At 71.4% G+C, this 56357-nt stretch carries 54 protein-coding genes and 3 tRNA genes (1 of these 57 running past the window's edge); 34 read left to right on the forward strand and 23 right to left on the reverse strand.

What is annotated here, in order from left to right; genetic code table 11:
- The first annotated feature begins 2 nt into the window (after window positions 1-2).
- Window positions 3-800, forward strand: coding sequence for an isoprenyl transferase (locus GVL05_RS09225; protein WP_133938217.1), 798 nt, complete (start codon window positions 3-5; stop codon window positions 798-800).
- A gap of 8 nt (window positions 801-808) precedes the next feature.
- Here GVL05_RS09225 and GVL05_RS09230 read toward each other — a convergent pair whose 3' ends face one another.
- Window positions 809-1759: a LysR family transcriptional regulator gene (locus GVL05_RS09230; RefSeq protein ID WP_159572975.1), complete on the reverse strand. Its 951-nt coding sequence runs from the start codon at window positions 1757-1759 to the stop codon at window positions 809-811.
- 70 nt (window positions 1760-1829) lie between these two features.
- Here GVL05_RS09230 and GVL05_RS09235 point away from each other — a divergent pair, with 70 nt between their 5' ends.
- From GVL05_RS09235 to GVL05_RS09250, 4 genes are all read left to right on the forward strand, one after another.
- Window positions 1830-2885 carry an aminotransferase class V-fold PLP-dependent enzyme gene (locus tag GVL05_RS09235; RefSeq protein ID WP_159572976.1) on the forward strand — a complete coding sequence of 352 codons (1056 nt, stop codon included), beginning with the start codon at window positions 1830-1832 and terminating at the stop codon, window positions 2883-2885.
- Between the two features lie 107 nt (window positions 2886-2992).
- Window positions 2993-4378 carry a glycine--tRNA ligase gene (locus GVL05_RS09240; protein WP_123938268.1) on the forward strand — a complete coding sequence of 462 codons (1386 nt, stop codon included), beginning with the start codon at window positions 2993-2995 and terminating at the stop codon, window positions 4376-4378.
- A gap of 140 nt (window positions 4379-4518) precedes the next feature.
- Window positions 4519-5253, forward strand: a complete 735-nt coding sequence (locus GVL05_RS09245) for a DsbA family protein (RefSeq protein WP_159572977.1) — start codon at window positions 4519-4521, stop codon at window positions 5251-5253.
- The gene (locus tag GVL05_RS09250) at window positions 5250-5459 is read left to right on the forward strand and encodes a hypothetical protein (protein WP_123340411.1); all 210 of its coding nucleotides are present in this window, start codon (window positions 5250-5252) and stop codon (window positions 5457-5459) included. The genes GVL05_RS09245 and GVL05_RS09250 overlap by 4 nt, the downstream gene beginning before the upstream one ends.
- Before the next feature lie 140 nt (window positions 5460-5599).
- On the opposite strand, the gene GVL05_RS09255 is transcribed toward GVL05_RS09250, so the two are convergent.
- Window positions 5600-6085, reverse strand: a complete 486-nt coding sequence (locus tag GVL05_RS09255; protein WP_159572978.1) for an aminoacyl-tRNA deacylase — start codon at window positions 6083-6085, stop codon at window positions 5600-5602.
- 47 nt (window positions 6086-6132) lie between these two features.
- Here GVL05_RS09255 and dusB point away from each other — a divergent pair, with 47 nt between their 5' ends.
- The 11 genes from dusB (at window position 6133) to GVL05_RS09310 (ending at window position 19431) form a co-directional block, all read left to right on the forward strand.
- The gene (dusB, locus tag GVL05_RS09260; protein WP_123292566.1) at window positions 6133-7287 is read left to right on the forward strand and encodes a tRNA dihydrouridine synthase DusB; all 1155 of its coding nucleotides are present in this window, start codon (window positions 6133-6135) and stop codon (window positions 7285-7287) included.
- Window positions 7284-8627, forward strand: coding sequence for a deoxyguanosinetriphosphate triphosphohydrolase (locus tag GVL05_RS09265; RefSeq protein WP_159572979.1), 1344 nt, complete (start codon window positions 7284-7286; stop codon window positions 8625-8627). Before dusB ends, GVL05_RS09265 begins: the two co-directional genes overlap by 4 nt.
- 122 nt (window positions 8628-8749) lie before the next feature.
- Window positions 8750-10663: a DNA primase gene (gene dnaG / locus GVL05_RS09270; RefSeq protein WP_159572980.1), complete on the forward strand. Its 1914-nt coding sequence runs from the start codon at window positions 8750-8752 to the stop codon at window positions 10661-10663.
- Between the two features lie 381 nt (window positions 10664-11044).
- Window positions 11045-12676 (forward strand): ABC transporter substrate-binding protein, encoded by a 1632-nt coding sequence (locus GVL05_RS09275; protein ID WP_159572981.1) that lies wholly within the window; start codon window positions 11045-11047, stop codon window positions 12674-12676.
- Window positions 12677-12793: 117 nt separating this feature from the next.
- Window positions 12794-13870 (forward strand): ABC transporter permease, encoded by a 1077-nt coding sequence (locus GVL05_RS09280; RefSeq protein WP_159573013.1) that lies wholly within the window; start codon window positions 12794-12796, stop codon window positions 13868-13870.
- A 2-nt stretch (window positions 13871-13872) separates the two neighbouring features.
- On the forward strand, window positions 13873-14877 hold the full coding sequence (locus GVL05_RS09285) for an ABC transporter permease (RefSeq protein WP_159572982.1): 1005 nt from the start codon (window positions 13873-13875) through the stop codon (window positions 14875-14877).
- On the forward strand, window positions 14874-16550 hold the full coding sequence (locus GVL05_RS09290) for an ABC transporter ATP-binding protein (protein ID WP_123292571.1): 1677 nt from the start codon (window positions 14874-14876) through the stop codon (window positions 16548-16550). The genes GVL05_RS09285 and GVL05_RS09290 overlap by 4 nt, the downstream gene beginning before the upstream one ends.
- Before the next feature lie 175 nt (window positions 16551-16725).
- Window positions 16726-17655, forward strand: coding sequence for an ATP-binding cassette domain-containing protein (locus GVL05_RS09295; RefSeq protein WP_159572983.1), 930 nt, complete (start codon window positions 16726-16728; stop codon window positions 17653-17655).
- Complete coding sequence (locus GVL05_RS09300) at window positions 17652-18653, forward strand: D-isomer specific 2-hydroxyacid dehydrogenase family protein (protein ID WP_235035922.1); 1002 nt, start codon at window positions 17652-17654, stop codon at window positions 18651-18653. The genes GVL05_RS09295 and GVL05_RS09300 overlap by 4 nt, the downstream gene beginning before the upstream one ends.
- Window positions 18654-18779: 126 nt before the next feature.
- Window positions 18780-18852: transfer RNA gene (locus GVL05_RS09305), tRNA-Asn, on the forward strand.
- 90 nt (window positions 18853-18942) lie between these two features.
- Window positions 18943-19431 carry a hypothetical protein gene (locus GVL05_RS09310; protein WP_159572984.1) on the forward strand — a complete coding sequence of 163 codons (489 nt, stop codon included), beginning with the start codon at window positions 18943-18945 and terminating at the stop codon, window positions 19429-19431.
- A gap of 59 nt (window positions 19432-19490) precedes the next feature.
- Here GVL05_RS09310 and def read toward each other — a convergent pair whose 3' ends face one another.
- The gene (gene def / locus GVL05_RS09315) at window positions 19491-20066 is read right to left on the reverse strand and encodes a peptide deformylase (RefSeq protein WP_131920455.1); all 576 of its coding nucleotides are present in this window, start codon (window positions 20064-20066) and stop codon (window positions 19491-19493) included.
- A 39-nt stretch (window positions 20067-20105) separates the two neighbouring features.
- Here def and GVL05_RS09320 point away from each other — a divergent pair, with 39 nt between their 5' ends.
- From GVL05_RS09320 to GVL05_RS09345, 6 genes are all read left to right on the forward strand, one after another.
- Window positions 20106-21017, forward strand: coding sequence for a DMT family transporter (locus GVL05_RS09320; RefSeq protein ID WP_181437562.1), 912 nt, complete (start codon window positions 20106-20108; stop codon window positions 21015-21017).
- A gap of 145 nt (window positions 21018-21162) precedes the next feature.
- Window positions 21163-22374, forward strand: coding sequence for a glycosyltransferase (locus tag GVL05_RS09325; RefSeq protein ID WP_131846208.1), 1212 nt, complete (start codon window positions 21163-21165; stop codon window positions 22372-22374).
- Window positions 22375-22384: 10 nt separating this feature from the next.
- Window positions 22385-22459: transfer RNA gene (locus GVL05_RS09330), tRNA-Ile, on the forward strand.
- Between the two features lie 7 nt (window positions 22460-22466).
- On the forward strand, window positions 22467-23591 hold the full coding sequence (locus tag GVL05_RS09335; protein ID WP_185094211.1) for an AI-2E family transporter: 1125 nt from the start codon (window positions 22467-22469) through the stop codon (window positions 23589-23591).
- Window positions 23588-24418, forward strand: coding sequence for a DUF1684 domain-containing protein (locus GVL05_RS09340; protein ID WP_159572985.1), 831 nt, complete (start codon window positions 23588-23590; stop codon window positions 24416-24418). The genes GVL05_RS09335 and GVL05_RS09340 overlap by 4 nt, the downstream gene beginning before the upstream one ends.
- A 170-nt stretch (window positions 24419-24588) precedes the next feature.
- A complete protein-coding gene (locus GVL05_RS09345) occupies window positions 24589-25089 on the forward strand; it encodes a DUF3145 domain-containing protein (RefSeq protein ID WP_235035923.1) in 501 nt (166 codons plus the stop codon).
- A gap of 87 nt (window positions 25090-25176) precedes the next feature.
- Here the strand turns inward: GVL05_RS09345 and GVL05_RS09350 are convergent, their stop codons facing one another.
- From GVL05_RS09350 to aceE, 6 genes are all read right to left on the reverse strand, one after another.
- Window positions 25177-26421 (reverse strand): beta-ketoacyl synthase, encoded by a 1245-nt coding sequence (locus tag GVL05_RS09350; protein ID WP_123292578.1) that lies wholly within the window; start codon window positions 26419-26421, stop codon window positions 25177-25179.
- Between the two features lie 83 nt (window positions 26422-26504).
- Entirely contained in the window at window positions 26505-26753 is a 249-nt protein-coding gene (locus tag GVL05_RS09355; protein WP_017886710.1) for an acyl carrier protein, read from the reverse strand.
- Between the two features lie 142 nt (window positions 26754-26895).
- A complete protein-coding gene (locus GVL05_RS09360) occupies window positions 26896-27900 on the reverse strand; it encodes a beta-ketoacyl-ACP synthase III (protein ID WP_123938256.1) in 1005 nt (334 codons plus the stop codon).
- Window positions 27897-28838 carry an ACP S-malonyltransferase gene (locus GVL05_RS09365; RefSeq protein WP_159572986.1) on the reverse strand — a complete coding sequence of 314 codons (942 nt, stop codon included), beginning with the start codon at window positions 28836-28838 and terminating at the stop codon, window positions 27897-27899. Before GVL05_RS09365 ends, GVL05_RS09360 begins: the two co-directional genes overlap by 4 nt.
- A 78-nt stretch (window positions 28839-28916) precedes the next feature.
- Window positions 28917-30131 (reverse strand): CdaR family transcriptional regulator, encoded by a 1215-nt coding sequence (locus GVL05_RS09370; RefSeq protein WP_111085717.1) that lies wholly within the window; start codon window positions 30129-30131, stop codon window positions 28917-28919.
- Window positions 30132-30168: 37 nt separating this feature from the next.
- Window positions 30169-32913, reverse strand: coding sequence for a pyruvate dehydrogenase (acetyl-transferring), homodimeric type (gene aceE, locus GVL05_RS09375; protein WP_159572987.1), 2745 nt, complete (start codon window positions 32911-32913; stop codon window positions 30169-30171).
- A gap of 241 nt (window positions 32914-33154) precedes the next feature.
- Between aceE and GVL05_RS09380 the strand changes: the two genes are divergently transcribed.
- On the forward strand, window positions 33155-33643 hold the full coding sequence (locus GVL05_RS09380; protein WP_111085695.1) for a peroxiredoxin: 489 nt from the start codon (window positions 33155-33157) through the stop codon (window positions 33641-33643).
- A gap of 53 nt (window positions 33644-33696) precedes the next feature.
- Window positions 33697-34623: an alpha/beta fold hydrolase gene (locus GVL05_RS09385; protein WP_159572988.1), complete on the forward strand. Its 927-nt coding sequence runs from the start codon at window positions 33697-33699 to the stop codon at window positions 34621-34623.
- Window positions 34624-34797: 174 nt separating this feature from the next.
- On the opposite strand, the gene GVL05_RS09390 is transcribed toward GVL05_RS09385, so the two are convergent.
- The 5 genes from GVL05_RS09390 to GVL05_RS09410 all read right to left on the reverse strand — a co-directional run bounded on the left by GVL05_RS09390 (window position 34798) and on the right by GVL05_RS09410 (window position 39306).
- Window positions 34798-36384 (reverse strand): alpha/beta fold hydrolase, encoded by a 1587-nt coding sequence (locus GVL05_RS09390; RefSeq protein WP_159572989.1) that lies wholly within the window; start codon window positions 36382-36384, stop codon window positions 34798-34800.
- A complete protein-coding gene (locus GVL05_RS09395; protein WP_159572990.1) occupies window positions 36381-37328 on the reverse strand; it encodes an amino acid--[acyl-carrier-protein] ligase in 948 nt (315 codons plus the stop codon). Before GVL05_RS09395 ends, GVL05_RS09390 begins: the two co-directional genes overlap by 4 nt.
- The gene (locus tag GVL05_RS09400; RefSeq protein WP_200849193.1) at window positions 37325-38500 is read right to left on the reverse strand and encodes an acyl-CoA dehydrogenase family protein; all 1176 of its coding nucleotides are present in this window, start codon (window positions 38498-38500) and stop codon (window positions 37325-37327) included. The genes GVL05_RS09395 and GVL05_RS09400 overlap by 4 nt, the downstream gene beginning before the upstream one ends.
- Window positions 38497-38805, reverse strand: a complete 309-nt coding sequence (locus GVL05_RS09405; RefSeq protein ID WP_123292585.1) for an acyl carrier protein — start codon at window positions 38803-38805, stop codon at window positions 38497-38499. Before GVL05_RS09405 ends, GVL05_RS09400 begins: the two co-directional genes overlap by 4 nt.
- Before the next feature lie 123 nt (window positions 38806-38928).
- Complete coding sequence (locus GVL05_RS09410) at window positions 38929-39306, reverse strand: holo-ACP synthase (RefSeq protein ID WP_131920443.1); 378 nt, start codon at window positions 39304-39306, stop codon at window positions 38929-38931.
- Between the two features lie 103 nt (window positions 39307-39409).
- Between GVL05_RS09410 and GVL05_RS09415 the strand changes: the two genes are divergently transcribed.
- Together GVL05_RS09415 and GVL05_RS09420 are read left to right on the forward strand one after the other, a co-directional pair.
- Window positions 39410-40447, forward strand: a complete 1038-nt coding sequence (locus tag GVL05_RS09415) for a hypothetical protein (RefSeq protein ID WP_159572991.1) — start codon at window positions 39410-39412, stop codon at window positions 40445-40447.
- On the forward strand, window positions 40444-42027 hold the full coding sequence (locus tag GVL05_RS09420) for a phenylacetate--CoA ligase family protein (RefSeq protein ID WP_235035924.1): 1584 nt from the start codon (window positions 40444-40446) through the stop codon (window positions 42025-42027). Before GVL05_RS09415 ends, GVL05_RS09420 begins: the two co-directional genes overlap by 4 nt.
- Before the next feature lie 86 nt (window positions 42028-42113).
- Here GVL05_RS09420 and GVL05_RS09425 read toward each other — a convergent pair whose 3' ends face one another.
- The 3 genes from GVL05_RS09425 to GVL05_RS09435 are packed head-to-tail and all read right to left on the reverse strand — an operon-like array spanning window position 42114 to window position 44230.
- Window positions 42114-42665 carry a hypothetical protein gene (locus GVL05_RS09425; RefSeq protein WP_159572992.1) on the reverse strand — a complete coding sequence of 184 codons (552 nt, stop codon included), beginning with the start codon at window positions 42663-42665 and terminating at the stop codon, window positions 42114-42116.
- Window positions 42662-43642 (reverse strand): aldo/keto reductase, encoded by a 981-nt coding sequence (locus tag GVL05_RS09430; protein ID WP_159572993.1) that lies wholly within the window; start codon window positions 43640-43642, stop codon window positions 42662-42664. Before GVL05_RS09430 ends, GVL05_RS09425 begins: the two co-directional genes overlap by 4 nt.
- A gap of 60 nt (window positions 43643-43702) precedes the next feature.
- Window positions 43703-44230 (reverse strand): hypothetical protein, encoded by a 528-nt coding sequence (locus tag GVL05_RS09435; RefSeq protein ID WP_159572994.1) that lies wholly within the window; start codon window positions 44228-44230, stop codon window positions 43703-43705.
- A gap of 402 nt (window positions 44231-44632) precedes the next feature.
- Here GVL05_RS09435 and GVL05_RS09440 point away from each other — a divergent pair, with 402 nt between their 5' ends.
- Entirely contained in the window at window positions 44633-45388 is a 756-nt protein-coding gene (locus GVL05_RS09440) for a hypothetical protein (RefSeq protein WP_159572995.1), read from the forward strand.
- Window positions 45389-45562: 174 nt separating this feature from the next.
- Here the strand turns inward: GVL05_RS09440 and GVL05_RS09445 are convergent, their stop codons facing one another.
- Both GVL05_RS09445 and GVL05_RS09450 read right to left on the reverse strand, forming a co-directional pair.
- Window positions 45563-46420 carry a hypothetical protein gene (locus GVL05_RS09445; protein ID WP_159572996.1) on the reverse strand — a complete coding sequence of 286 codons (858 nt, stop codon included), beginning with the start codon at window positions 46418-46420 and terminating at the stop codon, window positions 45563-45565.
- Window positions 46420-47064 carry a SatD family protein gene (locus GVL05_RS09450; protein ID WP_159572997.1) on the reverse strand — a complete coding sequence of 215 codons (645 nt, stop codon included), beginning with the start codon at window positions 47062-47064 and terminating at the stop codon, window positions 46420-46422. The genes GVL05_RS09445 and GVL05_RS09450 overlap by 1 nt, the downstream gene beginning before the upstream one ends.
- Window positions 47065-47175: 111 nt before the next feature.
- On the opposite strand from GVL05_RS09450, the gene GVL05_RS09455 reads away from it, so the two are divergent.
- Window positions 47176-47248: transfer RNA gene (locus GVL05_RS09455), tRNA-Val, on the forward strand.
- A gap of 26 nt (window positions 47249-47274) precedes the next feature.
- Window positions 47275-47472, forward strand: a complete 198-nt coding sequence (locus GVL05_RS09460; RefSeq protein ID WP_123938243.1) for a hypothetical protein — start codon at window positions 47275-47277, stop codon at window positions 47470-47472.
- A gap of 149 nt (window positions 47473-47621) precedes the next feature.
- On the opposite strand, the gene GVL05_RS09465 is transcribed toward GVL05_RS09460, so the two are convergent.
- Entirely contained in the window at window positions 47622-48503 is an 882-nt protein-coding gene (locus GVL05_RS09465) for an NAD-dependent epimerase/dehydratase family protein (protein ID WP_131846194.1), read from the reverse strand.
- Window positions 48504-48584: 81 nt separating this feature from the next.
- Between GVL05_RS09465 and GVL05_RS09470 the strand changes: the two genes are divergently transcribed.
- The gene (locus GVL05_RS09470) at window positions 48585-49163 is read left to right on the forward strand and encodes a TetR/AcrR family transcriptional regulator (protein WP_123292596.1); all 579 of its coding nucleotides are present in this window, start codon (window positions 48585-48587) and stop codon (window positions 49161-49163) included.
- Between the two features lie 110 nt (window positions 49164-49273).
- On the opposite strand, the gene GVL05_RS09475 is transcribed toward GVL05_RS09470, so the two are convergent.
- Window positions 49274-50440: a N(5)-(carboxyethyl)ornithine synthase gene (locus GVL05_RS09475; protein WP_159572998.1), complete on the reverse strand. Its 1167-nt coding sequence runs from the start codon at window positions 50438-50440 to the stop codon at window positions 49274-49276.
- 88 nt (window positions 50441-50528) lie between these two features.
- Window positions 50529-51215, reverse strand: coding sequence for an HAD family hydrolase (locus GVL05_RS09480; protein WP_159572999.1), 687 nt, complete (start codon window positions 51213-51215; stop codon window positions 50529-50531).
- Window positions 51216-51345: 130 nt separating this feature from the next.
- Here GVL05_RS09480 and GVL05_RS09485 point away from each other — a divergent pair, with 130 nt between their 5' ends.
- Window positions 51346-52335 carry a hypothetical protein gene (locus GVL05_RS09485; RefSeq protein ID WP_132100536.1) on the forward strand — a complete coding sequence of 330 codons (990 nt, stop codon included), beginning with the start codon at window positions 51346-51348 and terminating at the stop codon, window positions 52333-52335.
- Window positions 52336-52338: 3 nt separating this feature from the next.
- Window positions 52339-52671, forward strand: a complete 333-nt coding sequence (locus GVL05_RS09490) for an ASCH domain-containing protein (protein ID WP_159573000.1) — start codon at window positions 52339-52341, stop codon at window positions 52669-52671.
- Window positions 52672-52789: 118 nt separating this feature from the next.
- Here the strand turns inward: GVL05_RS09490 and GVL05_RS09495 are convergent, their stop codons facing one another.
- Window positions 52790-53797 carry an AraC family transcriptional regulator gene (locus tag GVL05_RS09495; RefSeq protein WP_159573001.1) on the reverse strand — a complete coding sequence of 336 codons (1008 nt, stop codon included), beginning with the start codon at window positions 53795-53797 and terminating at the stop codon, window positions 52790-52792.
- Between the two features lie 235 nt (window positions 53798-54032).
- On the opposite strand from GVL05_RS09495, the gene GVL05_RS09500 reads away from it, so the two are divergent.
- On the forward strand, window positions 54033-55073 hold the full coding sequence (locus GVL05_RS09500) for an LLM class flavin-dependent oxidoreductase (RefSeq protein ID WP_159573002.1): 1041 nt from the start codon (window positions 54033-54035) through the stop codon (window positions 55071-55073).
- On the forward strand, window positions 55070-56357 hold the 5' portion of the coding sequence (locus tag GVL05_RS09505; protein WP_123340444.1) for an LLM class flavin-dependent oxidoreductase. The gene runs 89 nt beyond the window's last position; 1288 of the gene's 1377 nt are visible here — the first part of the coding sequence; the start codon lies at window positions 55070-55072; the stop codon falls past the right edge of the window. Before GVL05_RS09500 ends, GVL05_RS09505 begins: the two co-directional genes overlap by 4 nt.

The following is a 56357-nucleotide window of genomic DNA, read 5'->3' on the forward strand; positions in this document are numbered from 1 at the left end:
GCATGAGCCCCCGCCGCCCCGACGACGCCGCGCCGTTCCGCCCGATCGACTGGACCGGTGAGACGCCCCCGGCGATCCCGGCCCGGTTCGTGCCGGACCACGTCGCGATCGTGATGGACGGCAACGGTCGGTGGGCCAACGGCCGCGGGCTGACGCGGATCGAGGGACACAAGGCGGGCGAGGCCTCGCTGCTCGACGTCGTCGCCGGCGGGATCCAGATCGGCGTCAAGCACATCTCGGCGTACGCGTTCTCCACCGAGAACTGGAAGCGTTCGCCGGAAGAGGTCCGGTTCCTGATGGGCTTCAACCGCGACGTGATCCGTCGTCGGCGCGACCAACTCAACGAGTGGGGCGTCAAGGTGCGGTGGGCCGGACGCCGTCCGCGGCTGTGGCGGAGCGTCATCGACGAGCTCGACCGTGCCGAGCAGATGACCGCGCGCAACGACGTGCTGACCCTGACGATGTGCGTCAACTACGGCGGCCGGAACGAGATCGTCGACGCCGTGCGGGGGATGGCCGAAGAGGTCGCCGCGGGACGCCTCAAGCCGAGCCAGGTCACCGAGAAGGCCCTGGCGAAGCGGCTCTACGTGCCCGAGATGCCCGACGTCGACCTGTTCCTGCGGAGTTCGGGGGAGCAGCGCACGAGCAACTTCCTGCTGTGGCAGTCGGCGTACGCCGAGATGGTGTTCCTGGACCGCCTGTGGCCGGACTTCCGGCGCACCGACCTGTGGGGCGCGATCGAGGAGTACGCACGCCGCGACCGTCGCTACGGCGGTGCGGTCGACGCCCCGACGGCGTAGCGGGACCATCAGCCGGGCAGCGGCCCGTCGAGCAGGTGTGCCGCCGACCGCACCGCGTCCAGGGCCGCACGGACGCTCGGGACGCGCTCGGCCCCTCGGGCGATGACGACCTCGACCCGGCGGGCCAGGTCGTCGTCCACGGGGTCGACCCGGACCTCGGCGGGGATGACCGTCGTCGCGAGCGCCAGCCGGGGGAGCAGCGCCACGCCGAGTCCGGCGGCGACGAGCCCCACCACCGCAGCCGCGTTGTCGGTCTCGAGCACGATGTCCGGGGTGAACCCGGCGGTCGCACACGAGGCGAGCAGGTGGCCGCGGCACCGCGGGCAGCCGCCGATCCAGCGGGCGTCGCGGTGCGACGCGAGGTCCACGACACCGGCGTCCGCGGTGCCCGAGCCTCCGACCGGCGTCACCAGGGCGAGCGGATCCCGCCCGAGTGCCCGCGTGACGAGCCCGGGGTCCGGGGCAGACCCGACCTCGTCGCCGACGTAGGTGAAGGTCAGGGCGACGTCGACCTCCCCGCTCCGCAGCAGGTCGAGCGCCTCGGGCGGTTCGACCTCGACGTACGAGGTCGTCACGCCCGGAGCCGTCGACGCCAGCCGGGCGAGCACGGCGGGCACGAGAGCCGAGGACGCGCTCGGGAACCCGGCGAGGCGCACGCGGCCGCGGGTCAGCCCCCCGACGGCGTCGAGGTCCTCGCGCGCGGCGGTCAGCGCGGCCTGCACGTGCAACGCGTGGTCCGCGAGCACCCGACCGGCGTCCGTCAGGGTGGCACCGCGCCCGCCGCGACCGTCCTGCCCGGACCGCAGCACCAGGGTGTGCCCGAGTCGCCGCTCGGCCCGGGCGAGCAACTGGCTGACCGCGGGTTGGCTCGACCCGAGTGCTGCGGCGGCGCGGGTGATCGACCCGCCGTCGGCCACAGCGCGGAGGATCCGGAGCAGCTGGGGATCGATGTCGTCCATCACGCGATGTTATCGGCTGCACAACAGAACAGGCCTGGTGTGATGGGGCACGAGCCGGGACGCTGTCCGCATGGACTCCTTCCCCGCCGGCCGTGGCTACCTCGCGGCGTGCACCGCCGGTCTGCCGACCCGGGCCACGATCGCCGCCCAGCGGGCCGACCTCGACGCGTGGTCCCGAGCCGAGACCTCGCCGGCCCACTACGGAGCGTTGGTCGAGGAGGGCCGCGCGCTGTTCGCCGCCCTCGTCGGGGTGCCGGTGTCCCATGTCGCGACCGGCTCGCAGACCTCGGTGATGGCTGCGGTCGTCGCCGATGCGTTGCCGGACGGTGCTGAGGTGGTCGTCCCCGACGGCGACTTCAGCTCGGTCGTCTTCCCGTTCCTCGCCCAGGCGCACCGAGGCGTCCGCGTCCGGCACGTGCCGCTCGACCGGCTCGCCGCGTCCGTCGGGCCCGACACCGCCCTCGTCGCGTGGTCCGCGGTGCAGTCCGCCACCGGCGCCGTCACGGATCCCCACCCGGTCGTCGCCGCGGCCCGGCGGGTCGGGGCCCTCACCCTCTGCGACCTCACGCAAGCAGCCGGCGTCCTGCCCGTCGACGCGGCACTGTTCGACGTGACGCTCACGCACGCCTACAAGTGGCTCTGCGCACCGCGCGGCGTCGCCTTCATGACACTCTCCGACACCGCCCTCGGTCGGCTCCGCCCGGTCCAGGCCGGCTGGTACGCCGGCGCGGACGTGTGGTCGTCCTGCTACGGCCCCGACATGCGCCTGGCCGACGACGCCCGTCGCTTCGACGTCTCGCCTGCCTGGCAGGCGTGGCCCGGTGCCGTGGCCGCGCTCGAACACGCGGTCGCGCTCGACCAGCAGGCGGTCTGGAGGCACGCCACCGGTCTCGCAGACCGGCTGTGCGACGCCCTCGGGTCGCCTCGGCAGGGCGACGGGCAGGCGATCGTGACGTTCGCGGACGCCGACGGGTCGGCCCTCCGGGCCCTCACCGCCGCCGGGCTCACCGCGTCGGGGCGTGCCGGGCGACTCCGGATCGCGTTCCACCTGTGGAACGACGAGTCCGACGTGACCGACGTGGCGGCCGCACTGCGCGGGGTGAGGGCGACCACGTCGGCGAGGTGAGCGCTGCGGGCGGACGCGGGGCGGGCCTCCCGGCCGACGATCGCCGGTAGTCTTGCCCGGACCGTTTCCGCACCGAGCACCCAGCTCGGCGACCTCTGGAGCACTCTTTGGCACAGCCCACCCGTCTCGACAGCGTCATCGCCCTGGCCAAGCGCCGCGGCTTCGTCTTCCAGTCGGGTGAGATCTACGGAGGCTCCCGCTCCGCGTGGGACTACGGGCCCCTCGGTGTGGAGCTCAAGGAGAACATCAAGCGTCAGTGGTGGCAGCGGTTCGTCCGCGGCCGTGGCGACATGGTCGGCCTCGACTCCGCCGTCATCCTGCCCCGCAAGGTGTGGGAGGCCTCCGGCCACGTCGCGACCTTCACCGACCCGCTCGTGGAGTGCCTGCACTGCCACCACCGGTTCCGCGAGGACCACCTGATCGAGGCGTTCGTCGCCAAGAAGGGCCGCGACCCCGAGGGCCGCATGGCCGAGATCGCCTGCCCGAACTGCGGCACCCGCGGCGAGTGGACCGAGCCCCGCGAGTTCTCCGGGATGCTCAAGACGTACCTCGGCCCGGTCGAGTCCGAAGAGGGCCTGAACTTCCTGCGCCCCGAGACCGCCCAGGGCATCTTCGTCGACTTCGCGCAGGTCGTGACGACCAGCCGGATGAAGCCCCCGTTCGGCATCGGCCAGGTCGGCAAGGCGTTCCGCAACGAGATCACGCCCGGCAACTTCATCTTCCGCACCCGCGAGTTCGAGCAGATGGAGATCGAGTACTTCGTGCCGCCGGCCGAGGCTGGGGAGCACTACGAGCAGTGGATCGCCGACTCGATCGCGTTCTACACCGAGCTCGGCATCGACCCGGAAAACCTCCGCCGCTTCGACGTGCCGGACGGCGAGCGGGCGCACTACTCCGACGCCACCGCCGACATCGAGTACCGCTTCGGGTTCACCGGATCCGAGTGGGGCGAGCTCATGGGCGTCGCGAACCGCACCGACTTCGACCTCAACAACCACATCGAGTCGTCCGGCCAGGACCTGCGCTTCTTCGACCAGGCGGCCAACGAGAAGTACGTGCCGTACGTCATCGAGCCGTCCTTCGGCCTGACCCGTGCGCTCATGGCGTTCCTGCTCGACTCGTACCACGAGGACGAGGCACCGAACGCGAAGGGCGGCGTCGACAAGCGCACCGTGCTGCGACTCGACCCGCGCCTGGCGCCCGTCAAGGCCGCGGTGCTGCCGCTGTCGCGCAACGAGCAGCTGTCGCCGGTCGCCCGCGGCCTGGCCGACGACCTGCGCAAGAACTGGAACGTGGACTTCGACGACGCCGGTGCGATCGGCCGTCGCTACCGTCGTCACGACGAGATCGGTACGCCGTTCTGCATCACGGTGGACTTCGACACGCTCGAGGACAAGGCCGTGACCGTGCGCGAGCGCGACACCATGGCGCAGGAGCGGGTCGCCCTCGACCAGCTGCAGGGCTACCTGGCGCAGCGCCTGCTCGGCGCGTAGGGGTCTCGCGGGCGTCGCGGCGTCGCGGCGCGGATGCGCTTCGCACAACCAAAGTCACCTCGAACCGCGCGATCCCGCGGCGCGAGGTGATTTTGGTTGTGCGGCGGGAATGTGCGCGCAGCGTCCGCGTTGGGATCAGCATGAACGACTCCGTGAAGGTCGATGTCTGGTCGGACATCGCCTGCCCCTGGTGCTACATCGGCAAGCGCAAGTTCGAGGCCGGCGTCGCCGCGTTCGGCGCCTCGGCGGACGGCCGCCCGGTCGAGGTCGAGTACCACTCCTTCGAGCTCAGCCCGGACACCCCCGTCGACTTCGAGGGCACCGAGGCCGAGTTCCTGTCGGAGCACAAGGGCATGCCCGTCGAGCAGGCGCAGCAGATGCTCGACCAGGTCACCGGCATCGCGGCCTCGGTCGGGCTGGACTACGACTTCGAGGCCATGCACCACACGAACACCGTGAAGGCGCACCAGGTCATCCACCTCGCCAAGCAGCACGGCAAGCAGCTCGACATGGTCGAGCGCCTGTTCACCGCCTACTTCGAGCGCGGCGAGCACGTCGGCGACGACGCGACGCTGGCCGACCTGGCCGCCGAGATCGGGCTCGACCGCGACGAGGTCCTCGCCACGCTCCGCGACGACTCTCAGCTCGCAGCCGTCCGCGCCGACCAGGCCCAGGCGCAGGCCTTCGGCATCAACGGCGTCCCCTTCTTCGTCATCGACGGCAAGTACGGCGTCTCGGGCGCGCAGGACCCGGCAGCGTTCGAGCAGGTGCTGACGCAGGTCGTCGCGCTGCGCGGGACGACTCCGGACGAGGTCGCCTCGGCGACCGAACGCGCTGCGGACGACGCGAGCGCCGACGTGGCGGCGACCCGATGACGGGCGCGACGGTCACCGTCGGGGGTGGGGCGGGCCTCCCGTCCGCCCCGTCGGTCCCGGATGCGATCTCCGGTCTGGAGGCGCGCCCCGGCCTGCTCACGCTGGTCACGCCCGGCGGTGCGCCGGTCTGCGACGGTGATTCGTGCCTGATCGACGCCGGATCGTTCGCCGGTGCCGAGGGCGACTGGACCGAGGTGCCGGACTGACGGTTTCGTCGGTCGCGCGCCGCGCGCTGCTGGTCCCGCGCCGCGCGCTGCTGGTCCCGCGCCCCCGTGCGGTCGTTGCGCCCCGACTCTGCGGGGCGCAACGGCTGTGCGGGGGCGCGATCCGTCGGTCGCCGGACCGCTCAGTCGCGCTGCGGTTCCTCGTCGGTGATGTCGGCGACCGTCGCGCCGTACGCGGCGACGAGGTCGTCGGCGTCGACGAAGGCACTCGCGCCGTGGCGGCCCGCGCCGAGGGCGACCCGTCGACCGACGATGCGGTCGTCGGCGTAGACGGGCAGGTCGCCGGTCGCGCCGATGGGCGTGATGGTGCCGCGCTCGTAGCCCGACGCCTGGAGCGCGGTCGCCGCGTCGGGCATCGAGAGCTTGTTCACGCCGACGACGGTGCGGAGCTTCTTCCACGCGATGCTCCGGCCGCCCGGAACGAGCGCGAGCAGGAAGCCGCCGTCGTGCCGCTTGACGACCAGCGTCTTCACGATGTCGCCGGGGTCGATGCCGAGCAGTTCGGCGGCCTGCTGCAGGGAGTCCGCGGCGGGGCGTTCGACGACCTCGACTGTCAGACCGCGGGCTGCTGCGTCGGTGTCGAAGCGGGTGCTGGCGTCGATCGTCATGTGGAGAACGCTACCGGCGAGCACCGACGTGGGAAGATGGGACAGGTATGACGATCACACAAGCCCCAGCACGGCCTCTGCGCATCGGCCCGATCGAGGTCGACGTGCCGGTCGTGCTCGCGCCCATGGCGGGCATCACGAACATGGCGTACCGCCGGCTCTGCCGCGAGTACGGCGCCGGTCTCTACGTCTGCGAGATGATCACCTCGCGCGCACTGGTCGAACGCACTCCCGTGTCGATGCAGCTCATCCAGCACCACGAGTCCGAGACCCCGCGGTCGATCCAGCTGTACGGCGTCGAGCCGAACACCGTGGCCGAGGCCGCGTCGATCCTGGTGGGCGAGGACCGTGCCGACCACATCGACCTGAACTTCGGCTGCCCGGTGCCCAAGGTCACCCGCAAGGGCGGCGGCGCGGCCCTGCCCTGGAAGCTCGAGCTGTTCCGCGAACTCGTCACGAAGACCGTCCGCGCCGCAGGGAACGTGCCGGTCACCGTGAAGATGCGCAAGGGCATCGACGAAGACCACCTGACCTACCTCGACGCCGCCCGCATCGCGCGGGACGCCGGCGTCGCCGCGGTGTCGCTGCACGCCCGCACGGCGAACGAGCACTACTCCGGTCACGCCGACTGGTCGGCGATCGCGACGCTGAAGGAGACCGTCACCGACATCCCGATCCTCGGCAACGGGGACATCTGGTCGGCTGCCGACGCCCTGCGCATGGTCGACGAGACCGGCGTCGACGGCGTCGTCGTCGGACGCGGGTGCCTCGGGCGTCCGTGGCTGTTCGGCGACCTGGCCGCGGCGTTCCGCGGCGAAGGGCTGCGGTACATGCCGACCCTGGGCGAGGTCGCCGACGGGTTCCGTCGGCACGCCGAACTGCTCGTCGAGTTCTTCGGGTCCGAAGACCACGGTTGTCGCGACGCCCGCAAGCACGTGGCCTGGTACTTCAAGGGGTACCCGATCGGCAGCGACGTGCGGTCCGGTCTCGCGCTGTCGTCGAGCCTGCAGGAGATCGACGACCTGCTCGGGCAGCTCGACCGCGACGCACCGTACCCCGGCGAGGGCGCCGAGGGTCCCCGTGGTCGCTCCGGCAACCCGAAGCGCACCGCCCTGCCCGACCGCTGGCTCGAGTCCCGCGACGTCGACAGCGAGTTCCGCAAGGTCCTCGCCGCCGCCGAGCTGCACCACAGCGGCGGATGAGCGCCACCGCCTCGTACGGCCCGGCCGACGCCGAGCGCTGGCTCCCGGAAGAGCACGGCAACCGCCGATCGGACTTCGCCCGTGACCGCGCACGGCTGCTGCACTCCAGCGCGCTCCGTCGCCTCGCCGCCAAGACCCAGGTGCTCAGCCCGACGACCGGGCTCGACTTCGCCCGCAACCGCCTGACCCACTCGCTCGAGGTGGCGCAGGTCGGTCGCGAGCTCGCGGACTCGTTGGGCCTCGACCCCGACGTGGTGGACACCGCGTGCCTGGCGCACGACATCGGCCACCCGCCCTTCGGCCACAACGGTGAGACCGCCGTCAACGCCTGGGCCGCCGGCATCGGCGGGTTCGAGGGCAACGCGCAGACGCTGCGGCTGCTCACCCGACTCGAGCCGAAGGTGTACGGGCTGCGGCCGGGGTCGGGCGCCGCTGTCGCTGCCGGCGCTGGCGCGGGGGCTGGTGCTGGCGCTGGCGTCGAGCGTCCCTTCGGGCTCAACCTGACGCGCGCGTCACTCGACGCCAGCTGCAAGTACCCGTGGCCCGCGGCGCAGGGCGTCTCCGAGTCGTCATCGGGTCGGACCAAGTTCGGCTTCTACGACGACGACCACGACGCCTTCGAGTGGCTCCGCGCCGGGGCGCCCCGTCGGCAGCGGTGCATCGAGGCGCAGGTCATGGACCTGTCCGACGACATCGCGTACTCGGTGCACGACTTCGAGGACGCCGTCGTCGCCGGGTTCATCGACGTCGCGGCGCTCGGCGACCGGGTCGGCGAGAACGACATCGTCACCGCGATGCACGCGTGGGTGGGCGACGACCTGAGTCGTGAGGAACTGCTCGAGGCGTTCGACCGCCTCCGGGCCCTGCCGCTCTGGATGACCTCGTACGACGGGTCCCGGCGTGACGCAGCGCACCTGAAGAACCTGACCTCGCAGCTGATCGGCCGCTTCGCGCGGACGGCAACGGCCGCGACCCGCGAGTCCTACGCCTCCGGGTCCCTGGTCCGGTTCGCGGCGTCGGTGGTGACGCCGCCGGAGATCATCGGCGAGATCGCGGTCCTCAAGGGCATCGTGGCGGCGTTCGTGATGACGCAGGGCGGCCGGCAGCCCGTGTACGAAGACCAGCGCCGGATCCTGACCGAGCTGCTCGACGCCCTCGCGGCGTCGGGTGCATCGGACCTCGAGCCCGGCTTCGCCGCCGACTGGCGTGCGGCGTCCGACGACGACGGCCGACTCCGCGCCGTGGTCGACCAGGTCGCGAGCCTGACGGACCAAGGGGCGATCGCCTGGCACCGGCGGTTGGTCGTCGGCGAGCGGGAAGCGGTCCACATCCCGGTGTGAGCGGGGTGCTCCGTCGGCCTCGGTGGCTCGCCCACGTCTCGGGGCCGCGGTCGGCTCGGTGGCTCGTCCACATCTCGGGGCCGCGGTCGGCCGAGGTCGGTCCCACGAACTAGGATCAGAGGGTGGCTGGCAGGATCGCGCGGAACGACATCGACGAGGTCCGCTCGCGTGTCAACATCGCCGACGTCGTCGGCGACTACGTCACGCTGAAGAACGCGGGCGTCGGGTCGATGAAGGGGCTCTGCCCCTTCCACGACGAACGTTCCCCGTCGTTCCACGTCCGACCCCAGGTCGGCCGGTACCACTGCTTCGGGTGTGGCGAGGACGGCGACGTCTTCAGCTTCATCATGGCGCAGGACCACACCACCTTCGCCGAGGCCGTCGAGCGCATGGCCGCGAAGATCGGCTTCACCCTGCACTACGAAGAGGGCGACGGGCCGCGCACCGACTACAACACCCGGGCCCGGCTGATCGCGGCCAACGAAGCCGCGCTCGAGTTCTACACGGCGCAGCTCACCACCGCCGCGGCCGACCCCGCACGGCGGTTCCTGGGGGAGCGCGGGTTCGATCCCTCGGCGGCGCAGCACTTCGGTGTCGGCTTCGCCCCGAAGTCGTTCGACATGCTCAAGGACCACCTGCGCGGTCGGGGCTTCACGCTCGAGGAACTCACCTCGGCCGGGCTCGTCAGCCAGGGCGACCGGTCGCCGTACGATCGGTTCCGTGGTCGCCTGATGTGGCCGATCCGCGACGTCACCGGAGCGACGATCGGGTTCGGCGCCCGTCGCCTGCTCGACGACGACAAGGGCCCGAAGTACCTCAACACGCCCGAGACCCCGATCTACCACAAGAGCCAGGTGCTCTACGGGCTCGACCTGGCCCGCCGCGACATCTCGAAGCAGAAGCAGGTCGTGATCGTCGAGGGCTACACCGACGTCATGGCCTGCCACGTCGCCGGCATCACCACCGCGGTCGCCACGTGCGGCACCTCGTTCGGCGTCGACCACATCAAGGTGCTCCGACCGATGCTCGGCGACCTGGCCGGCGCCGACCCGAACGCCAACGGCGAGGTGGTCTTCACCTTCGACCCGGACGAGGCCGGGCAGCGTGCCGCCTCCCGCGCCTTCGCCGAGGAACAGCGGTTCGCGGCGCAGACGTTCGTCGCCGTGGCGCCCGGTGGCCTCGACCCGTGCGACCTCCGGCTCGCCCGCGGCGACGACGCCATCCGCCGCCTGATCACGAACAAGCGCCCGATGTTCGAGTTCATGATCCGCCGCACGTTGGAGGGCCACGACCTCGAGACGGTCGAGGGCCGCGTCAGTGCCCTCCGCGCCGCCGCGCCCGTGCTCGCCGGCATCCGCGACCGCTCGCTCACGCAGGGCTACGTCCGCGAGCTCGCCGGCTGGCTCGGCATGGACATGCCCGAGGTCCGTCGATCGGTCGAGACCGCGCGTCGGCGTGCGGGGTCGACGGACGATCGGTCAGGAGGCCCGGGGCGCGACGGTCGCGCCGGTCACGCCACCGACGGGGCCGGTGTGGTCGAGGAGCCCGTCGCCGGGATCCGCTCGCTGCCGAACGACCCGATCAGCCGCATGGAGCGCGACGCCGTCATGGCGATGGTGCAGCAGCCGACCTCGGTCGGAGCGCCGCTGCTCGGGCTCGCCGCATCGGCCACGTTCTCGGCGCCGATGCTCGCCGTCGTGCGGGACGCCGTGGTCGCCAACGTCGACGTCATCGGGGCGGGGGACTGGCTCGACCGGTTGCTCGCCGACGTGCCGGCCCCCTTGCGCACCCTGACGCACGAGCTGGCCCTCGCGCCGATCCCCGCGCGCAACGCCGAGGACCTCGCCGCGTACTGCCGGAGCATCGTCGTCGCCCTGGTCGAGCGGGACCTGCTCGCCCGCAAGGCCTCGTTGCTCGGACAACTGCAGCGTGCGGACCCGCACGAGCAGGCCGAGCGGCGCGCCGAGATCCAGCGGCAGCTCGTGGACATCGACGCGCAGCGCATGCGGCTCCGCGCCGACGCCGAGGCGTCCTAGCCCCGCCCTCTCGCCGCCCGAGTGTCGGGGCGCCTGCCGCGCGGCCGTGTCGGGCGTCGAGTGGTCGCAAGGCGTCGGCTGGCCGGGGTCCGGCCGACGGGACGTGACCGCTCGGGGTGGGACGGGCGGTGTGTCGTGACCGGTCGGCGGGGGCGACCACCCAGGTTGCAGCGCGCAACTTTCGTGTGCGGCGCGCCGGGCCGATGCGCACGGATGATGCATCACGCGACGGGTGCTTGCATTACAGCGGTGTAAACAAATCGCTCCCGGTTCGATCTGTTCCGTGACAGGGTGATACCAATGAGCGTTCCTGGCCGGGCACACAGACGTACCACCCGCCGGTCCGGACACTTGCACCCAACTTCAAGAGAGGCATCGAACATGGCATCCGTGTTCAAGAAGCACACAGCCACGTGGGGCAGGCGCGGCATCGCGCTCGGCGCCGGAGCAGCAGCGACGGCGCTGGTGCTGACCGGCTGCGCGAGCAGCAGCGTGAGCGACACCGAGCTGAACGGCCTGAGCATCGGGACGACGGACAAGATCACGTCCCTCGACCCGGCCGGTTCCTACGACAACGGCTCGTTCGCCGTGCAGAACCAGGTCTTCCCGTTCCTGATGAACACGCCAGTGGGCAGCCCGGACGTCGAGCCGGACATCGCCACGAAGGCGGAGTTCACGAACCCGACCACGTACGAGGTCACCCTCAAAGACGGCCTCGAGTTCGCGAACGGCAACAAGCTCACCTCGAGCGACGTGAAGTTCTCGTTCGACCGTGAACTCAAGATCAACAACGAGAACGGCCCGCAGTCGCTGCTCGCCAACCTCAAGAGCATCGACACCCCGGACGACACGACCGTGGTGTTCAACCTCGACCACGCCGACCAGACCTGGCCGCAGGTGCTCTCGAGCCCCGCCGGCCCGATCGTCGACGAGGACGTCTTCAGCGCGACGAAGCTCACCAGCGCCGACGACATCGTCAAGGGCAAGGCGTTCGCCGGGCAGTACCAGATCAGCTCCTACAAGGAGAACCAGCTGATCCAGTACAAGACGAACCCGAAGTACGACGGCCTGCTGGGCAAGGCGAAGACCTCCGAGGTGACGGCCAACTACTACACCAAGGAGACCGACCTCAAGCTCGCCGTGCAGCAGGGCGACGTCGACGTGGCGTACCGCTCCCTGACGCCGACCGACATCTCGGACCTGCGCAAGGACGACAAGCTCAAGGTCACCGACGGCCCCGGCGGCGAGATCCGCTACGTGGTCTTCAACTTCAAGACGCAGCCGTTCGGTACCGGTCAGGACGACGCCGACGAGGCGAAGGCCCTCGCCGTGCGCCAGGCCGCCGCTGACGTGGTCGACCGCGCCGCCCTGGCGAAGGAGGTCTACAACGACACCTTCACGCCGCTGTACTCGATGGTGCCGGACGGCCTCACCGGTGCGGTCCAGCCGTTCAAGGACATGTACGGCGACGGCGACGGTGGCCCCGACGTCGACAAGGCGAAGAAGACCCTCGCCGACGCCGGTGTCTCCGGCAAGGTGCAGCTCGACATCCAGTACGCGCCCGACCACTACGGTTCGGCGTCGGACGACGAGTACGCGCTGCTGAAGACGCAGCTCGAGGACTCGGGCCTGTTCACCGTCAACATCCAGTCGACGGTCTACACGACCTACGCCCAGGAGCGCACCAAGGACGCGTACCCGGAGTACCAGCTCGGTTGGTTCCCGGACTTCTCCGACGCCGACAACTACCTGTCGCCGTTCTTCACCAAGGAGAACTTCGTCCAGAACCACTACGACGACTCGGTCATCCAGGACCTCATCGCGAAGGAGCAGGCGGAGTCCGACCCGGACAAGCGTGCCGACCTGATCGAGCAGGCCCAGGAGCGCGAGGCATCGCAGATCTCGACGCTGCCCCTGCTGCAGGGCAAGTCCGTCGCCGTCGCCGGCAAGGACGTCAAGGGTCTGACCCTCGACGCCTCGTTCAAGTTCCGGTACGCCACCCTCAGCAAGTAGCACCACGCCCCTCGCGCAGGCCGCGGGCGTTCCCACGAGGAACGCCCGCGTGCCTGCGCACCGGCATGAAAGGCACCCCTCCCCGTGACCCTGAGCACCCCCGAGGCGACCCAGGACGTGAACGGCACCGATCCGACCAAGCCACAGGCACAACGTCGTGCCAAGAGCAGTGGCGGCGGACTCGGCCGGTACGTCCTCGTCAGGTTCCTCCTCATCATCCCGACCGTCTTCATCCTGGTGACGCTCGTGTTCTTCCTGATGCGCGTCATCGGGAACCCGATCACCGCGTCGGTCGGCGGCCGACTCACCCCGACGCAGCTGCAGGAACGCCTGCACGCCGCCGGGTACGACCGTCCCGTGCTCGTGCAGTACTTCGAGTACCTCGGCGGCATCCTGCGCGGTGACTTCGGCAACGCGTCGACCGACAACCGGCCGATCACCGAGATCATCCTGCAGTACGGCGGCGCGACCGCCGAGCTCGTGTTCTACGCCCTCGTCGTCGCGCTCGTGCTCGGCATCCCGCTCGGCATGCTGGCCGCGTACACGCGCGACAAGTGGCCCGACGTGCTGCTCCGTGCCCTCGCGATCCTGACGTACGCGACCCCGGTGTTCTTCGGCGGTCTGCTGCTCAAGCTCGTCTTCTCGGTGTGGCTCGGCTGGCTGCCGCTCGGCGACCGCGCGTCGACCAGGGTGGAGCTCATCCTCGACGGCATCCCCGGCGCGAGCGGCATCTACATCATCGACGCGCTCCGGACCGGCAACGCGGCGGTCATCGGCGACGTGCTGCATCACGCCGTCCTGCCCGCACTGACCCTCGGACTGCTGACCGCCGGCATCTTCCTGCGCCTGGTGCGCGCGAACATGATCGGGTCGCTCGGCTCCGAGTACGTCGACGCGGCCCGCTCCCGCGGTGTCCGCGAGTCGCGGCTCGTCCGGACGCACGCGTTCCGCCCCGCCCTCGTGCCGATCATCACCGTGATGGGCCTGCAGATCGCGATGCTGCTGGGCGGTTCGGTCCTGACCGAGACCACCTTCGGGTGGCGCGGCCTGGGCTTCGAGCTCAACCAGTACCTGTCGGCCCGTGACTTCGTCGCGGTCCAGGGCATCGTCGCGATGCTGGCGGTGATCGTCGCGGTGACCAACTTCATCGTCGACGTCGTCGCCGCCCTGATCGACCCGAGAGTGAGGTTCTGACGATGGCCGACACCACCCTCGTCGACCGCCACGAGCCGCTCTGGAAGCGGCTGCCCGTGGTGGTCCAGCTCCGCAAGAGCACCGGCTGGCAGCGCGCCATGCTCATCGTCGGCGTGGTCATCTGCGCCCTGTACCTGCTCGTCGCGGTCTTCGCGCCGCTGCTGGCCCCGTACGGCTTCGGCCAGCTGCAGGGCGCGGACGGCGAGAGCTTCCCGCGCACGGGCGCACCGAGCGCCGAGCACATCTGGGGCACCACCGTCGGCGGGTTCGACGTGTTCAGCCGGGTGGTCTACGGCGCCCGGACCGCGGTCCTCGTCGTGATCGTCGCGGTCGTCGTGTCGATCGTCGTCGGCGTGCTGCTCGGGCTGGTCTCCGGCTACCTGGGCGGTTGGCTCGACCGGGTCCTCGTCGTGGTCGCCGACGCGATCTACGCGTTCCCCTCGCTGCTGCTCGCGATCGTCGTGTCGATCGTGATCTCCGGCGGCAACTCGAGCTACTCGGGCGGCATCATCGCGGCGGCGATCTCGATCACCGTCGTCTACGTGCCGCAGTACTTCCGGGTGGTCCGTGCCGAGGCCGTGCGTCTGAAGAACGACGCGTTCGTCGAGTCGGCGCGCGTGATGGGCACGAACCCGTGGCGCATCATGACCCGCCACGTGCTGCGCAACTCGACCAGGTCCCTGCCGCTCATCCTGACGCTCAACGCCAGCGACGCGATCCTGACCCTGGCCGGCCTCGGCTTCCTCGGGTTCGGCATCGGTCCGACGTCCGGCGCCGAGTGGGGCTACGACCTCAGCCGTGCGCTGTCCGACGTCGCGAGCGGCGTCTGGTGGACCGGTGTCTACCCGGGTGTCGCGATCGTGGTGCTGGTGCTCGGTGTGACGTTCATCGGCGAGAGCCTCAACGACATCTCCGACCCCCGTCTGCGTGCGCGCCGACGGCTGAAGCAGCTGGTGTCCACGCGCGACGCGCGCAACACGGCCACCGCGGAAGGATCGGGCGCATGACGACCGACACCGAGAACGCACCCGTGGTCGTCGTCGACGATCTCACGGTCACCTTCGCCACCGACGGCGGCGCCGTCGACGCGGTCAAGGGCGTCAGCCTCGACGTCCGCCCTGGCGAGGTCCTCGCCCTGGTGGGCGAGTCCGGCTCCGGCAAGTCCGTCACGGCTCGCGCCATGCTCCGGCTCATGCCCGAGACGGCGACGCTCGGCGGCGCGGTGCTGCTCGACGGCACCGACGTCGTCACCGTCGGCGCGCAGAAGCTCCGCAGCCTGCGGGGGACCGCCGGTGCGATGGTCTTCCAGGAGCCGTCGACCGCCCTCAACCCGGTCTTCACGGTCGGGTGGCAGATCGCCGAGGGGCTCCGCGCCCACGGCGGCATGTCCAAGAAGGAGGCGCGGGCGAAGGCCATCGACTACCTCGGCCGCGTCGGCATCCCCGACCCCGAGACCCGCGTCGACCACTACCCGCACCAGTTCTCCGGCGGCCAGAAGCAGCGTGTCGTCATCGCGAGTGCCCTGGCCCTCGAGCCGTCGGTGATCATCGCCGACGAGCCGACCACGGCGCTCGACGTCACGGTGCAGGCCGAGATCCTCGACCTGCTCCGCCGCTGCCGCGACGAGTTCGGCACGGCGATCGTGATCATCACGCACAACATGGGCGTGGTGGCCGACCTGGCCGACCGCGTCGCCGTGATGTACCAGGGCGAGATCGTCGAAGAGGCCTCGGCGACGGACCTGTTCGCGCGTCCGCAGGCCGACTACACGAAGCGGCTGCTCGCCGCCGTGCCCCGGCTCGAGGCGTCGACGGGCACCGCCCGCCGTGCCGCGATCACCGAGGACGTCACCCCGCTGGTCGAGGCGAAGGGGCTCGAGATCGAGTACCCCGGCCGCCTCGGTTCGCCCGCGTTCCGCGCCGTGAAGGGCGTCGACCTGGCGATCCGTCCCGGCGAGGTCCTCGGCTTGGTGGGGGAGTCCGGCTCCGGCAAGACCACGATCGGTCGCGCCATGGCCGGGCTGACGAAGGTCACCGGCGGCTCGCTGAAGGTCCTCGGCGCCGAGATGCTCGGCTACCGGGAGCGCGACTTCAAGCACCTGCGCAAGGACATCGGGTTCGTGTTCCAGGACCCGGCGACGTCGTTCAACCCGCTGCTCACGATCGCCGAGTGCGTCGCCGAGCCGCTGGTCGTCCACAAGGAGGTGTCGAGCCCGCGTGCGGCCCGTAAGCGCGTCGACGAACTCCTCGAGGCGGTCCAGCTGCCGAAGGCGTACGGGGACCGCTACCCGCACGAGCTCTCCGGCGGGCAGCGCCAGCGCGCCTCGCTCGCCCGGTCGCTCGCGCTCCGGCCGAAGCTGCTCATCGCCGACGAGCCGACGAGCGCGCTCGACGTGTCGGTGCAGGCCCGCGTGCTCGAGCTCTTCCTCGAGCTCCAGCAGGACCTGGGCTTCGCGTCGCTGTTCATCAGCCACGACCTGGCGGTCGTGGGCGCGCTGTCCGACCGGATCGCGGTGCTGTACCGCGGCGACCTGGTCGAGGTGGGCACGACGGCGCAGGTCCTCGGCGCCCCGCAGCACCCGTACACGCAACGCCTGCTGGCGTCGCTCCCGGTGCCGGACCCTGCGGAGCAGGCCGAGCGACGGCGTACGCTGGAGCAACTGGAGAACGTCGGGTCCTGACCCGATGCGACCCGCGTCTGGTCCCGACCCGGCGCGACCCGTCCAGGAGGCCCGTCCAGCGTCGTCGACGCACGCCGGGCCTCCTGGACGGTCGCCTCCACAGCTGTACGCACGACGGTCCTGCCAGCGCGGTCCGTCGCGAACCGCCGCCAGGGGGCGGCGTGGAAGGGGACCCATGATCGCGGTCAACGGACCGGCGGTCGTCGCGGACGACGTGTCGATCGAGTACCGGGGCGGACGGGGGTCCGAGTCGATCCGAGCGGTCGACGGGGTCAGCCTGACGGTGCGGCAGGGCGAGATCCTCGCGCTGCTCGGAGAGTCGGGGTCGGGCAAGTCGACCTTCGCCGCCGCGATCGCGGGGCAGCTCGGGTCGCACGGCGAGGGTGACGGTGCGCTGCGCCGGCACATCGTCGGGGGCGAACTGACCGTCCTCGGCCAGAAGACCCGCGGGCTGCGCGGTTCGTCCCGCAAGCTCGAGCGGCTGAGCGGCCGGATCGGCTACCTGCCGCAGGACGGCGCCGACCGGCTCAGCCCGGACCTCACCGTCGGCGAGGCCATCGCCGAACCGATCTACCAGCGCGACCGCCGCTTCGACCGCAAGGAAGCGGGCCTGATCGTCGCGCGCCTGGTCGACGCCGTGCACCTGCCGCTCGGCGTGATGCGGCTGAACACCTGGGAGCTCTCCAGCGGGCAGCGGCAGCGTGTCGCCCTGGCGCGGGCCCTCGTGCTCGAACCCCAGCTCCTGGTCGCCGACGAACCCGCCCGCGGCGTCGACGTGCTCGTGCGCCAGTCGGTGCTCGAGGCCCTGGCGACCCTGCAGCGCAACCGGCAGTTCTCCGCCGTCGTGGTGTCCAGCGACCTGCGTGAAGCCGGAGCCCTGGCCGACCGCGTCGCCGTGATGGCCGATGCCCGGTTGGTCGGCCTCGGCACCTTCGACGAGGTCCTCGACAACCCCGTCGACCCCTACGTCAAGACCCTGGCCGCGACCGCGGCCCGCGGCGTGAAGCGTCGCCCGGCACCCACCGCCCCGCGCCGCTCGACGGCGCCACGCCGACCGGTCGCCGCCGGCACCGGCCCCCGCACGGACCGACGGGAGAACCCGTGAGCACCGCCACCCGAGGCCACCGCGCCGTCGTCCCCACCTCCGGCGCCCCGCTGCCGATCGACGCACCGCAGTCCGGCCCCGTCGCCGTGCTGCCGGAGCCGACCGACCTGCACGTCACCGCCGTGACCGAGGCCGGCGGGACCGTCGCGCCGCTCGACGCGGACACCCGCGGGCTCGTCTGGCTCGACCCCCGCGACCCGTCCGGCCTCGCCGACGCGCTCGACGCCGCACCGGGGATCGGCTGGGTGCAGCTGCCGTTCGCCGGGGTCGACGCCTTCGCACACCTCATCCAGGAGCACGGGGACCGCGTGCTCTTCACCTCGGCGAAGGGCGCGTACGCGGAGCCCGTCGCCGAGCACGCCCTGGCGCTGACGCTCGGGACGCTGCGGGTCCTGCAGAAGCGTGCCCGTGCACACTCGTGGGCCACCGAGCCCGAGGGTGTGTCGCTCTACGGCCGGAACGTCGTCGTGATCGGCGCCGGCGGGATCGCGCTCGAGTACATCCGCCTGCTCGCCCCGTTCGACGTCGACGTCACCGTGGTGCGTCGCTCGGCCGACCCGGTGGACGGCGCATCGCGCACCGTCACCACCGACCAGCTCGACGAGGTCCTGCCCGACGCCGACGTCGTGATGATCGCAGCAGCCATGACCTCGGGCACCGCGAAGCTCTTCGGCGAGCGGCAGTTCGCGATCATGAAGCCGTCCGCCCGGCTCGTCAACATCGCCCGCGGGGGACTCGTCGACACCGACGCCCTGGTCGAGGCCCTGCGCACCGGTGCGATCGCCGCCGCCGGGCTCGACGTCACCGACCCCGAGCCGTTGCCCGACGGCCACCCGCTGTGGTCCGAGCCCGGCGCGGTCATCACGCCGCACCAGGCCGACACCCCGGAGATGGTCGCGCCGCTGCTCGCCGAGCGGGTGCGACTCAACACCACGGCGTTCCTCGACGGCAGCGGCGAGGGCTTCGTCGGCGTCGTCGACCCGGTCGCCGGGTACTGAGGAGCAGCGCTGCACCGGGGGCCACAGCGCGGCGCGCCCGGGCGGCGTGTCCGATGCGGTGAGGGGCCCTGCGGTGCTGCTATGCTGTTACCCGTTGTTCGCACGACATTCGCCAGCGGACAGTGATCCTCGATAGCTCAATTGGCAGAGCAGCCGGCTGTTAACCGGCAGGTTGTTGGTTCGAGTCCAACTCGGGGAGCAACAGACCCCCACCCGCCCGGGTGGGGGTCTTCTGCGTTTCGTTGCCGCGCGGTGCTAGCTGCCCGGTGCTTGCTGTTAGCGTTCACAGGTGCACCGATCCCGTCCGCCCCGCGCCGTGTTCCTCGGCGTGATGCTCGCGGCGGTCATCGCGCCCGTGCTCGTCGGGTGCAGCGGTGCCGGACCCGACACCGATGCGTCAGAGGAGCCCACGAGCTCGGAGACCGGGCTCGGGTCGGGCGCCTCGCCGGTCGTGTTCGCCTTCGTGTGCGACGACGGCGACCCCGAGACCTACACGACCTACTCTGCGGTGTGGGAGGACGAGCGGACCTCGTGCACCGCGAAGCGGCTCACGGGCTCGGTGCCGTCGACGCAGCAGCAGGCCGCGGTCGACGCGACCCGTGGTGACGCCACCCTCGTCGAGCTCGCGAGCACCTGCGCCGTGACCGGCACGGACCCGTGGACGTCGGCCGTCGCCGACGACGGCGCAGCGCACGTCGCCGCCGGCCTCCTGCAGTACTGCCCGGGGCACCCGGAGACCGACCACCTGCGCGACGCGCTGACGACGTACCGGAGCTGAGCCGGGCCTCCCGGTCGTCAGCTGTCCACGGCAGGCGACGCGCGGGCCGGACCGGCCCGTCAGCCCTCGGGGTGGTCGCGACCCGGCAGCCACGACTGGCCGGGGCCGCCCCAGCTGTTCTTGCGGATGGCCTTGGCGACCTGCTTGCCGTAGGGGTGCACCAGGCGGTCGGCGTAGAGCCAGCCGTCCAGGTGGTCGTACTCGTGCTGGAAGATGCGTGCGAGCCAGCCGTCGGCCCGGACCTCGAACGGTTCGCCGTGCTCGTCGAACGCCCGGAGCAGCGCGCTGCCGGAGCGTCGGAGCGGGAAGCGCTCACCCGGCACGGACAGGCAGCCCTCGGACTCGTCGTCCTCGTCGAGCTCGTCGACCGACTCGGGGACCGGCGGGCTGATCCAGAGGACCGGGTTCACGGCCGCGGCGCGGTGCAGTACTTCGTCGTCGTCGGTGTACGAGTACACGAACAGGCGCTTGCCGACGCCGACCTGGGGTCCGGCCAGCCCGACGCCGGGGGCGAGGTCCATGGTCTCGAACATGTCGGCGACGAGGGAACGGAGGTCGTCATCGAACTCGGTGACCTCGGCTGCACGCTCGTGCAGGACGGGTTCGCCGGTGATGCGGATCGGGAGAACGGCCATTCACCCAGGTTATCCGGCGGTGGACGGTAGCCTCGACGCGTGACGACGGACCTCCAGCTGCCCGACGCAGTGAACCTGACGCCGTTCCAGGCCCTCATGATCCCCGTCGCGCTCATCGGTGCGGTGTTCCTGTCGCTGGGAGCGCAGTTCCAGAGTCGTGGTGTGCAGCGGGTCGAGGCGCGGCTGGGGCGGCAGTCGAAGGGGCTGAGCGTCCGGCACGTCGTCGGGCTGGTCTCGAGCGGCTACTGGGTGCTCGGCACGCTCATGCTCGGCATCGCCGTCGTGCTGCAGCTCATCAGCATCACGTACGCGCCGCTGATCGTCGTGCAGCCGCTCGGGGCGGTCGCGCTCGTGATCACCACGTGGTTCTCCTCCCGGTCGTCGGGCGTGCCGCTGGGCCGTCGGGCGAAGCGTGCGGTGTGGACCTGCATCATCGGTGTCGCGATCTTCGTCGGCATCGCGGCGTTCGTCGGGCACGAGAGCGCGATCACCCGGCAGCAGCTGGTGACCGTCCTGATCATCCTGGCCGTGGTGCTCGTGCTCGTGCTGGTGTCGTTCCGACTCGTGGCCAAGCACAAGAGCGCGCTCTACTACATCGTCGGCGCGGGCATCCTCTACGGGTTCGTCGCGACGCTCGCCAAGGTCGTGCTGAACCGGTTCGTGAACGGCACGTTCGACTGGTTGACGGTCCTCGCGATCATCGGGGTGGTCGTCGCGGCGTCGCTCGGCGGGTACTTCGTGCAGAACGCGTACTCGGCCGGTTCGGCGGACCTCGTCATCGCGGGGCTGACCGTGATCGACCCGATCGTCGCCGTCGGGATCGGCGTGGTGGTGCTCGACGAGGCGTCCGGGGCACCCTGGGGTGCGGTCGCCGGGTTCGTGGTCGCGGCCGGCATCGCCATCACCGGGGTGTTCCTGCTCGCCAAGCACCACCCGCAGACGCGCGCCTGACCGCGGGGCCGCGGGCGGCGCAGCGCCGTCGCCCGTCACCCCGAGGTACCACGGGGTCCTCCGCGCGGCTGACGCGGCCGCGGATGCGGGTGCGGTACCGTCGGCAGTCCGACCAGCAATCGCCCACGAGAGGACGACGCCAGCCGTGTCAGGAGACGTCACCACCGCCACCGCCGAACCGACGGGCGCGACGGGCGGACACCGACCCTTGCGCATCCTGATCGCCGCGGACACCTTCCCGCCGGACGTCAACGGCGCCGCCACCTTCGCCGAACAGCTCGCCGTCGGCCTGGCCGAGCGCGGGCACGAGGTCCACGTCGTCGCCCCGGCCTCGAGCCGCAACTACGGCACCTTCGACGAGGAGCACCAGGGCGTGACTCTCGTCGTGCACCGCCTGAAGTCGTACAAGTGGCCGCTGCACGCCTGGCTCCGTTTCGTGTGGCCGTGGAGCGTCAAGAAGTGGACCGGCCCGATCCTCGACGCCGTGAAGCCCGACGTCCTGCACATCCAGTCACACGTCGTCATCGGTCGCGGGATCGTCCCCGAGGCGAACGCGCGCGGCATCCGGGTCATCGCGACGAACCACTTCATGCCCGAGAACCTGCTCGAGTACACGCCGTTCGGCAAGTGGACGCTGCCCATCGCGCTGAAGATCGCGTGGAGCGACGCCGCGAAGACCTACCGGCTCGCCGACACCATCACGACGCCGACGAACCTGGCTGCCGACTACCTGCGCAAGGCCATCGCCGGACAGCGGGTGCTCGCGATCTCGTGCGGGATCGACGCGTCGCGGTACGTGGCGCGCGAGGGCCGTCCGGTCAACAACGACATCGTGTTCGTCGGCCGCGTGGCGCCGGAGAAGAACCTCGACGTGCTGGTCCGGGCCGTGGCGCTGCTGCCCGGTTCGCTCGCGGCGACCCTGACGATCGTCGGCGACGGCGAGATGATCCCGAAGCTGACCGCCCTGGCGAAGGAGCTCGGGCTCGAGGACCGCGTCCGGTTCCTCGGGTTCGTCTCGGACGAGGTCAAGCGCACCGCCCTGACGAACGGCACCGTGTTCGCGATGCCCTCCACCGCCGAGCTGCAGAGCATCTCCTCGCTCGAGGCCATGGCGTCCGGGCTGCCGGTCGTCGCGGCCGACTCGATGGCGCTGCCCCACCTCATCGACGGCAACGGGTACCTGTTCGCCCCCGGCGACGAACACGACCTCGCCGCCAAGCTCGAGGCGGTGTTGACGGCGTCGGAAGCGGAGTACACGGCCATGCGGGAGCGCAGTTCGGCCATGATCGAGGCACACGACATCAACCGCACGCTCACGACGTTCGAGGCGCTGTATCGTGGGGAACCGGTGGCCTGACGGTCGTCGAGGGGCGGTAGCCAAGCTGGTCAAGGCAGTCGGCTCATAACCGAACGATTCGCGGGTTCAAGTCCCGCCCGCCCTACGTGCAGATGAAACGCAAGCGCGAGGACGACCACGACGCAGCTGGTCCGACGCCGAACGTCACGTTCCAGGTGAACCGTGGTGGCACCGGCGTGCGCGTCAACGCCTTCCGCATCGGGTTCATGGGTGCCATCGGTGTGCTCGTCGCGCTGCTCGCCGGCACCATCATCGGCGAGCTCAGCACCGTCCTCGTCTACATCGGGGTCGCGCTCTTCCTCGCGCTCGGCATCGACCCGCTCGTCTCGTTCCTCGAGCGGCTCATCCCGCGGTGGGCGGCGATCACCGTCGTCGTCGTCGGGGTCCTTGCGGCGTTCGCCGGGGTCGTCTTCGCGGTCGTCCCGATCCTGGTCGAGCAGGCGACGAACCTGATCCAGAACTTCCCCGAGGTCGTCGACGACATCTCGAAGCAGCAGTGGGTGCAGGACCTGTCGAAGCAGTTCGCCGGGTCGTTCGACATCGACCACGCGCTCGAGTCGGTGCAGTCGTTCGTCGAGAACCCGGGCAACCTGCTCAGCGTCGGCGGCGGCATCCTGGCGGTCGGCAGCGGCATCCTGTCGGGGCTCACCGGCGTGCTCATCGTCCTCATCCTGATGCTCTACTTCCTCGCGTCGATGCGGGGCATGAAGCGTGCGGCGTACCGGTTCGTGCCGGCGTCCCGCCGCGAGAACTTCATCGACGTCAGTGAGCAGATCACCCAGGCGGTCGGTCGGTACGTCGTCGGCCAGGTGTCGCAGGCACTCATCAACGGCATCCTGAGCCTGGTGTTCCTGCTCATCATCGGTGCGCCGCTGCCCGTGCTGCTGGCCTCGTTCGCGTTCCTCGGCTCGCTCATCCCGCTCGTCGGCACCCTCGGCGCCGCGATCGTCATCTCGTTGCTCTGCCTCTTCGCGTCGCCCGCCACAGCACTCGCCGCGGCGATCTACTACCTCGTCTACATGCAGGTCGAGGCGTACCTCATCTCGCCGCGCATCATGTCGCGTGCCGTGCAGGTGCCCGGGGCCCTCGTGGTCATCGCCGCGGTGGCCGGTGGCACGATCGGCGGCGTGCTCGGTGCCCTGGTCGCCCTGCCCGTCGCCGCGTCGATCATCATCATCGTGCAGAAGGTCATCTACCCGCGGCAGGAGCTGGCGTGACGGACGCCGCCGCCGACTTCGCCGACCACGTCGCCGAACGCGATCGCTGGGCAAGCAGTCCCCGTGGCCCCTTGGCTCTCGTGAACGCCCAGCACGTCGACCACCCGCAGCCGGTGTGGCCGGTCCCCGGCACCTGGGCACCGACGGTCGGCGGCCTCGCGGTGACGGCCGCCGCCACCGACGGTGTCGTCGTGGACGGCGTCCCGGTGGACGGCACGGTACTCGTCCCCGGTGACACCGCCGTGGTCCCGTCCGCCGTCGCGTTCCCCGACGGCTTCGCGGGCACCGTGTCCGGCTCGACGCTGCGCATCTGGGACCCCGCGGCGGAGCCGATCCACCGCTTCGCGCGCATCGCCCGGTTCGACCGGTCCGACGACTGGGTGCGTTCCGGCACGTACGTCCCGCTGGACGCCGGTGCGGGCGACGACCGGGAGGCCCGTGGCAGCGTCCTCGACGCCGCCGGCGACGCCCTGCCGGTCGCCGGGCACATCGAGACGGCCGTCGGCAGCACGACCATGCGGTTCGTCGCGGTCCGGTCCGCGGCGTTCCGGGGTGCGCCGCGGCTGCAGCTCATCGTGCAGGACGCCACGAGCGTCCTCGCCGAGGACGACCCAGGCAGCACGTACTCGATGGGCCGCTTCCTGTACCTCGACGACCCCGGCACCGCGGGCCCGGTCGAGCTCGACTGGAACCTGCTCGTGCTGCCGCCCTGCGCCTTCTCGTACCAATTCGCCTGCCCGATCCCGCCGGCCGAGAACCGCGTGCCCGCGCCGATCACGGCGGGGGAGCGGCACCCCGTCGACGCTGCGGGCACCGTCCTGCACTGAACCGGACCGCGCTCGGCGGGGTCCTTGCCGTTCCCAGCCGGAACGCTGCATAATGGGCGTGTCCTGTCGGGACATCACAATCGCATACCGAATGGTTCCGTGGCTCGCAGCCGCTCGGATCCTCCGCACCAGGTCGATGGGGAAGTCGCACCTGACGTATCGGAGGAACCGTGAACGGAACGACGACAGGAGTGCTCTACGTGCACTCCTCACCCCGCGCGCTCTGCCCGCACGTCGAATGGGCAGCAGGTCGCGCGATGAACCGCGCCGTGAACTTCTCGTGGCTCGATCAGCCGGCACAGGACGGTGCCCGGCGGACCGAGTTCACCTGGACCGGCGCGGTCGGCGCCGGTGCCGCGATCGCCTCCGCGCTGCGTGGCTGGGAGCACCTGCGCTACGAGGTGACCGAGGAACCGACGACCGAGTCCGACGGTGGCCGCTGGATGCACACGCCTGACCTCGGCGTCTTCTATGCGCAGACCGACGTGACCGGGAACATGGTCATCCCCGAGGACCGCGTCCGGTACGCGATGGAGGTCGCGGGCAGCAACGCGCTCGAACTCCACCGTGAGCTCCGGCTCGCGCTCGGACAGGCCTGGGACGACGAGCTCGAGCCCTTCCGCCACGCGGCCGAGGGCAACCCCGTCGTCTGGCTGCACCGCGTCGGCTGACCCGTCGTCGGGCACTGGACGGTGCCACCGAACGACGGAAGCCCGCCCCGACGACGCGGGACGGGCCTCCTGGCAGGGTGTGACGGATCAGACGCTGCGGAACGCGACCACGGCGTTGTGGCCGCCGAAGCCGAACGAGTTGCTCACCGCGAGGAGGTCGCCGTCGGGCAGCGCGCGCGGCTCGCGCGCGACGTCCATGACGATCTCCGGATCCTGGTCGTTGAGGTTGATCGTCGGCGGCGCGACACGGTTGTGCAGCGCGAGGACCGTGAACGCGGCCTCGATCGCACCGGCGCCACCGAGGAGGTGCCCCGTCGACGCCTTGGTCGCCGACACGACGATGTCGTCGAGGTGGTCCCCGAAGACGCGACGCATGGCGTGGTACTCGGCGACGTCGCCGACCGGGGTCGAGGTGGCGTGCGCGTTGACGTGCACGACGTCCTCGCGGCTGGCTCCGGCGTGGTCGAGGGCCTGCAGGACCGCACGGGCGGCAGCGCTGCCCTCGGGGTCCGGTGCCGTGATGTGGAACGCGTCCGAGGTGATGCCGGCGCCGGCGACCTCGGCGTAGATGGTCGCACCGCGGGCCTCGGCGTGCTCCTTCGACTCGAGGATGAGCGCCGCGGCGCCGTCACCGAGGACGAAGCCGTCACGGGTGACGTCGTACGGACGCGACGCGGTCTCGGGGGAGTCGTTGCGGCGCGACAGGGCCTGCATCGCCGCGAACGCCGCCAGGGGCAGCGGGTGCAGTGCGGCCTCGGCGCCACCGGTGATGACGATGTCGGCGTCTCCGTCGGCGACGTGGCGGTACGCCTCGGCCAGCGACTCGGTCGACGAGGCGCAGGCCGACAGGTAGGTGCGGGCGCCGCCACGGGCGCCGAACTCCATCTCGATGGCAGCGGCCGGACCGTTCGCCATGAGCATCGGGACCGTCATCGGCAGGACCCGACGCGGGCCCTTCTCGCGCAGGGTGTCCCAGGCGTCGAGCAGGGTGTTCACTCCGCCGATGCCGGTCGCCCAGTCGACGATCAGGCGCTCGGGGACGACGGACTCGGCGTCGATGCCGGCGTCGGCCCACGCCTCACGCGCCGCGACGAGCGACAGCTGCGACGAGGGGTCCAGGCGCTTCGACTCGGGGCGGGTGAGCTGGTCGGTGAGGAACCGACGTGCCTGGCCGGCGAACTCCACGGGGAGTTCGAGCTCGGCGTAGCGCGGGTCCTCGATGCGGGTGATGCCGGACTTGCCGGCGAGCAGCGCGTCCCACGTTTCCGGGGCAGTCGCGGCGAGGGGTGAGATCGCACCGATCCCGGTGACGACGACGGTCTTCTTGGTCATGGAACGACGGTTCTTTCGTTGGGGAACAAGATGAGCGCCGCGGCCGACGGTGACCGCTGGCCGCGGCGCTCAGGAAGCTCGTGTCAGGCCTGGGCCTTGACGATGTAGTCGACCGCGTTGCCCACGGTCTTGAGGTTCTTGACCTCTTCGTCCGGGATCTTCACGTCGAACTTCTCCTCGGCGTTGACCACGATGGTCATCATCGAGATGGAGTCGATGTCGAGGTCGTCCGTGAAGGACTTGTCGGCGGCGACGGTGTCGGTGGCGATACCGGTCTCGTCGTTGATCAGCTCGGCCAGGCCGGCGAGGACTTCTTCGTTGGACAGGGCCATGAGTTTCTCCTTGAGGGGGGTGTCGTTTGACCGTGGACCAGCCTAGGGCACGCAGCGTGCTCGCGCCCGGAGACTCGTCGGGGTGGTCGCTGGTCGCGCGGGATGCGCGGCCGGGTGGGTTCGGGTTCGCCGGGTGGGCGAGTCAGGGGAGCACGACGACCTGGGCGCCGAACACGAGCCCGGCACCAAAGCCGATCTGCAGGGCGAGCCCGCCGGACAGCTCGGGGTGTTCCTCGAGCAGGCGGTGGGTGGCGAGCGGGATGCTCGCGGCGGAGGTGTTGCCGGTGGTGGTGATGTCACGGGCGATCGTGACCGACTCGGGCAGGCCGAGCTGCTTCGCGAACTCGTCGATGATGCGGATGTTCGCCTGGTGCGGCACGAACGCCGCGAGGTCCTCCGGTCGGACACCGGCGGTCTCGAGCGCTTCGCGGGCGACCTTCACCATCTCCCACACGGCCCAGCGGAAGACCGTCTGGCCCGCCTGGCGCATGGTCGGGCGGGGCGCGCCGGCCTCCCACTCGTTGTAGGTCGCCGTCATGCCGATGGCGTCCCACTTCGAGCCGTCCGAGCCCCAGATGGTCGGGGCGATGCCGGGGAAGTCGCTCGGGCCGACGACGGCCGCGCCGGCACCGTCACCGAGCAGGAACGAGATCGAGCGGTCGGTCGGGTCGACGACGTCGCTGAGCTTCTCGGCACCGACGACCAGGACGTGGTCGGCGAGGCCGGACTTGATGAACGAGTCGGCCTGGGCGATGCCGTAGGCGTACCCGGCGCACGCGGCGCTGATGTCGTACGCGGCGGCGGGCGTCGCGCCGATCCGCTCGGCGAGCAGCGACGCCATCGACGGGGTCGCGACGGTGTGCGTCACGGTGCTGACCAGCACGACACCGATCTGGTCGGGGGACAGGCCGGCCTTCTCGATCGCCTCGCGCGCGGCGGCCTCGGCGAGGTCGACGGCCTCGACGTCCTTGCCGGCACGCTTGCGCGTGATGATCCCGGTGCGCTGGCGGATCCACTCGTCGGACGAGTCGATCGGGCCGACCAGGTCGTCGTTCGGCACGACGTTCTCGCCGCGGGCGGCGCCGAAGGCCAGGATGCGGGTGAACTCGTGGCCGCGGCGCTGGGAGAGTGCGGGACGTTCGGTCATGCGGTGGCGTCTGCTTCCTGGTCCGCGCGCTGCAGCAGGTCGATCGCTGCGGGCAGGTCCTCGGGGGTCTTGATGGCGACGGACGGCGTGCCGCGCAGGCCGCGCTTGGCGAGCCCGACCAGGGCGCCGGCCGGCGCGAGCTCGATGATGCCGGTGACGCCGGCGGCCGCGAACGACTCCATCACGGCGTCCCAGTGCACGGGGCTCGCGATCTGCTGGACCATCAGGTCGACGAACCGGCGACCGTCGTCGACCCGTGAACCGTCGGCGTTGGTCCAGATCGGCAGGGTCGGGTCGTGCACCGTGGCGGCCGCGGCGACCGGGGCCACGCGCTCGACCGCGGGCGCCATGAAGTGGGTGTGGAACGCACCGGCGACCGCGAGCGGGACCACGCGGGCCTTGGCGGGCGGGTCCGCCACGAGCGCGGCGATGCCGGCGGCCGTGCCGGCGACGACGGTCTGGCCGCCGCCGTTGTGGTTCGCGGGGACGAGCCCGTGGGACTCCAGTGCTGCGGCGACCGCGTCGGCGTCGCCACCGAGCACGGCGGCCATCGAGGTCGCTTCGAGGGCAGCGGCGTCCGCCATGGCCCGGCCGCGCTCGGCGACGAGCGACACGGCGTCGGTCGGCTCGAGGACCCCGGCGACCGCAGCGGCGGTGAACTCGCCGACCGAGTGCCCGGCGACCCCGCCGACGAGCGCACGGCGGCCGTCGGCCAGCAGCGCGTCGGCGGTCACGAGACCGGCGGCGACGATGAGGGGCTGCGCGAGCGCGGTGTCCTTGATGGTGTCGGCGTCCGACGTGGTGCCGTGTGCGGCGAGGTCCACCCCGATCGACTCGGACCACTGCCCGACACGTTCACGAACGGCGGCGTCCTCGAGCCAGGGGGCGAGGAAGCCGGGGGTCTGGGAGCCCTGTCCGGGCGCGACGACGACGATCACCGGACAATCCTGTCGCTCATGCACCGCGGGGCCCGTGTGGGCTTCCCACACGAAACCCCGCGTGACATTGTCGGTTCCCTACCGGCGAGGGGTGATGCGGCGACGACCCGTGGCCGATTCGGACATCGCGCCGAGGATCAGGGCCGACTGCACGATCAGGGCGTCCCGAGCGTGCGTGGCGTCCCACCCGATGATGTCCGCGACGCGGCGCAGGCGGTAGCGGACGGTGTTCGGGTGCACGAAGAGCTCGCGCGCCGTGGCCTCGAGCGAGCGTCCGGTGTCCAGGTAGCACCACAGGGTCTGCAGGAGCTCGGTGGACTGGTCCTTGAGCGGCACGTAGATGCGCTGCACCAGGGCGGACCGGGCGAGAGGGTCGCCGGCCAGGGCGCGTTCGGGCAGCAGGTCGTCGGCCAGCGCCGGACGGGGGACCCCGCGCCATGCCCGCGCGACGGCGAAGCCGGCGAGGGCTGCCTTCGCGCTGGTCGAGGCGTCGACGACCCCGGGGACCTCGTTGCCGAGCACCAGGTGGCCCTCGCCGAACAGCGGCTCGAGCGCCTGCGCGATCGCCGTGAACGAGACCGGGTCCTCGCCCTCGGGCACGTCGTCCCGCGGGGTCGAGCGCCCGATCACCACGACGAGGCGCGAGCCCTGCACGCCGACGAGCACGTCGGCGTCCATGTGCCGGGCAGTGCGGCGGACCTGGTCGACCTCGAGCTGCTTCGGTGCCGTGCCGACGAGCACCGCGACCTCGCCGTGCCCGTGCCACCCGAGGGCGGCGATGCGGGACGGCAGCTCGTCGTCGTACTCGCCCGACAGGATCGAGTCGACCACGAGTGCCTCGAGCCGGGCGTCCCACAGCCCGCGGGCCTCGGCAGCACGGGCGTAGACGTCGGCCGCCGCGAAGGCGATGTCGCGGGAGTACTTGAGGATGGCCTCCTGCAGCATCTCGTCGTCGGCGGCGCGCTCCTCGACCACCGTGACGACCACGCGGATGAGCTGCAGGGTCTGCTGCAGGCTCACCGAGCGCAGCAGCTCACGCGGGGCCGAACCGAAGACGTCGGCCGCGGCGATCCACGGTGTCGACGCGGTGCCTTCGAGCCAGCTGATGAACGAGGTGATGCCCGCCTGGGCGACGAGGCCCACGGCGGAGCGGCGCCCCGGCGGCATCTCGCTGTACCAGGGAAGGGTGTCCTCGAGGCGCTTGATCGTGGCGGTGGAGAGTTCTCCGGACACCTGACGGAGCCAGGAGAGCGCCCGCTCGCGCGCGCTCTCCTGGCTCTGGGCCTTCGACAGGCCCTCGGTGTCCGGCTGGACGGGCGTCACCTGCTGATCAGCTCTCGCCGCCCGCGCTGCCCGTGGTGCCGGCGGTCACGTCGTGCAGGCGGTACTTGTCGATCGCCTGCTGGACGAGTGCGCCGTCGACCTTGCCCTGGCGGGCGAGCTGCTGCAGCGTCCGCACGACGACCGAGGGGCCGTCGATGTGGAAGAAGCGACGAGCGGCCGGACGGGTGTCCGAGAAGCCGAAGCCGTCGGCGCCGAGCGTGGCGTAGTCGGTCGGCACGAACGGGCGGATCTGCTCCTGCACCTGGTGCATGAAGTCGCTGACGGCGACGACCGGCCCTTCGGTGGCGAGCAGACGCTCGGTGACGTACGGCGTGCGCGGCGACTCGTTCGGGTTGAGGAACGCGTGCTGCTCCGCGTCGAGACCGTCGCGGTACAGCTCACCCCAGCTCGTGACGCTCCAGACGTCGGCGGAGACGCCCCAGTCCTCGGCGAGGAGCTGCTGCGCCTCGAGGATCCACGGCACGGCCACACCGGAAGCGAGCAGCTGGGCCTTCGGGCCGTCGTGCTCGCTCGGCTTGAGCAGGTACATGCCCTTGACGATGCCGTCGACGTCGATGCTCTCGGGCTCGGCCGGCTGGACGATCGGCTCGTTGTAGACCGTCAGGTAGTACATGACGTTCGGGTCGCTGTGCTTCGGCGAGCCGTCCTCGTTCGTGCCGTACATCCGGTCGAGGCCGGCCTGCACGATGTGCCCGATCTCGTACCCGTACGCGGGGTCGTACGACACCACGGCCGGGTTCGTCGTCGCGAGGAGCAGCGAGTGGCCGTCGGCGTGCTGCAGCCCCTCGCCCGTCAGCGTCGTGCGACCGGCGGTGGCGCCGATCATGAAGCCACGGGTCATCTGGTCGCCGGCGGCCCAGATGGCGTCACCCGTGCGCTGGAACCCGAACATCGAGTAGAAGACGTAGACCGGGATGAGCGGCTCGCCCTGCGTCGAGTACGAGGTGCCCACCGCGGTGAACGCGGCCATGGCCCCGGCCTCGTTGATGCCGACGTGGATGATCTGGCCCTGCGGGCTCTCCTTGTACGCCAGGAGCAGCTCGCGGTCGACCGAGGTGTAGTGCTGGCCGTTCGGGTTGTAGATCTTCGCCGTCGGGAAGTACGCGTCCATGCCGAACGTGCGGGCTTCGTCCGGGATGATCGGCACCACGCGGTTGCCGAAGTCCGGGGAGCGCAGCAGGTCCTTCAGCAGCCGGGCGAACGCCATGGTGGTGGCGATCTCCTGCTTGCCGGAGCCCTTCTTGACGACCTGGTACTTCGCGTCCTCGGGGAGGGTGATCGAGGTGTACTTCGTGCGACGCTCCGGCACGTAGCCGCCGAGCGCGTGACGACGCTCGTGCATGTACTGGATCGCCTCGTCGTCGTTGCCCGGGTGGTAGTACGGCGGCGTGTAGGGGTTCTCCTCCAGCTGCGAATCGGAGATCGGGATGCGCATCTCGTCGCGGAACTGCTTGAGGTTGTCGAGCGTGAGCTTCTTCATCTGGTGGGTCGCGTTGCGGCCCTCGAAGCTCGGGCCGAGGCCGTAGCCCTTGACCGTCTTCGCCAGGATGACCGTCGGCTGGCCCTTGTGCTCGGTCGCGGCCTTGAACGCGGCGTAGACCTTGCGGTAGTCGTGGCCACCGCGCTTGAGGTTCCAGACCTGGTCGTCGCTGTAGCCCTCGATGAGCTCGAGCGCCTTCGGGTCGCGCCCGAAGAAGTTCTCGCGGACGTACGCGCCGTTCTCGGCCTTGTACGTCTGGTAGTCGCCGTCCGGCGTCTGGTTCATCAGGTTGAGCAGCGCGCCCTCGGTGTCGCGGGCGAGCAGGTCGTCCCACTCACGCCCCCAGACGACCTTGATGACGTTCCAGCCCGCACCGCGGAAGAACGCCTCGAGCTCCTGGATGATCTTGCCGTTGCCGCGCACCGGACCGTCGAGTCGCTGCAGGTTGCAGTTGATCACGAAGTTCAGGTTGTCGAGGCCGTCGTTCGCCGCGACCTGGAGCTGTCCGCGCGACTCGACCTCGTCCATCTCGCCGTCGCCGAGGAACGCCCAGACCTGCTGGTCGGAGGCGTCCTTGATGCCGCGGTTGGTCAGGTACTTGGCCTGCTGCGCCTGGTAGATCGCGTTGATCGGGCCGATGCCCATCGACACGGTCGGGAACTGCCAGAAGTGCGGCATGAGCCGCGGGTGCGGGTACGACGACAGGCCGCCGCCGGCGTGGGACTTCTCCTGACGGAACCCGTCGAGCTGGTCCTCGCCGAGACGCCCTTCCATGTAAGCGCGGGCGTACATCCCGGGGGAGGCGTGGCCCTGGAAGAACACCTGGTCGCCGCCGGACGCGTGGTCCTGCGCGCGGAAGAAGTGGTTGTAGCCGACCTCGTACAGCGCGGCGCTCGACGCGTACGTCGAGATGTGGCCGCCGACGCTGATGCCCGGACGCTGCGCGCGGTGCACCGTGATGGCCGCGTTCCAGCGGATCCACCGGCGGTACCGGCGCTCCAGTTCCTCGTCGCCGGGGAACTCGGGTTCGTTCTCCGGCGCGATGGTGTTCACGTAGTCCGTCGTCGGGACCATCGGCACACCGAGGTGCAGTTCCTTGGACCGCTTGAGCAGGCTCAGCATGATCTCGCGACCGCGCTGGTGTCCGTGGGTCTGGACCAATCCGTCGAGGGACTCACGCCATTCGGCGGTCTCCTGCGGGTCCTGGTCGTTCGCCCCGGTGCTGTACGGGTCCTGGTCGTTCACCGTCACCCTTGACCTCGTTCGTTCTCGTGGTGGTGGACATGGTGGCTCCGGTGGTCGGGTCACGACCGGATGGGGCCCCGTCCACTCTAGGCCCCAGCACCGACGGTGATGCTGATGGTGCGGTGCACGTGGCGGGTGCTTGCATTCGGGTGCGGTCGGCGTAGCATGGCCGATCGTGCACACGCGACCCGCGTGCGCACGGACCCGACGGGTACACCCCACACCCGAGGAAGAAGCACACGTCCCGATGGCTCTCGAGATCGGCTCTCTCGCGCCGGACTTCGAGCTCCCGAACCAGTTCGGTGAGCACGTCCGACTCAGCGACTTCCGCGGCAACCGCCCGGTCGCACTCGTCTTCTTCCCGCTCGCGTTCTCGTCGAACTGCACGAACGAGCTCTGCGCCCTGCAGGACAACGTCGCGATGTTCCAGGACCAGCGCGTCGAGCTGATCGGCATCTCGGTCGACTCCAAGGCGACGCTCCGCTCCTTCGCCGAGCTCAACGGCTACGACTTCGAGCTCCTCGCCGACTTCTGGCCGCACGGCGCGGTCTCGAAGGAGTACGGCGTCTTCCTCGAGCACAAGGGCTTCGCCACCCGCGCGACCTTCGTCATCGACGTGCAGGGCCGCATCAAGGCCTCGATCATCACCGAGCCCGGCCTGCAGCGCGACGTCGCCGAGTACAAGGCCGCGCTCGACCGCCTCGCCGCCTGCACCGCACCCGTCCCGGTCGGCTAGCGTTCCGAATCCCTCCTGCGACGCATCCGCGTCGACAGCGGACAGGAGGCCCGGTGCACGCCATCGACACAGACGCACGTGACCGTGTGGTCACCACCGAGGCCTACGCCCCCTACCCGGTGTCGCCCACGCCCGCCACGTGGCACCTCCGGCGCACCGAGCTCCTGACGCCCGCCGGACCCGTCGTGGTGCACCACCGCCCGGGTCCCGACCCGCTCCTGCTGCTGCACGGCGTCGCGGGCTCCTGGTCGACGTGGACCCCGCTGCTGACCGCGGCGCACGGCGTCGGTGACCGTGGCCTGGTGCTCGTCGATCTGCCGGGCTGGGGTTCGTCCCCGGCTCCGGAGCACCCGTTCGACCTCGACGACGTCGCCGTGTCGCTGGTCACGGTGCTGGATGCACTCGGGATCACGACGGTGGACGTCGTCGGGCACTCGATGGGGGCCTTCGTCGGGATGCACCTGGCGGTCGTCGCACCCCGGCGCGTGCGCTCGGTCGCCCTGGTGTCCGGCACGACCGTCGCGACCGCGGACGCCGCACGGCACCCGCTCCGAGGGCTCCGGACGTTGCCGTCGTTCACCCTGCTGCGTGCGGGCCTGTCGATCACCGGCGAGGCCGCGCGGCAGATGCTCCGGGCGCTGTCCCGCGTCGGGCTGCTGCCGCTGCTCGCCGCGCCGGTGTTCACGCACGTGCGGCGCCTCGACCGCAGCGTGCTCGACGCCTTCGTCCAGGAACTCCGGCCGACCCGGTTCACCGACGCGGCGCGGACCGCTGCCGGCTACGACCTCGGCCGCTGGCGGGGGATCACCTGCCCGGTCACCGCGATCGCCGGGCGCGACGACGTGTTCGCGCGCGTCTCGGACCTCGAGGCCCTTCGGGAGCTCGTGCCGCAGGTCCGCACGGTGCTGCTCGACGACTGCGGGCACTTCGCGCACGTCGAGCACCCGGACGCCGTGGCGCGGGAGCTTGCACTCGCCTGACGCTCGCGCGGGCTGTCGTTGCGCGCGCATGTTCCGACGAAGCACGCTTCGATCGACCGGTGGATCGTCGGAACATGCACACGCACCTGATGCGTGCGCACACTGCGACAGACCACGAGTCGATCCGCTCGTGGAACGTCGCTCGATGCACACGCACCGGAGCCGGTCGACGGGTCAGGCGGGGACGGGGAACGTCGCCGCGACGCGGGAACGCACCTCGGCGCGCACGGCGCGACGCATCACGGGGGAGAACAGCGAGTGGTCGCCGTCCTCGACCCGCACGATCGACACCGAACCGCGCCGACCGACACCGCCGTAGCGGCGCAGGGCCTTCTGTCCGCCGAGCCGGTCGAACAGCGCGGCGTCGTCCGGGGCGGCGATCACGACGACGTCGGTGCCGTGCTCCACGAGCGGTCGGACGTGCTCGACGACGCCGCCGACCCGGTCCCGCCGAGCGATCCACTCGCGCAGGGCCTTCGGCACGACGGCGTTGTACCGCCGGCGGACCCACAGCCGACGTGCCGAGGGAGCGTCGACCGCGCGGACGGCGTCCTCGTAGCTGCCGGGGGCCGCCGGCTGCCGGCGGTAGTCGTTCGGGCTGATCTCGACGACCAAGCGCGGGGCCTCGTCCGCCGACCGACCGGCGAGCCACGCGCCGGCGCACATGCCGACGAGCACCAGGCGGTCCGAAGGGGTACCGAGGTCGGCGACGACGGCGGACTGGTCCTCCACCCACTCCTGGGCGAAGAGGAAGCTGCGTTCGTCCTCGCGCACGCTGGTGCTCTCGCCGGTGGCACGGCGGTCGACCCGGACGACGCGGGCGCCGTCTCGCGCGAGCGCACGGGCGAGGTCGACCTGGTAGTCGGTGGCACCGACCCGGTGTTCGGCGGCGCCGTTGTGCAGGACGACGAGCGGGGCGTCGTGGTGCTGGGCGGACGACACGGTCTCGACGGCGAACAGCGCGTCGGGGCCGAGGTGGACGATGCGCTCCGACACGCGGCCGTCGACGTCCAGGACCTCGTCGAGCACGGGCGGCACCACCTGCGCCGCAGCGGTCGGCGCCCAGGCATCCAGCCAGGCGACGGATCGGTCGACCGCGGCTCCGGGGATCCGGGCGTGGATGCTCGTGCCGTCGAGCAACTCGGCGCTGCCGGGCACCTCGACGGTCTCGACGGGTCCGAGGGCCTTCGGCGCGCGGGTCTCGGGCCGCACCAGCGCCACGGTCGGACCGGTGCGCGGCGCGAAGGCGAGGGCGGAGAGCGCCGTCGCCTCGTCGGGTTCGACCTCGATGCCGATCAGGCTCTCGACGCCGTCCACGATCCGCTCGCTGCCGATCGTGATCGTCGCGAGGGCACGTTGCCGACGGAGCCAGCCCCGACCGGACGCCGGGGCGTCCCAGACGAGCAGGGCGTCGGTGTCCTCCGCGGCGGCCGCGGCGACGAGGGCTGCGGAGGCGAGTCCGACGAACGCGACGTGCTGCACTCCCGACGTACGGAGCACGGCGGCCGCGTGGCGTGCGGACCGGACCTGCGCGTCGGGGTCGGTGTCGGGTGCACCGTCACCACGTCCGGACGGGTCGTAGCGCACCGAGGCGATGCCACGGGCCTCCAGGCGGTCTGCGAGCAGGCGGAGCGTGCGGTACGCGATCACGCCCTCCTGTCCCAGCGGCGGGCAGATGACGACGCCGGCCCGCGCCGCGGGCGGTAGCTGCACGGCGGCCCGGACGGCCGGCGAACCGGACCATCCGTGCAGCGTCGTCACAGCTCGAGTGCCGCGCGGACCGACGCCGGCCAGGCGTCGACGTCCGTGCCGTGGGCGGCGAACAGGGCGATGGTGATGCGCTCCAGGCCGAAGGCGATGCAGGCGCTGTGGGCGACCTCGCCGTCGGCGGTGCGGAGGCCGAACGAGGTGCCGAAGTGGTCCTCGTGCAGGTTCGCCGAGCTGATCGCCGTGGTCGGGTGGTCGTCACCGTAGACCGGCGTGACGAACTCGAACTTGAGCGCCTGCTCGACCTGGTTGCGGGCGAGCATCTGCCCGACGCGGCCGAAGAACGGGTCGTTGGCGGGGACGACGTCGATCTCGAGGCCGAACGACTCGAGCAACTCGCGCATCACCGGGATCCGGCCGTCGCGGTGCTGCTGGGCCGACGCCGGCGTGCCGATGTGCACGAACTCGTGCATGTGGAAGGCCTGCAGGCGCATCGGGTCGAGCGACGGCTCGCGGCGGAAGGAGTCGCCGACGATGTCGAAGAAGCGGCCCTCCTGCGGGATCGTGTCGCCGACCAGGCCGTACACCGGGTGGCAGACCGCGGGGGTGAGCATGAGGTCGGCAGGCTCGAGGAAGCCCTCCCAGCGCTCACCGCGCTCGCGGGCGGCGAGCAGTGCCCGGTGCGTGCGGTCGTCGCCGGTGAAGCCGGAGATCGACGCGGCGAGGTCCGGGAACGACGCGATGTAGTCGGTGCGCTCGAACGCGGCGAGCGGCTCGACCGGCGGGAACCGCAGCACCTCGGCGTCGAGGTCCTGCTGGCTGTGCTCGGCTGCGGCGTCGACGGCCGTGTACACGCGCTCGAACACGCCGGTGCGGCCGTACAGCCCGGGGGAGCCGAGGTCGATGAGCACGCGGTCGGCGAGCAGGCGGGCACGGAGTGCGGCGCGGGCGGCGTCGAGGTCCGGAGCGGTGGTGGTGGTGGGGTCCGTGAGGGTCACAGGATCACTCCCGTCATGAGGGCCAGGTCGGCGTCGTTCTTGAGGAGACGGTCGTTGCTCACCATGACGGCGGCACCGTGGGCGTCTCGGAGGTGTCGGGCGATGCTCATCGGGCCGGAGGCCGCGTAGCCCGCGATCCCGACGATCCGCATCGCCTTCGTGACGATGTCGGTGACGCGCTCGGACGCCCCGATCTTCAGGGCGTTCGCGGCGAGGGCGTACGCGCTCGAGGCGAGCACCTCGGGATCGTCGGCCGCGGCGTCGAACCGCTCGGCGGCGTGCCGGACCGAGTCGGCGAGGGCCTGCAGGTCGACCAGGAGTTCGGCGAGCCGGAGTGCTCCGGGCGGGGTCGTCCCGATCGCGGCGCGAGCCTGCTTGCGGACGGCGGTCCGGGCGCGCTCGCTCGCCGAGGCGGCGATGCCGAGCCACACCGAGGCCCAGAGCACGTGCGACACCGGCAGGACCGTCTGCGCCGAGATCGCGGCGTAGTCGTCGCGGAACACCCGGTCGACGGTGGTCTCGGTGTCGAGGATCCAGCCGTTGCTGCAGGTCCCGCGCAGCCCCATGGTGTCCCAGGTGGAGGTCTGCGACAGCAGCATCGAGTCGGTCCGGCAGATGAGCAGCCGCTGGTCGGAGGCCGGGGCGTCCGGGTCGCGGCGGGCGGTGACGAACACCGCGTCGGCCTCGGTGGCGTACGAGATCACCGGCGCGTCCTTGCGCAGGCGGATCCGGCCGTCGTCGGTTGCCTCGATCGAGCACGTGGAACGACGGGCGTCGCCACCGACCCCGCGCTCCGTCGTGGCCGAGGCGACGAGTGCGCCGTCGCGGACCGCGGCGATGGTCTCGAGCACGCCGGCACCGTCGCCGCCGTGCCGCCAGAGCGCCATCACCTGGCCCTGGTGCATCGCGAAGACCATCCCGGTGGCGGCACAGGCACGCCCGAGCTCGGTGGCGATCGCGGAGAGCTCGGACACCGAGGCGCCCTCGCCCCCGTGCTCGGCGGGGACGGCAGCGGCGAGCAGACCGTACTCGCGCATCGCAGCGATGGCCTCGCGCGGCGGACGGGCGTCGCGGTCGACCTCGTCCGCGAACTGCGCGGCGACCGCGGCGACGGCGGCGGCACGCTCGGCGAACCGGTCGACGACCGCGGTCGCCGCCATGGTCAGGGTCACGAGGCGAGCTCCGCAGCGGCCACGATCGACTCGACGGTGGCGAAGGTGGACCGGTTCAGGACCGAGTCGGGGAACTCGACGTCGAGCTCGGACTCGACGGCGAGCATGACGTTCACCGTGGCGTGCGACGACAGCCCGAGCGCGTACAGGTCGGCGATCGAGGCGACGTCCTGCGCGTCCACGGTCAGGCGCCCGTGGTCGGCGAGAGCGCGGCGGACGGCCTGCTCGATCGCCGGGTCGGCGAGCGTCGCGGTCGTGGTCGCCGTCGGTGCGGTCGTGCTGGAGAGCTGTGGTTCCTGGTCCATGACGGCAACGATAAGGAAGACCGGGCCTCGGGAAACCGCCGTGCGGGTGCGCGAAACCGCACGGCGTCCGACGCCCCTGTGCGGTGGTACAGGGTGGCGCGGGGGAGGGTGCCGGTGCGCCCGTCAGCGGTCGGACAGCGCGACCGCCGTCGCCACGGCCAGCCCCCGCTCGTGCGCGAGTGACACCGCGATCGGGCCGCACCCGACCGACTCGGCCAGCGCGGCGGCGGCCCCGGTCAGCTCGACCGTCGGCGCCCCGCGGTCGTCGAGGACGATCGCCACGTCGCGCAGCGGGATCGCCTGGTCCGGAGCGGGACGGAGGAGCTTCACGACCGCTTCCTTGCCCGCGAACCGTGCCGCCAGACGCTCCGGGTCGTCGCCCGCGTCGGTACGCTCCCGCACGGTGAAGAGCCGGTCCAGGTACCGCTCACCGTGGGCGGAGATGCCCGCCACGACGTCCTCGACCGCGGCGAGGTCGGTACCGGTCCGGATCGTGCCCATGGCAGCAGGCTACGCACGTCTCGGTGGCCCCGCATGCCGGCAGCGGCATGGGCGTCGGAGGGGGTTCGTATGATCGGTGCCAGAGACCACCGAGGGGGAACCGATGGCATCACCGTGGACCGGCATCATCGAGGACGCGCGACACTACCCGTCGCCGCACAACTCGCAACCGATCGTCGTGCGCGTCGAGGACGACCGCACCGCGACCGTGTTCTACGACCTGCGACGGGGGCTGCCGGCGGAGTCCTTCGGCATCCCGTTCGGGCACGTCTGCGCGGGGGTGTTCCTGGCCGGGCTCGAGGTCGTCGCCCGGGCGCACGGTTTCTCCGTGCAGGAGCGGCTGGACCACGCCGAGATGGACTTCGGCCGGCTGGACGGCGCGGCCGACGACCACCTGCACCGCTTGGGCAGCGTGACCTTGCGTCCGAGGGCGGTCACGGCGGACGACCGGGAGGCACTGGCCCGCTTCCTCGCGCGGCGCACCTCACGCAGGCCCTACGACGCCACCCTGGTGGACGACTCAGCGATCGAGGCCGCGTCCGCCATCGCGTCGGCAGCCGGGCAGCGCTTCCGCACCACGTCTGACCGGCCGACCGTCGACGAGATCGTGCGCGTCAACCAGGAGACGCTGTTCGACGACCTGCAGCACGACGCCGTGCACGACGAGATCCTGCACTGGCTGCGGTTCTCGAAGCGGCAGGCCGCGACGACCGGCGACGGTCTGTCGGCCGAGACGATGCTCATGCCCGGACCGGTGCTCCGGTTCGCGATGGAGCACCGCGGGCTGTGGGAAGCCCCCGGCGTCGGCGGGGTCTTCAAGCGCGTGTACCTGTCGACCATGCGCGGGGTCCGGCAGCTCGGCTGGCTCGAAGGGCCGTTCCGCACGCCGGCCGAGTACGTCGAGGCCGGCCGGGTGTTCATGCGGATCTGGCTCGAGTTCACCGCGCGGGGGATCGCCCTGCACCCGTTCGGCACCGTGATCACGAACCCGCGGTCGCACGCGGCCTTCGTCGAACAGGCCGGCGTCGACGAGTCCGACGGCCGGATGGCGTGGATGCTGTTCCGCTTCGGGCACAGCGCGCCACCGCCGTTGGCACACCGTAGACCGGCGGCCGCGATGACGGTCGGGGGTGCACGGTGAAGCGCGCGGCGGTCTTCACGGTCGTGTGGGTCGTCGAGACCTTCGTGGCGCTCTTCATGCCGCGCGTCGGCACCCACAAGCTCCTGCTCACGCCGGGCATCGAACCGCTCCGCTGGACCCTCGGACGCTGGCGTGCCTGGCGGACCGTGGAGCGGGCTGCGAAGCGGGTGCCTGCGTACGGGGCCTTCCTGGCGGAGGCGGGGCGGGCCTCCCGTCCGTTCCGTCTCGACACGCGTGGCGGGATCGCCGCAGCGATCTCGGGGCTGCCCGAGATGGACAAGGAGTCGTACGTCAAGCGGTGGAGCATCCCCGAGCGCTGCGTCGATGGGCGGCTGCCACGGCGCGGGGTCGTCGTCGACGAGTCGAGCGGGTCGAGCGGCACGCCGACCAGCTGGGTGCGCGGTCCCGACGAACGCCAGGCCACACGGCAACTGCTGCAGCTCGGGTTCTCGCGCACCGCGAAGGACCTGCCGAAGCAGCCGTTCGTGCTCAACGCGTTCTCGCTCGGGGCGTGGGCCACCGGCATGAACGTGACGGCGTCGCTCACCGAGTCGTCGATGATCAAGTCGATCGGGCCGGACCGCGACAAGATCGTGCAGACGATGCGCGAGTTCGGCACCGACTTCACGTACATCATCTGCAGCTACCCGCCGTTCCTGAAGGCGCTGTTCGAAGACGACCGTCTCGACTGGAGCGAGTACACGATCGTCGCGGCGTTCGGTGGTGAGGGCATCAGCGAGAACATGCGAGCCCACATCGAGCAGTACGCGCAGGCCGTCCTCGGGTCGTACGGGGCGAGCGACCTCGAGATCAACCTCGGCATCGAGACGCCGTTCAGCGTGCAGCTGCGTCGGGCGATCGCGGCGTCGCCCGAGCTGTCCGCCGCGCTGACGAAGCAGGCCGAGTACGGCGTGCTGCCGATGGTGTTCCAGTTCAACCCGTTCGGGTACCTGATCGAGACGAACGAACTCGGCGAACTCGTCGTCACGATCACCCGGTCCGAGAACATCAGCCCGCGGATCCGGTACAACATCCACGACCGCGGGCACGTCGTGCGGATGCGTCCACTGCGGCAGACGCTCCGCGCACACGGCTTCGACGAACTCGCCGACGCCGCCGAGCTCGACCTGCCGCTGCTGTTCCACTACGGCAGGTCCGACCTGTCCGTCGACTACAACGGCGCGGTCGTCGCACCCGACGTCGTGCGCGACGTGGTCTACGGCGACCCGGAGCTGCTCGAGGCCGTCGAGAACCACCGGCTCATCAGCTACGAGGACGACCGGGGCGACCGCCAGCTGCACATCGCGTTCCAGCTCGCGGCGGGCGCCGGGTCCTTCGACTCGGACGCGGCGCGCCCCGCGGTCATCGCCGAACTGCGGCAGCTGAACAAGGACTTCTCGAACGCGATCCGGACGGCGCCGCCGGGCACGCTGCCGACGGTGGCGTTCTACCCGTACCGGACGGGGCCGTTCCGCGAGGACGGCAAGAAGCTCAAGAACGAGTACGTGTGGCAGTTGCCGGCCGGCTCGGTGGAGCAGTGGGAGCTCGACCTGGCGTGGGTCGCGCCGAAGGAGGCGTGAGCGGGCGGTGCGGTTCCGCGCGAGGTTCCGTCTTCGGTGCGAGTCCCGGCGGGTCGCACCGGGTACGGAACCTCGCAGCGTTCGAGCTAGCCGTACTGCGGCGGCCAGTCGAACGGGGCTGGCAGGCGCGGGACCTCGCCGATCGTCGTGACGATCAGGACGACCTCGCGCCGGTTCGTCAGCTCGATGGAGCGTGGGTTGCCGATCGTCCGGCGCCCGTCCACCCACACCGTGAGCTCGCCGCGCAGGCCGCCGACGTGTTCCGGACCGAGCGAGACACCCCACTCGTCGAAGAACTGGCCGAGCGTGAACGTCTGCTCGGTGGGGGACTCGACGTGCACGATGCCCGAGGTGTCGTGCGTGTGGATCTCGGCGGCGAACTTCCCCCGGTCCGAGTGCCCGATGTTCGCCGGGACCGTCACCGGGGTGTCGCCGTCGAGGATCGTCAGGTGGGTGTGGACGTGCTCGGCGAGCCGCTCGCCCCACACGTTCCGCAGCCCCGCCGCGTCGGCACGGGCGGACAGGTCGGTCGGCCGCGGCCAGGGCGGAGCGTCGCGCGACGCCCCCGCCTCCGGCGCTGCGCAGCCGGACAGCAGCAGGAGTGCTGCCACCGCGACCGCGACGACGCGGGTCCTCACCAGCGGTCGTGGACCGTGGCGCGGAACCACGTGTCGTAGAGGTCGCGCACCGTGGCGTCCAGGCCGTCGATCTCCGGCAGGTCGCCGGCCGCCGCGTTCGACCGGGCCTGCTCCGGGTTGCGGGCTCCGGGGATCGCCGCGGTCACGCCGTCCTGTGCGATGACCCAGGCGAGCGCCGCCTGCGGCACCGAGACGGCGTCCGGCAGTGACGCTGCGAAGGTCTGTGCCGCGCGCACGCCGTCGTCGTAGTCCACACCGCTGAACGTCTCGCCCTGGTCGAAGGCCTCGCCGTGGCGGTTGTAGTTGCGGTGGTCGCCCTCGGCGAACGACGTCTCCGTCGTGTACTTGCCGGACAGCAACCCCGACGCCAGCGGGACGCGCGCGAGGATGCCGACCCCTGCCTCCAGGGCCGCCGGCAGCACGCGGTCCAGCGGCTTGAGCCGGAACGCGTTGAGGATGATCTGGACGCTCGCGACGCCGGGCCGGGCGATCGCTGCGAGTGCCTGGTCGGCCGTCTCGACGCTGACGCCGTAGGCGGCGACCGAGCCGTCGGCGACCAGCGCGTCGAGGGCGTCGTACACGGCGTCGTCGCCGATGACCTCGGACGGCGGGCAGTGCAGCTGCACCAGGTCGAGCGTGTCCTGCCGCAGGTTCGTGCGGGAACGGTCGACCCACTCGCGGAAGTTCGCTGCGACGTAGTTCGCCGGGACCTGCTCGGCGCGGCGCCCCATCTTCGTCGTGACCGTCACCGGCACGTCGGGGTTCGATGCGCGCCATGAACCGATGAGCTGCTCGCTGCGACCGTCGCCGTACACGTCGGCGGTGTCGAAGAGCGTGACACCGGACTCGACCGAGGCGTCCATCACGGCGTTCGCGTCCGCCTCGCTCACCGGACCCCAGTCACCGCCGAACTGCCACGTACCGAGACCGATGGGGGAGACTTCGCGGCCGGTGCGACCGAGGGTGCGACTCTGCATGCCGCCGAGCGTAGTCAGCGGGCTCCGGCGGTCGCTCAGCCGATGGTCCCGCGCGGTCGCTCAGCCGATCGTGGAGACGCCGCGGCGGAGCAGCGCACGGGCCGCTCGAGCACGGGGGATGACCCACACCGCCGCCCACAGGACCATGCCGGCCCAGAGCAGGATCAACATCGTCGTGATGAGGGCGTCGTGCTGGTCACGCATCGACCACGTCATCGCGATCCACAGCGTGCCGAGGACGACCTTGCCCCAGCCGGCTCCCTCGCGGTCGGCCTGCGCCTGGACGAGCGGGATCCACAGGTCGGCGGGTACTCCGACCGGGATCTGGCCCTCGGCGACCCAGTCGCGGACCAGGACTGAGTTCTCGTACCCGCCCTCGGCGCGCCAGGACCGGAGCTGCAGGTACACGGCGATCGCGGCACCTGCCGCCGCGGACGGGATGCCGACGGAGACCAGGACGGTGGTGGTCGCCTCCGTCCACGACGACAACACGAGCATGACGAGGACGACCGCGAACGCGGCACCCGTCACCCCGGAGCCGAGGAGCCGCAGCCGCCCGGATTCGTCGAGGACACCGGCACCGTTCACGAGGGAGAGGGTACCCGCCACCCCCGGGGTTCTCGGGTGCGGGTGCGCCCGAGGTTCCGCGGTGCGCCCCGAGGTTCCGAAATCTCGGCACCTCGGGCCGCTGTTCGCCCGGGATCGGCACCTCGGTGATCATCGCGCGGCATGTCGTGGAACCTCGCCACGTCCTTTTGGTTCGGACTGGAGGCCCGTCCCGCGTCGTTCTCCACAGATGCGTCCCACCGGGGTCGGGCCCGGCGCCTCGTGCGCGATGCTCTCGTCATGGGGAGCCGAGCACGACATGACCACTCGCCGAGGCCGTTCCTGGTGCGGCAGGCCATCGCGGCCGGAGCGAGCCCTGCGCGATTGACCCGTCGAGACCTCAGGGCGCCGGTCCACGGCGTCCGGGTCCGAGCGGACGTGCCCGTGACGGTCGTCGAAGCGATCGCCGTCGTCCTCCGGAGCGACCAGTTCGTCAGCCACACCACGGCCGCACGGCTCTGGGGAGCGCCACTCCCGTCGCGCCTCGACGACGAGCTCGTGCACGTGACGGCGATCGGGACCGCGCCGATCATGCGCCGGCCGCAGGTCGTCCCGCACCGGACACGCGTCGAGGGCTTCCGACCGCATCTCGTCCGCGGCATCCCGGTCAGCCCGCCGGCACGCGCATGGTTCGAGTCGGCGTCGCTGCTCACCCCGATCGAGCTCGTCGTGCTGGGTGACCACCTCGTCGGCCCGAGCGGCCTCGCCACCATCGACGGACTGGCGGCCGCGGTCGTCGCGGGGACTCGCTCGGCACGACGAGCACGAGCGGCGCTGGACAAGGTGCGGACAGGAGTCGAGTCACCGATGGAGACCCGTCTCCGGCTCGGAGTCGTCGACGCCGGGTTCCCGGAACCCGAGGTGAACGTCGACGTCGTGGACGACCGCGGTTCGTTCCTCGGCCGCGCAGACCTCGCCTGGCCGACGCTCCGGATCGCGCTCGAGTACGACGGCGACCACCACCGTGACCGCCGCACGTTCCAGCACGATCAGCGCCGGTCGAACGGGTTCGCGGTGAACGGCTGGATCGTCATCCACGCGACAGCTGCCGACACCGGGCGTCCGGCCGTGCTGTTCGAGCGACTCCGACAGGCGTTCGTCCAACGCCAGGTCGAGGGTCGGGCCCGCCGCGCGGCCTGACGAGGCTCCGAAGCGCCCCGATGCCGGGCGGACTCGTTGCGCCGAGGTTCCACAACTCGCCGCCCGTTCGTCGCCGAGGTTCCACAGCGACGCGCTCAGGGCCGCGAGATGCCGAGATTTCGGAACCTCGGGGGACGCAGCCGGGACGGGCGCGAGCGACGGGCTCCGCGCGGGTCAGCTGTGCGCCAGGAGCCAGCACATGCCGGCGGCGGCGAACGCCATCGCCCAGCTCACCAGGCTGCCGATCAGGAAGTACTCCGCCTGGTAGCCGGTCGTCTCGCGCCGGATCTCGGGGAACCGGACGATGCCCTTGGCCGCGATCAGTGCGGCGACCACCGGGAAGGCCCCCGCCACCGCGAAACCGGCCAACAGCAGCCGTTCGATCGGGCCGATCAGTCGTCCACCCTTGAGGCTCACCGTGCTGTCCCCGGACTGTTCGGCGTCGGCGTCGGAGCGTCGGCGTCGCCCGAACCGGCGGCGGAGGTCATCGGCCTCGGCGCCCGTGGTGGCTCCGCGCTGCAGTCCCGGCGGGAGTGCCTGGGCGACGACCACGTTCGCGGAGTCGACGAGGAACAGCGCCGAGCCGACACCGCCCACGACGGCGGCGAGTGGAACGGTGTCGACGAACGCCAGGCCCGAGCCGTCGTGCCAGTCGACCACGAAGCCCGTGCCGTCGGGCAGCGGCCCCCAGAGCAGCAGCACGGCGACGGCGACGGCGAGCAGGACCGCGGGCCAGGACCCGGACCGCCGCAGCAGCCCCCGGGTCGTCGGCGCGTCACGGTCGTTGTCGGCGGTCCCGGCACCGGCTCGGACCGGCGCGGTCGTGGCGATCCACGCCGCCGCGAGCACCACCGTGACGAGGACACCCCACACGGGGACACCGAGACCGAGCCACGCCACGGCGGACACCCCGGCCCACAGCACGACGACCGCGATGGTGGTCAGCGTGCGCTGCCGGTGTGCATCGGCACCGGTGCGGGCCCGGACGACGTCGCCCAGACCGATGAGTGCGAGGAGGATCCCGGCGAGCATCAGCGTTCCTGTCCCACGAGGACCCGGAGGCCCTCGACGATCGCGGCCACACCCGACTTCTGCACCGACTGGGACACCGCTGACGGGGTGATCCCCTCGGTCGCGGCGATCTGCGCCTGGGTCCGGCCCTGGACGAGGCCGAGCGCGATGCGTCTCGTCCGGGGCGTCAGGCGGGCCATGACGTGGTCGCGGCTGAGGAAGTAGGCGTTCACGAGTCGCTCCTCGGTGCCGTGGCGATCGTCGGACGCGTGGAACCACGACCGGAGGAAGGACGTCCTGCCGTCTTCACGGCGGTGCGTCTCGTTGATGGCGTCGCGGGCGGACCACCACGCCGGGCCGTCCTGGAGCGGACCGCTCGTACCGGACCCCACCGTCCGCACCGTCCCGCGACCCATCCCGAGCCGGACCTGCACCGTCGGTGGCAGGGCGAGCATGGCGGCGGTGCTGGCGACGAGCGCGTCGGTGAGCGTGGCGTAGATCACCTGGAATTCGTCGCCGACGGTCGCGTGCACCGGGTCCACCGGGGTGACGTCGGTCGTCTCGCGGAACGCCTGCTCGACCTCGCGCTGTGCGGCGGGGCGGTCGTCGAGCGTTCGTGAGTCGACGAGGTCGAGGATCACGGCGTAGACGGGGTCGTCGGACATGGGTTAAGTGTACGGCTTACTATCGGCGAAATGAAGCCGAGCGCTGAACTGGCCAACGGACGGGATGTCCAGCGCAACGATACGGGGAATCGACCTCTAGGATCGTGTCGCGGGCTCTTAGCTCAGTTGGTAGAGCACTTCGTTTACACCGAAGTGGTCGGCGGTTCGAGCCCGCCAGAGCCCACCGCAGACGCGATCACGGGGGGTCCGATGAACAGCCGACGACACGAGCCGGTCCGACAGCACTCCGTCGACTTCTTGCCGGGAACGAGTGGGAACCCGGTCGCCCCGTTCCAGCGCGACCACCAGCCCGGACAGGGTCCGATCCGTCACGACTGGGTGTACCTCGTCCCGATCGGCGCGGTCTTGGTCGGCGGGGTCATCGCGTTCTTCGTGTGGGGGAACTGACCGCACCGCCTGACGACCGCACCGGTCCGCGCGACCGACGCGGGGCAGGTCACGCGCGCCGACGGCGGACGGGAGGCACGGTGCGGGCCTGCACCGCGCCTCCCGTCCGTCCCTCGGTCGCGCCCAGGGCGCGACGTCAGCGCTCGACGTCAGCGCTCGACGTGTTCCAGGTCTGCCAGCAGTGATTCGTGGACCGGCTCCCAACCGAGCGTGCGACGCGTGTGCTCACTCGACGCCGGCTGGTCCATCACGAAGATCGGGGCGAACGCCCCGAACGTCTCATCCGCGACGCGCTCGACCGGCAGTCCGAGCCGTCGGCCGATCACCTCGGCGAGGTCGCGCACCCGGTCGCCCTCGTCGGCCACGGCGTGCCAGACCGTGCCGGCCGGTGCGACCTCCAGCGCCAGTCGGAAGAGCACGGCAGCGTCCCGAGCGTGCACGGCGGGCCAGCGCTGTTCGCCGTCTCCGGGGTACCCGGCCACGCCGCTGCCTCGGGCCGTCTCGGTGAGGATGCCCGCGAAGCCGCCCGTGCCGTCGGCGTGCACGGTCCGCGGCAGGCGGATCGCCGACACCCGGACGCCGCGCTCCGCGAGCTCGAGCGCGGCGAGCGTCGACCGAGCGCGGCCGGCGACCGGTCCCTCGAGGGGCAGAGGGTCGGCCTCGGTCGACGCCCTGCCCGGGACCCACGGGGTGCCGGACACGACGACGAACGGGCGGTCGGAGCCGACGAGTTCCTCGCCGAGTGCGGCCATCGCGTCCGCCTCCTCGGCGATGCCCCGGGTCAGGGCGTCCGGCGAGCTGAAGTCGCTCGAGAACGCGAGGCTGACGACGCCGTCGGCGGCGCGAGCACCGGCACGCAGGACGTCGAGGTCGCCGAGACCGCCCCGGATCGGTTCTGCGCCCGCCGCGGTGAGGGCTGCGGCCGAGCGTTCCGAGCGGGCGAGCGCAGTGACGCTGTGGCCTGCGGCGATGAGTTCGGCGACGACGGCCGTTCCGATGGTGCCGGTGCCGCCGGTGATGAAGACGCGCATGAGATCCTCCAGTGATGGGACAAGTGTCTCGTCACCGTACACCTGTGATGAGACAATTGTCCCGTCCCGTAGGATGCTTCCATGGCGCGATGGGAACCGGGAGCTCGGGAACGGCTGGTCCTGGCCGCCGTCGACCTGTTCTCCGAGCAGGGGTACGACGAGACGACCGTGACGCAGATCGCCGAGCGAGCGGGGGTCACGAAGAGCACCTTCTTCCGACACTTCCCGGACAAGCGCGAACTGCTCGTCGCCGGGCAGGAGACGCTGAGCCGCTTGTTGTCCGAGGGGATCACCGACGCAGCGCCCGAACGTTCACCGCTCGACGCCGTCGCCGCTGGGCTCGAACGTGCATCGGGCGAGATGGGTCCGATGAACCGCGAGCTGGGACCGCGACTCAAGGCCGCGGTCGCTGCGAGCGCCGAACTGCAGGAGCGCGACGCCCTGAAGAGCGTCGGGATGGCCGCCGCGATGACCGATGCGCTCATCGAGCGCGGGGTCGCGGAACCGACGGCCCGGCTCGCGAGCGAGATGGGCGTGCTCGCCTTCAAGCAGGGGTTCGACCGGTGGGCCGGTGCGGCACGCGCTGATGACGACGGACTCGCGGGTCATGCGCTCGCAGCGTTCGCCGAGCTGCGGGAGGCTGCTGCGGCGCTCCGGTGAGCACCGCCGACGCGGTACGACGAGGCCGTTGTCGCACGACGTCGACCTCGTCGTTCCGCATCGGGTCAGCGCCCGACCAGCGCCCGACCAGCGCCCGCCCAGCGCCCGGGTCAGCCGGCCACCGCGTGCGGGTACTCGTCCGAGCGGCCCTGGAACGCGAGGATCGCCGGGTTGCGCACGTGGCCGTCCTCGATCTCGACGGCGCGTCGGATCGTGTCCGAGTCGGCCCACGCGGCCGCGCCCGCCATCACCGGCCGGAGGAACGGCATCAACGCGTCGCTGATCTCCCACGTCGTCGAGTTCCAGAGCAGCGAGGGGCTGTGGTCGACGGCGTAGTAGTTCGTGCTCTCGCCGACGGTGGTCATCGGTTCGGCGAAGGTCGTCGCCTGCGCCCACTCGAACCCCATCCCCACGTCGATCGAGACGTCGACGATGAGGCTGCCCGGACGGAACACGCCCAGGTCCTCGGTGCGCAGGTACGTGAGCGGCGCGTTCGGGTCCTGGAGCGTGCAGTTCACGACGATGTCGTTCTCGGCCAGGTACGGCGCCAGCGGCACCGGACCGTCCTCGGTCTTGACCGTGTTGCCGCTGGGGTCGTGGTCGTCCTGGCTGATCTGCAGCATGTCGACGGACGGGATCGGCGATCCCACGGCGGCGATGTCGCGATTGGTCAGGACGCGGACGTCGTGGATCCCGTGGGCGTTCAGCGCGGTGACGGCACCGCGGGCGGTAGCCCCGAAGCCGATCACGACCGCGGTGAGGCGGCGGCCGTAGTCCCCGGTGGAACCACAGAGCTGCAGGGCGTGGATGACCGAGCAGTAGCCCGCGAGCTCGTTGTTCTTGTGGAACACGTGCAGGCTGAACCCGCCGTCCGACCGCCAGTGGTTCATCGACTCCCACGCGATGAGGGTCAGGCGCTTGTCGATCGCGACCTGGGTGAGGGCGGGGTCCTGCACGCAGTGCGGCCAGCCCCACAGGACCTGCCCGTCCCGCAGGTCCTCGAGGTCGGACACCTGGGGCTTGGGCAGCAGGACGACGTCCGACGCGGCGATGAGCTCGGCTCGGTCCGCCATGGCGCCGACGAGGGGTTCGAGCTGGTCGTCCGTGACGCCGAAGCGGCGACCGTACCCGCGTTCCAGGATGATGTTCGCGCGCAGGTCGGGGTCGATGCGCTCGAAGTGGGCGGGGTGGATCGGGAGGCGGCGTTCGTCGGGTTTCCGCGACTCGGCCAGCACCCCGAGGTGCAGCAGCGGCGATGCTGCCGGTGTTTGGGTCATGGTGCACTCTACGGCCGCTTGCCGCCGCCGAGCGGCCGAGCCGTCGAGCCGTCGAGCGGCCGAGCGGCCGAGCGGCCGAGCGGCCACGTCACCCGCGGCGGTCGGCGAGCGCCGTGAGCACCAGGGTCTCCATGTCGGGGCCGTCCGTGGCCTCGTGGTCGATCAACAGCCCGTGCATCCCGGCGGCCCAGGCCGCCTCCACGTCGTGCGCGACACTGTCCCCGACGAACAAGCAGCCGCTCGGCTCGACGCCGAGTTCGGCGGACAGGGTCTCGAACGCGCGACGGTCCGGCTTCTGCACCCCGATCCGCTCCGAGGTGCACACCACGTCGACTGCGTCGAGCAAGCCGGTGCGGCGCAGCTTGTCGACCTGCTGCGTCTCGGTGCCGTTCGTCAGCACGCCGATGCGGTACCCCTGCACACGGAGCGTCCGCAGCAGCGGCAGGCTCCCCGGGTACGCACGCCACGATGCCTCGTACTGGTGCCGGTACGCGTCGAAGAGCTCGTCCAGCCCACCGTCGTCGGCGGGGATCGGCACGCCGAGCGCGGGAAGGACGGCCCGCAGCCGTTCGCGCCGCTGCTCGGGGAAGCTGATCTGCCCTGTTCGCCACCGCTCGAACTGCTCGGTCTCGGCGGCGAACCAGCGGCCGATGGCGAACGCCGAGGCGTGCACGCCGAGTGACTCGAGGAACCGGGCGGCACCGGCGGTCGCTGCGCCACGGTGGTCGAACAGCGTCCCGTCGAGGTCGAACCCGACCGCTCGCAGATGCGCCATGTCCTCAGCGTAGGGACGGCGACCTCGACGACCTGACGTGATGCGGTTCTCCGCACGAAGTGGGCCGGCCCGTCGGCGCTCGGCCAGGATGCACTGGGAGGCGTCGTCCTGCCGGAAGAGGAGTCACCCCATGCGGGTCCTGAGCTACGTCCTGCTCATCGTGCTGATCACGGCGCTCACCCTCGGGGGCACCCTGCTGGCGGTGTTCGAACTCAGCGACGTCTCGGACGTCCTGATCATCGCGGTGAGCGTCAGCATCCCGATGTTCGTCGTCGGACCTGCGGTGGTCGGGTCGTTGGCGGGCTACTGGGACCACCGGTCGTCCACGGACAGCTCCCGGTACCTGCGGTGGTGGCTGCTGGGCGTGGTCGCCGTGGACGTGGCGGGTGCGGTGGTCATCGTGCTCGCGTCGGTCTCGGCCGGTGCGCCGGTCTGGGTGCCGGTCGTGCTGATCGGGGGAGCGGCGGCGCTGCTGGTGATCGCGCGTCCACTCGGTGCGCTGTTCCGGCGCACGGAGCCGTCGCCGTCGGCGTACCCGGTCGGCTACCGGTTCGGACCGGCCGAACTCCGCCACACGATCGTGGTGATCGCGGTGACCTTCGGCGTGTCCATCGTCGTCGTGACGATCGGCGTGGTGGTCCTGGCCGCCCTCACCGGGGACGACCCCGCTGGACTCACCCAGGCGGCCTTCCTCGCCGGCCAGCTGGTCTTCACTGCGACCGCGTTCGCGGCCCTGCTCCAGTCGCTGCCGTTGAACGGGCTCTTGCGGGCGTCCGCCGGCCACGACCTCGGTCGACTCCGTCGCTTCGCGAAGATCGTGGCCCGCGGCGCGGACCTGCCGCTCGACCCGGCTGAGCAGGTCGGCGCCGTCCGGTACGCCACGGTGGTCCCACTCGCGCTGCGGTTCCAGCTCGCGTACATCGGGCTGCTCTACACAGCGCTCGCGTTCCAGATGGTGTCGACGTGGATCCGCGGCGACCTCGGGATCCTGCCGCCGGTGTTCCTCGCGCTCATGGTGGCGGTGCTCGTCTGGATCGTCCCGCTGACGCTCCGCCGGATCCGCCGTGCGACGGCCTACGCCGCGCGGCACGCGGACCTGGTCGACATCGACCAGACTTGATCCGTGTCCCAGACGATCCACTTCCACCAGAAGCACCACGACGCCGTCCAGCGCGGCGAGAAGGTCACGACGGTGCGCTGGCACGAGGACGTCCGCACCGGCCCCGCGGTGTTCGTCCTCGACGAGCACCCCTCGGCGACGCCGTTGGCCGGCCAGGTCACCGAGGTGACCGACCACCGCCTGGCGGAGCTCACCCCTTGGGCAGCGCACCAGCCGGCCGACACCGACATGGTCGACTTCGCCCGGCAGCTGCGCGCCAACTACTACCCGGACATGCCGGACGACGCAGTGGTCCAGGTCGCGGTCATCGCGCTCGACGCGACGCCGTCTGCGTGACGTCCGTCAGGGCGGTGGACGGGACGACCTGACGGACGGGAGGCGCGGTCCGGGCCCGCCCCGCGCCTCCCGTCCGCCCGTCGGCCCTGCCCAGGGCGCGTGGCGCGCGCTCGACCGGTCACCGGTGCAGCGTGGCCTTCGGGTACTCCCCGTAGCGGCTCGTGTACTCCGCCGAGAACCGGCCGAGGTGGGCGAACCCCCAGCTGCGGGCGACCTCGCTCACCGAGGTGGTCGCGGTGTCGAGTCGCAGCAGGTCGCCCCGGACGCGCTGGAGCCGGACGGACCGGACGTAGGCCGACGGCGGCATCCCGAACAGCCGCTGGAACGACTCCTGCACGGCACGGACGCTCAAGCCGGACACCGCGGCGAGGTCCGACACGGCGATGGGTTCCGCCGCGTGCTCGTGCACGTGGTCGACCGCTCGCCGGATCCGGGCGTTCCGGGGTGCCCACAGGGCGCTCGACGGTTCGGCGGCCTTCGGTGGGTACAGGGCGAGGAAGGCGACGGCGACGGCCCGGGTGGCGTCCGACCAGGCGGTGGAGGCCACACCCTGCGCCGCGAGGACCCGACGAGCGGACTCGAGGACCTGCCGCCAGCGCACGACGGCGTCCGCTGCGGGGACGGCACGCTCGTCGAGGTGCAGGCCGCCGGAGGGCAGGCCGTGGCGCTCCTCGGCGACGGACCGCACGAACGCGCGGGTGAGGTGCACCATGACGGCGTCGTGGTTGCTGGCCTCGACCACGGCGCGTCGTTCGGTGGGCATCAGCGCCGGCACGCCGTTGTCGACCGGCCCGCCGCCGCGCAGGAGGTCGAGCGTGACGACGCCGCCGAGCACCAGGACGACGACGTACGCGTCGTCGGGGGCCACGGTGCCGCGGACGTAGCCGCGCATCTGCGACCGGCGGAGCGTCACGTTGCCGTCACCGACGGCCAGGTACCGGAACGAGTACGCCCCGGTGGTCGGACGGGTCTGCCAGGAGGTGCCCGTGACGAGGCCCGGCAACTGCTCGAGGGCCTGTTCGGGCGAGGACGCCGAGGCCTCCAGGCGGACCGGTGCGGCAGCGGTGGCGGTGCTCGGTTCGGTGGTGGTCGCGGATGACGTCTCGTCGACGGATTGTTGCGGCACGGTGACACTCCCTGATCGTCTCGAGGAACACAGGAGTTCCGGCGACCGGGGTCCGGGGCAGCTGCCGCCAAGCTACGTCGGTCCTGCTCCGGGCACAAGGGCGGTGATGATGCTCCTGTTCCGCGCGGTGCGCGCTCTCCTACGTTCCGTGACGAATCACTGCGCCCCGTTACGTCGACGCTCGTGCGCGTCGCTCGCTCGTGTTTGCATCGCTCCACTGACGAGGGAGTGTTGCATGACGCACGTCGAACGCACCGCCCGCGCGGCCACGGTGCCGTTGCGGATCGCGGTGTTCTCGCACGGCACCGAGGCGCCGCCGGCGACCCGGGCCTACCGCGAGGAGCTCGAGCTCTTCACCGCGGCGGAACGCCTCGGGTACGACGGGGCCTGGGTCCGCCAGTTCCACTTCCGACACGACGACGCACCGGCGCGCGGCGGACTGCCGTCACCGTTCGTGTTCTTCGCGGCCCTCGCCGAGCGGACGTCCACCCTGCGGCTCGGGCTCGGAGCGGTCACGCTGCCGCACGAGGACCCGGTCCGGGTCGCCGAGGACGCCGCCGTCCTCGACGCGATCAGCGACGGACGGGTGGAACTCGGCGTCGCGAACGGTGGCGGCCCGGAGACCCTCGACGTCTTCGCGCCCGGTCTGGTCGGGGCCGACCACGACACCCGTCGTGCCGCGTTCGACGAGCAGCTCGCACGGCTGCTCGACGCGCTGCGTGGTGCGTCACTCGGCACGGGGACCGCACGCCTGAACCCGGACGGCAGCGGGCTGCTCGACCGGATCTGGGACGCCACGCTCAGCGCCGAGAGCGCCGCGATCGCCGCCCGTCGGGGGCACGGGGTGCTGATCGGCACCACGCAGACCGTGCCGGCCGAGGTGACCGCGGACGCCTACCACGCCGCACTGCCGGACGGCGCTGTTCCCCGCGTCGCGCTCTCGACGGCGATCTACCCGGCCCCGGACCGCGAGACCGCGCTGCGCGAGGCGCGTGCGGGCATCGAGGCGAAGTACGCGTGGGGCGAGTCGTTCCTGCCGCCGGCGACGACCCTGGCCGAGAAGGCCGCGTCGCTCAACCTGCACTACGGCACGGCCGACGACATCGCGGAGTCGATCGCGTCGAAGCCGTACTCCCGGTACGCGACGCAGCTCAACGTGCAGGTCGACGACGGCTACTCCGACGTCGGTGCACGGACGGACGCCCTCGCGCTGTTCGCCGAGCAGGTGGCCCCGCAGCTCGGCGCCGTCCTGGCCCACGAGGCGGTGACGGCATGACCCGCGACGGCGGCCTGGTGCTCGGCGGGATGGTGTTCTACCCCGGCGGCGAGCACGTCACGAGCTGGCGCCTGCCGGGCAGCGAACCGGACGCCTACCTGGACGTCGAGTACTACGTCCGGTTCGCGCAGACGCTCGAGCGCGGTGGGTTCGCGACGCTGTTCATCGCCGACGAGCTGTACGTGTGGGACCGCTTCGCATCGGGCATCGACCACGCCGTGAACATCCGCACCGAGCCCTTCACCCTGCTCGGTGCCCTGTCGCAGCGGACCGAGCACATCGGGCTCGCCGCGACCGTCTCGACCACCTACAACGAGCCGTACCACGTGGCCCGGAAGCTGGCGTCGATCGACCACCTGAGCGAGGGCCGGGCCGCCTGGAACCTCGTCACGAGCGCCTCGGACGAAGAGGCCTGGAACTTCGGTCGCGACGCGAACCTCGACCACGCCGTCCGCTACCGCCGGGGTGCCGAGTTCGTCGACGTCGTGCAGGGCCTCTGGGACAGCTGGGACGACGACGCGTTCCTGTACGACCAGGAGTCCGGGTACTTCGCGAAGCGCGACGGACTGCACGTGCTCGACCACGAGGGCGAGTTCTTCCGCGTGCGCGGGCCGCTCAACATCGCCCGGCCGCCGCAGGCCCACCCGGTGCTGTTCCAGGCCGGGGCGTCCGAGGCCGGCCGCGCGCTGGCCGGGGCGAAGGCCGAGGGCGTCTTCACCCTCTGGCAGGACGACCTCGCCGACGCGCAGGCCCTGTACGCCGACTACAAGCGCCGCGCCGTCGAGCACGGACGTGACGCGTCGTCGATGCTGATCCTGCCGGCGGTGTCGCCGGTGATCGGCGACACCGAGGCCGACGCGCTGCGGCAGCTCGACGAGATCGAGGAACTGACTCCGGACCGCGTCTCGCTCGACCTGCTGTCCCACTACCTGCAGACCGACCTGTCCGACCGGCCGCTCGACGCACCGTTCGAGCACGTCTTCGACGAGACGGCGATCAACCAGTCGAAGTCCGTCTACGAGTCGATCCGCCGCATCGCCGCCGAGGCCACCACGCTGCGCGAGGTCTACCGGACGATCCTGCGCCGTCGGTTCCTGCCGGGCACGCCCGAGCAGATCGCCGACTGGCTGACCGAGCGCTACCAGCAGGACGCCGCCGACGGCTACATGCTCGCGTTCTCGTCGATCCCGGTGAGCGTCGACCGGTTCGTCGACCAGGTCGTGCCGGAGCTCGAACGTCGTGGCGTGTACGACCGCACGTACCGCGGCGACACCCTGCGGGAGC

It is taken from the genome of Curtobacterium sp. 18060 (assembly GCF_902706105.1).
In the GTDB taxonomy this organism is placed as follows: domain Bacteria; phylum Actinomycetota; class Actinomycetes; order Actinomycetales; family Microbacteriaceae; genus Curtobacterium.

What these genes read in the sequence shown, in the direction of transcription:
- GVL05_RS09225 (WP_133938217.1), top strand. Translation starts at nt 3, where the DNA reads ATGAGCCCCCGCCGCCCCGACGACGCCGCGCCGTTCCGCCCGATCGAC.
- GVL05_RS09230 (WP_159572975.1), bottom strand. Translation starts at nt 1,759, where the DNA reads ATGGACGACATCGATCCCCAGCTGCTCCGGATCCTCCGCGCTGTGGCC.
- GVL05_RS09235 (WP_159572976.1), top strand. Translation starts at nt 1,830, where the DNA reads ATGGACTCCTTCCCCGCCGGCCGTGGCTACCTCGCGGCGTGCACCGCC.
- GVL05_RS09245 (WP_159572977.1), top strand. Translation starts at nt 4,519, where the DNA reads ATGAACGACTCCGTGAAGGTCGATGTCTGGTCGGACATCGCCTGCCCC.
- GVL05_RS09250 (WP_123340411.1), top strand. Translation starts at nt 5,250, where the DNA reads ATGACGGGCGCGACGGTCACCGTCGGGGGTGGGGCGGGCCTCCCGTCC.
- GVL05_RS09255 (WP_159572978.1), bottom strand. Translation starts at nt 6,085, where the DNA reads ATGACGATCGACGCCAGCACCCGCTTCGACACCGACGCAGCAGCCCGC.
- dusB (WP_123292566.1), top strand. Translation starts at nt 6,133, where the DNA reads ATGACGATCACACAAGCCCCAGCACGGCCTCTGCGCATCGGCCCGATC.
- GVL05_RS09265 (WP_159572979.1), top strand. Translation starts at nt 7,284, where the DNA reads ATGAGCGCCACCGCCTCGTACGGCCCGGCCGACGCCGAGCGCTGGCTC.
- GVL05_RS09275 (WP_159572981.1), top strand. Translation starts at nt 11,045, where the DNA reads ATGGCATCCGTGTTCAAGAAGCACACAGCCACGTGGGGCAGGCGCGGC.
- GVL05_RS09285 (WP_159572982.1), top strand. Translation starts at nt 13,873, where the DNA reads ATGGCCGACACCACCCTCGTCGACCGCCACGAGCCGCTCTGGAAGCGG.
- GVL05_RS09290 (WP_123292571.1), top strand. Translation starts at nt 14,874, where the DNA reads ATGACGACCGACACCGAGAACGCACCCGTGGTCGTCGTCGACGATCTC.
- GVL05_RS09295 (WP_159572983.1), top strand. Translation starts at nt 16,726, where the DNA reads ATGATCGCGGTCAACGGACCGGCGGTCGTCGCGGACGACGTGTCGATC.
- def (WP_131920455.1), bottom strand. Translation starts at nt 20,066, where the DNA reads ATGGCCGTTCTCCCGATCCGCATCACCGGCGAACCCGTCCTGCACGAG.
- GVL05_RS09335 (WP_185094211.1), top strand. Translation starts at nt 22,467, where the DNA reads ATGAAACGCAAGCGCGAGGACGACCACGACGCAGCTGGTCCGACGCCG.
- GVL05_RS09350 (WP_123292578.1), bottom strand. Translation starts at nt 26,421, where the DNA reads ATGACCAAGAAGACCGTCGTCGTCACCGGGATCGGTGCGATCTCACCC.
- GVL05_RS09355 (WP_017886710.1), bottom strand. Translation starts at nt 26,753, where the DNA reads ATGGCCCTGTCCAACGAAGAAGTCCTCGCCGGCCTGGCCGAGCTGATC.
- GVL05_RS09360 (WP_123938256.1), bottom strand. Translation starts at nt 27,900, where the DNA reads ATGACCGAACGTCCCGCACTCTCCCAGCGCCGCGGCCACGAGTTCACC.
- GVL05_RS09380 (WP_111085695.1), top strand. Translation starts at nt 33,155, where the DNA reads ATGGCTCTCGAGATCGGCTCTCTCGCGCCGGACTTCGAGCTCCCGAAC.
- GVL05_RS09405 (WP_123292585.1), bottom strand. Translation starts at nt 38,805, where the DNA reads ATGGACCAGGAACCACAGCTCTCCAGCACGACCGCACCGACGGCGACC.
- GVL05_RS09410 (WP_131920443.1), bottom strand. Translation starts at nt 39,306, where the DNA reads ATGGGCACGATCCGGACCGGTACCGACCTCGCCGCGGTCGAGGACGTC.
- GVL05_RS09415 (WP_159572991.1), top strand. Translation starts at nt 39,410, where the DNA reads ATGGCATCACCGTGGACCGGCATCATCGAGGACGCGCGACACTACCCG.
- GVL05_RS09430 (WP_159572993.1), bottom strand. Translation starts at nt 43,642, where the DNA reads ATGCAGAGTCGCACCCTCGGTCGCACCGGCCGCGAAGTCTCCCCCATC.
- GVL05_RS09445 (WP_159572996.1), bottom strand. Translation starts at nt 46,420, where the DNA reads ATGCTCGCCGGGATCCTCCTCGCACTCATCGGTCTGGGCGACGTCGTC.
- GVL05_RS09450 (WP_159572997.1), bottom strand. Translation starts at nt 47,064, where the DNA reads ATGTCCGACGACCCCGTCTACGCCGTGATCCTCGACCTCGTCGACTCA.
- GVL05_RS09460 (WP_123938243.1), top strand. Translation starts at nt 47,275, where the DNA reads ATGAACAGCCGACGACACGAGCCGGTCCGACAGCACTCCGTCGACTTC.
- GVL05_RS09465 (WP_131846194.1), bottom strand. Translation starts at nt 48,503, where the DNA reads ATGCGCGTCTTCATCACCGGCGGCACCGGCACCATCGGAACGGCCGTC.
- GVL05_RS09470 (WP_123292596.1), top strand. Translation starts at nt 48,585, where the DNA reads ATGGCGCGATGGGAACCGGGAGCTCGGGAACGGCTGGTCCTGGCCGCC.
- GVL05_RS09475 (WP_159572998.1), bottom strand. Translation starts at nt 50,440, where the DNA reads ATGACCCAAACACCGGCAGCATCGCCGCTGCTGCACCTCGGGGTGCTG.
- GVL05_RS09480 (WP_159572999.1), bottom strand. Translation starts at nt 51,215, where the DNA reads ATGGCGCATCTGCGAGCGGTCGGGTTCGACCTCGACGGGACGCTGTTC.
- GVL05_RS09485 (WP_132100536.1), top strand. Translation starts at nt 51,346, where the DNA reads ATGCGGGTCCTGAGCTACGTCCTGCTCATCGTGCTGATCACGGCGCTC.
- GVL05_RS09500 (WP_159573002.1), top strand. Translation starts at nt 54,033, where the DNA reads ATGACGCACGTCGAACGCACCGCCCGCGCGGCCACGGTGCCGTTGCGG.